Genomic DNA, 55442 nt, shown 5'->3' with positions numbered 1-55442 from the left:
CGCGACGGGGCGGGTCACCTCGATCGTGCCCGGCATCGTCTCCGCGGTGTACTCCACCATGACCACCGCGTCGGCGCCGGCCGGGATCACTCCCCCGGTCGGCATCGCGACGCACCCGCCCGGCTTGACCGCCACGGTCGGTTCGGCGCCCATCCGCACCGCGCCGAGCAGGTCGAGGTAGGAAGGAAGCCCCTCGGAGGCGCCGTAGGTGTCCATCGCCCGGACCGCGAAGCCGTCCACGGTGGAACGCGCGAAGCCGGGCAGGGCGGCAGGTGCCGTGATGTCCGCGACGGGCACCCGGTGCAGCGCCGCGGACAACGGGACGCACTCCTCGGGCGTGCGATGCGCGGGCCGGAATCCCGCCCGTACCTCGGCGAGGGTACGGGCGGTGAAGAACTCCCTGCCGCTCAACGGTCCGGCTGCTCCGTCGAGCCTTCGGGCCGGGGCTGCGGGCGAGCCGCAGCGGCTCCCTTGCTCAGCCCGAGCACGGACACCACCGGGCCCAGTGCCACCTGCCCGAGCCCGCAGATCGACGTCTTGCGCATGGTCTCCTCCAGCTGCAGAATCCGGCCCTTCTGCGCATCGTCGAGGGTGGAGGATCCCGAGTCCAGCACGCCGCGCAGGACATCGTGGGCCTTGGTGGAGCCGACCCGGCAGGGCACGCACTTGCCGCACGACTCGTTGCGGAAGAAGCGCAGCACGTTCGTCGAGGCGGCCAGCAGATCGGTGCCCTCGGCGAGCACCACCAGGGCGCCGGAGCCGAGCATCGTCCCGGCCTCGGCGAGCGTCCCGAAGTCCAGCGCCAGGTCCAGCTTGTCGGGGCCGATGAAGTTGGAGGACGCGCCGCCCGGCTGCACGGCGCCGACCTGGGCGCCACCGAGCACACCGCCGGCGAGGTCGATCAGGCTGCGCACCGTGGTGCCCATCGGCACGCAGTAGACGCCGGGGTTCTCGACGTGCCCGGACACGGCGAAGAACTTCCAGCCCACGGAGTCGCCCTCGCCCTGCTCGGCCCACCATTCGGCGCCGCGTTGCAGGATCACCGGCACGTCGGCGAAGGTCTCCACCGAGTTGATCAACGTGGGGCGGCCGTGCAGGCCGTAGTTGCCCGGGAAGGGCGGCTTGTTGCGCGGCTCGCCGCGGTGGCCCTCCATGCACTCCAGCAGCGCGGTCTCCTCGCCGAGGATGTAGCCGCCGGGCGAGACGAAGATGTCGAGCTCCAGGCGGCGGCCGCTGCCGCAGGCGTCCTCGCCGATCACGCCGGCCTCGCGCAGTGCCGCGATCTCCGCGCGCAGTACGTGCTCCTCGGGGCCGTACTCGTGCCTGATGAAGATCCAGCCCTGCTCGGCGCCGACCACGGCCATGCCGAGCAGCAGGCCCTCGATCACCAGGTGCGGCTGGTCGGTCAGAATCTGACGGTCCTTGAACGTGCCGGGCTCGGACTCGTCGGCGTTGCAGATCGCGTACTTGACGCTGCCGGGCTCGGCGGAGGCGACCAGGCCCCACTTCCTGCCCGTGGGGAAGCCGGCGCCGCCCATGCCGCGCAGCCCCGAGGCTTCCAGCGTGGCGACCACGCTCTCGGCGCTCAGCTCGCCGGTCAGCAGCGCCCGCAGGCTCGCGTACCGGGTGGAGACGTCCGATCCGGCCGGGTACGGATCGTTCGGCCAGGGCTCGGTCCGTCCCGTGACGGTGGCCTCGGCCAGCTCGTCGTCCCGCGCGGCGCTGACCAGCGCGTCGACGTCGGCGACCGGCGCCGGGTGCTCGTTGACCGCCAGCGCCGGAGCGCTGTCGCAGCGGCCCAGGCAGGACACCTCGACGAGCTCGATCTCGGCGTCGTCGCCGTAACGTTCACGCACCTCCGCGATGCGGTCGTCCGCGGAGCGCAGCCAGCACGACAGGTCGTGGCAGACGTTGATCGCGACCTTGGCGGGCGGGGTCGTGCGGAAGTGCGGGTAGAACGAGACGAGGCCCTCGATCTCGTAGAGCGGCCGCCGCATGGTGCGGGCGAGCTCCTCGAGCTCCTCTCGCGGCAACCAGCCCAGCCGCGCCTGGATGGCGTTGAGCGCCGGGATCAGCGACGGCCCGGGGAACTTGCCGGCTCGTGCCTCCACACCGGGCACCCGCGGACGTCCCACCTCGAAACTCAGAGTCATTTAGACACTTCCCATGTTGCTGAGGGGCTCCGCGTCTTCCACGCTCAACGCCTCGACCTGAATTGCGCAGAACTTGAACTCGGGGATCTTGCCGTACGGGTCGATCTCGTCGATCGTCAGCAGGTTCGCCGCCGCCTCCCGGAAGTGGAACGGGATGAAGCAGTTGCCCAGCTGCTCGCGGTGGGAGATGCGCACCTGCAGCTCGATGGAGCCGCGCCGGGACCGTACGCGGACCATCTGGCCGTGCGACAGCCCGCGGTCGGCGGCGTCCTTGGGATGCATGTACACCTCGGCGATCGGCGAGATCGTGTCCAGCGCGAACGACCGCCGCGTCATCGACCCGGTGTGCCAGTGTTCGAGCAAGCGGCCGGTGTTGAGCACCAGCGGGTACTCCCCGTCCGGCAGCTCCTTCGCCGGCAGCCATTCCGCCGGGACGAGGTGGGCGAGGCCGTCGTCGGTGTTGAACCGCTCGTCGAACAGGACCACGGTCCCGTCGGAGTGCTCGGGGTCGTCGTTGGGGTAGAGCTTGCCCGTCAGCCCCAGGTTCTCGTGACGCAGATTCGCGTACGACGGCATGAGCTCGACCATCTCGTCGAACACCTCGCTGGGCGAGGAGTACGACCAGTCGAGCCCGATCCGCCGGGCGATGTCCTGGACGATCTCCCAGTCCACCCGGGCCTGGCCGGGCGGGTCCAGCACCTTGCGGCCGAGCTGCACGCGCCGGTCGGTGTTGGTGTAGCTCCCCTCCTTCTCGAGGTACGACGACGCCGGCAGGATGACGTCGGCGAACTCCGCGGTCTCGGTCAGGAAGATGTCCTGCACCACCAGGAAGTCCAGCTGCGACAGCGCCTTGCGCACCTTGTTGATGTTGGGGTCGGACAGGAACGGGTTCTCGCCCAGCATGTACATGCCGCGCACGCCGTCGGGCTTCAGCACCGAGCCGATGATCTCGGTGACGGTGAGGCCGCGGTCGGGGTCGAGCTGCGTGCCCCAGGCCTCCTCGAACCGCCGGCGGGTGGCGTCCTGGTCGACGCCCTGGTAGTCGGGGTAGAACATCGGGATCAGCCCGGCGTCGGAGGCGCCCTGGACGTTGTTCTGCCCGCGCAGCGGGTGCAGGCCGGTGCCGGGCCGGCCCACGTTGCCGGTGATCGAGCACATCGCGATCAGGCACCGGGCGTTGTCGGTGCCGGTGGTGTGCTGGGAGATGCCCATGCCCCAGTAGATGACGCCGGCCTTGGCCTCGCCCCAGACCCGCGCGACCTGCCGGATCAGGTCCGCGTCGACGCCGGTGATCTGCGCGGCGCGCTCGGGCGGGTACTCGTTGACCGTGCGGACCAGTTCCTCGAAGCCGGAGACCCTGGCCTTGATGAACTCCATGTCGATCAGGCCGAGCCGGATCACCTCGTGCATGACCGCGTTGTAGAAAGCCACGTCGGTGCCGGGCTTGACCTGGCAGTGGTAGTCGGCGTGCTCGGAGACCGTGCTGGCCCGGGGGTCGACATAGATGATCTTCGTGCCGCGCCGCCGGGCCTGCTTGAAGAAGGAGCTGGCGACGGGGTGGTTCGCCGTCGGGTTGGACCCGGTGATGATGACGACGTCGGCGTTGGTGACGTCACCGTACGTGGTGGACACCGCGCCCGAGCCGACGCCCTCGAACAGCGCGGCCACCGACGAGGCGTGGCAGAGCCGGGTGCAGTGGTCGACGTTGTTCGTGCCGAAGCCGGCCCGGATCAGCTTCTGGAAGAGGTACGCCTCCTCGTTGGAGCACTTCGCGGAGCCGAACCCGGCGATGGCGCCCGGTCCCCCCGCCGCGTGGATCTCCTTCAGCCGCCGGGCGACGAGGTCGAGCGCCTCCTCCCAGGTGGCCTCGCGGAAGTGCGGCAGCACCTCGTCGTAGTCGACCAGGCCGCCGGGCTTGCGCCGGCCGTCCTTGCCGTTCTTGCTGAGCTTGCCGCCGGCACGCCCGCGGCCGTTGTTCGCGTCGCCGCGCACGTCCGCCGACAGCGGGCCCTTCGGATAGGACGACTCCTTGCGGATCAGCGGCACGGTCAGGCGTTGCGGCGAGGCCGCGTAGTCCCAGCCGTAGCGGCCCTTGACGCACAGCCGGCTCTGCGAGCCGGGCTGGTCGCGGCCCTCCGCGAAGGCGATCGCGCCGCGCGACCGGTCGACGTAGTAGGTGAGCGCACAACCCACGCCGCAGTACGGGCAGACGCTGTCGACCGCGTCCAGCTCCTCGCGGGGCCGGATGGGGATCTCGTTGATCGCCTTGTTGGTCAGGGCTCCGGTGGGACAGGCCTGCACGCACTCACCGCAGGTCACGCACGAGCTGGCGCCCATCGGGTCGTTGAGGTCGAAGGCGATCTTGGTCGAGTAGCCCTTGCCCGAGCGCCCGATGACGTCGTTGCCCTGGATGTCGTCGCACGCGCGGACACAGCGGTCGCACAGGATGCACGCGTCGTGGTCGACCGAGATCACCGGGTTGGAGATGTCCAGGCCCCGACCCGAGCCGCACGGCAGGTCGGTCGTCTCCTTGGCCACGTCGAACCGGTCGGCGAGGTCGAGCAGCAGGTTGTCGCCGGTGGTCGTCTCCTTCGGGTCCTCCGCGCGCGGCGGCTGGTCGGAGATCAGCAGCTCGGTCAGGGTGGCGCGGTTGCGCTCCAGCTCCGGGGTGCTGGTCTTGACCTCCATGCCGTCCTCGCAGGGGCGCACGCACGCGGCGGCGAAGGCCCGCCCGCCCGTGTCGACCACGCACATGCGGCAGACCCCGACAGGGTCATAGCGCTCGTTGTGGCACAACACCGGAATATCTACGTCTACGAGCTTCGCGGCATCGTAGATGCTGGTGCCTTCCGGCACGGTCACAGCACGGCCATCGATCTCGACAGACACCGTCCGTACGGCCGTAGCGGACTCCTCGAGCATCGTCATCTCAACCTCATCAGTCGAGCAGTGTAATGGCATACAGAATACGGCATACAATTCTCCACTGCAATTTGCCCCTCTTCGGGAAACCGGGGTCTACGCCTCGGCCCGCTCCACGACGCACGACCTGCCCGCGGCATGGTCACGTGTCGAGGAGCAGGTCCGCGAGATCAGCCGCCGCGACACGCCCCTCCTCGTCCAGGCCGCGCGCGGCGTAGTAACCGGAGATCATCGACCGCAGGCGGCCCGCGTCCAGCGCCGCGCGACGGCCGGAGCCGAGCTCCAGCGGCGTTTCCAGCATCCGGGCCGGCAGCGTGTCGTCGGCCGCGGTGGCCCCCTCGCGCAGGTTGAACGCGCGCTTGGCGCGGACGATCCGCCGGGCGGTGTCGCGCAGCTCGGCGGCGTCCATCTGCCATCCGGTGACCAGCGCGAGCAGCCTGGCCCACTCCGTGAAGGGGTCGTCGAAGACGCCGCGCAGGAACTTGCAGAGGATCATCGAGTCCATGACCGCGGCGCGGTCCTCGGTGTCGACCGCGGCGGCGACATGGGCCGCGCCACCGGCCAGCCGGTCGAGGTCACCCGACAGGTCGGCCTCGTAGGCGCCGGAGCGGTTGTGGTCGGCTCCTCTGGCGTTCACCGCGAGGCCGAGCGCCATCGCCTGCAGGCTGCGCGGCTCGTAACCGGGCAGCTCCAGCCCCTTGACCTGCGGCGCGAAGTCGATCGAGCCGTGCCCGACCACCTCGGCGGCCCGGCGTGAACCCTGCGCGAGCAGCTCCCCCAGGCCCGGCGACCGCTCCCCGATCGCGTCCAGCGCGCGCAAGAGCGCCGCGCCGTCACCGAACCGCAGCCACGGCTCGTCGAGCAGGCCGCGTTCGGCGCACTCCATGGCCCACGCGATCGTGCCGCCCGCGGAGATGGTGTCGAGGCCCAGCTCGTCACAGCGCGCGCTGGCGGCGAACACCTCGTCGGGGTCGGACACCCCGCACAGCGGGCCGAGCGCGAAGACGTTCTCGTACTCCATCCGCTGGCTGCCGCCGCCCTTGCGCGAGTAGATGTGCTCGCAACCGATGGAGCACGACGCGCAGCTGTTGCGCGCCACGCCGCGCAGCTCGTGCAGCTCCTCGGCGGCCAGGCGGGGCGCGCCTTCGAAGGTCGCCGCGGTGAAGTTGCGGGTGGGCAGGGTGCTGACGGCGTTGAAGGCCAGCAGGTTGGCCAGTGTGCCCAGCTCCCGGTACTTCGCGGTGGCCGGGCCGAAACTGCGCCGGCGCAGGTCGCGGGCGGCGGCGAGAACCCCTGCCTGGTCCGCGACCGACACCTTGGTCGCCGCTTTGACCAGCACGGCCTTGATGTTCTTCGCGCCCATCGCCGCGCCCAGGCCGCCCCGGCCGGCGTGGCGGCCGTCATGGCTGATGGTCGCGTATCTCACCTGGCGCTCGCCAGCCGGGCCGATGGCGGCGGTGCGCCAGTTGCGGCCGAACCGCTCCTTCGCCGCGGACTCCGCCTCGGCCGCGGACAGCCCGGCCAGCTCGGGAGCCGGTTCGAGCCGCACGCCGTCGCCGTCGATCAGCAGCACCGACAGCTCGTCGGCGCGACCGCGGATCACGATCGCGTCATGCCCGGTCAGCTTGCCGGCGATGGCGAACTGGCTGGACGCGAGGGCGTCGGTCAGCAGCCCGGTCAACGGCGACTTGGCCACCACCGCGAATTTCGCGCTGGTCGTCAGCGGGGTGCCGACCAGCGAGGAGAAGACGAAGGCCAGCGGCGCCTCCGGGGCCAGCGGATCGACCCCGGCGGGCGCCAGCCGGTGCATCAACCACGTGCCGAGGCCCACGCCGCCCAGATAGGACCGCAGCACCCGCTCGTCCAGCTTGTAGGGGGCGCTGCTCGCCTCGCTGCCGAGGACGTCCACGAGCAACGCTTGTCCGAAAAATCCACCTGGCGCCATGTCCTGACCCTACGACCTCAGCCGCCGGCGTCCGCGGACAGGAAGGCGACGGTGTCTCCGGCTACCAGAGGCAGCGACTCGTCCCGGGTGACCTGATCGCCGTTGAGCGCGGCCACGACGTGACGGTTCAGGGTCAGCCCGGCCTCGGCCGCCGCGGCCCCGAGCGTGGCGGCCCGGACACCGCGCGGCCGATGGCCGCCGTTCCTGGCGAGCGCGCCGAAGCACTCCACCACGACCTCCGGCGGCTGCCGGTCCCGGGCCGCCGCGTAGTCGTCCGGGGAGTTGACGTTGACCACGGACTCCAGCGTCGGGTCGTGCCGTGCGAGCTCGGCGTCGGCCAGCAGGTCCTCGTCGCTGAGCCGCGCCACCTCGCAATGCTTGAAGAGCATGCCCGGACGGAGGTCGCCCCCGGCCAGCAGGTCCTTGACCAGCCCGGCCAGGGCGGTCCGGTAGCCGGCGGCCAGCGGCTGCCGGAATCCCCGGGCCACCGGCAACGCGACGTCCGTCCCCGGCGTCAGGGCGCGCAGGACCCGGCGGACGAACGCCGGGTGGAGGAACGGCATGTCGGTCGAGCAGACGAACGCCGTCTCGGCCCGGTCGGCCACCGCCGCGAGCCCCACGGCCAGCCCCTGCATGGGGCCCAGCCCTTCCACGGGATCCTCGACGACCGAGACCCCCGAGGGCAGCGGCGGGAGCTCCTGCCCGGGCGCGGCCACCACGACGACCGGGCCGTCGACCGTCCTGGCCAGGACCGCGGTGGCCCGGTACAGCAACGTCGAGCCGTGCCATTCCAGCCAGGCCTTCGGCCGGCCCATCCGCGTGGAGCGCCCGCCGGCAAGCACAACGCCCGCAGCAGTCTGCATGTCCGCATGGTAGGCCACGACATTGATCGCGGTTACAACGGGGCAGAGTGGCTCATTTCGGTCAACGGCCGGGCGTGCCTGATCCTCACGCGGACGCTGCTGCCGATCGGGGGAAGCTCGGTGGTGAGCAGGTCGCCGGGGTGCAGGCAGGTGAGCGGGCCTGCGGAGGTGTCGACGTCGACGCGGGTGGCGATGCCGAGCGCGACGGTCCTGCGCAGCGTTCCGGTCACCTCGGCGGAGTCGTCGGACGGATGGAGCACGAGCTGAGTGTGCTCGGGCCTGGCCACGAGGGTGTGCGGCCGGCCGGTGAGAGCCGGCGGGAGGAGGTTGGTGTAACCGAGCAGCCGGGCCGTGTCGGCGTCACCGGGGTGGTCGAGCACCTCGGCGGTCGGGCCGTGCTGGCGGATCCGGCCGCCGATCAGCAGCGCGGTGTCCTCGGCCAGGGCGAGCGCCTCCTGCCGGTCGTGGGTGACCAGGATCGTGGCGGTGGGCTGCCCGGTCAGCGCGGCGCGCAGGTCGGCGAGCAGGTCGGCGCGCGTGGTGCTGTCCAGCCCGCTGAACGGCTCGTCGAGCAGCAGCACCCGAGGTCCGACCGCGAGCGCGCGGGTGATGCTGACCCGCTGGGCCTCGCCTATGGACAGACTGCGGGCGTCCCGGCCGGCGAGGGGCACGAGGCCGAGCGCCTCGATCCACGGCCAGGCGCGGGCATGGGCCTCGCGGCGGCCCACGCCGCGGAAACGCAGCCCGCTGATCACGTTGGCGGCCACCGTGCCGCGGCGCAGGATCGGCCGTTGCAACACGGCCACGAGCGCGTGGCGCATCAGTGACCGCGTCGCGGGACGGCCGTCGAGCAGGACCTGTCCGCTGACCCGATGGCTGCTGAGCAGGCCCAGCGCGCGCAGCAGGGTCGACTTGCCGGCGCCGTTGGGGCCCAGCACGGCCAGCGTGCGTCCCGACGCGACGTGCAGCTCCGGCACGCTCAGCAGCTCGCGGCCGCCGGCGTGCACGCGCAGGTCGCGGCACCCGATCCCGGCGCTCATCGCGGCACCGTCTGCCGCTGCTGGATCAGGGTCAGCGACAGGTTCACGCCGAACGCGATCAGCAGCAGGATCAGGCCGAACGCGATCGCGAGCGAGAACTGGCCCCGGCTGGTGGCCAGCACCGCGGCGGTGGTCAGCACCCGGGTCTGGCCGGCCAGGTTGCCGCCGACCATCTGCGCGGCCCCGACCTCACTCACCACCGCGCCGAACGCGGCCATCGCCCCCGCCAGCAGCGGCAGCCTGGCCTCCCCCAGCAGCGCCGCGAGCGCGCGGATCGGGGTCGCTCCGAGCGCCTGCATCTGCACCCGGAAGTCGGGGTCGGCCTGCTGCAGCGCGGCCGCGACCAGCGCGACCACGATCGGGGTGGCGATCGCGCCCTGGGCGATGACCATCGCGGTCGGGGTGTAGAGCAGGCCGAGCCCGCCCAGCGGCCCGCTGCGCCACAGCAGCACGGTGACGAACAGGCCGACCACCACCGGCGGCATGCCCATCCCCGTGTTGGCTGCCGCCAGGATGACCCGCCGGCCAGGGAACCGGGCCAGCGCCACGGCCGCGCCCAGCGGCAACCCCACGAGCAGGGCGATCGCGGTCGCGGTCAGCGAGACGCGCAAGGTCAGCGCGATGATCGACCAGCTGTCCTCGTCCCCGGACAGCAGCAGCCTGATCGCGTCCGCCAGCCCGCCGAACAGCACGTCCATCGCGTGACCTCACAGGCCCAGTTTCGCTTCGTCCTTGCCGGCGTCTGGAGTGAACAGCGGCTGGCCGTACTTCGCCCGCCCGAACTCACCGATGAGCCGCTGCGTGGACGGGGCCACGATCCAGTCGGCGAACGCCTTCGCGCCGTCGGTCCGCACCCGGTCGCCTGCCTTCTTCGTCATCTCGATGACGTGGTAGACGTTCAGCAGGCCCGGGTCGCCCTCGCTGAGCACCTCCAGGGACAGGGTGTCGCGCTGGGTGAGATAGGTGGCCCGGTCCGACAGGGTGTAGCCGGCCTTCTCACTGGCGACGCGCAGGGTCTCGCCCATGCCCTGCCCGGTGGACTGGTACCAGGATCCGCCCGGGGTCACCCCGGCCTTGGACCAGAGGTCCTTCTCCTTGGAGTGCGTACCCGACTCGTCGCCCCGGGAGACGAACACCGCCTGCTCGTCCGCGATCTTCTTCATCGCCTCCGCGCTGCTCGTGCCCCGCACCTTGGCCGGGTCCGCCTCCGGACCGAGCAGCACGAAGTCGTTGTGCATCACCAGCCGTCGCGCGCCGGCGCCGCCCTCGGCCACGAACTTCTCCTCCGCGGCGGGGGAATGCACCAGCAGCACGTCGGCCTCGCCGCGACGGCCCAGCTCGATGGCCTGACCGCTGCCGACCGCCACGGTCTTGACCTGCCAGCCGCTGTCGCGGGTGAAGACCGGCAGCAGCTCGTCGAGCAGCCCGCTGTCCTGCGTGCTGGTCGTGGTGGCCAGGATCAGCGACTTCGGCGCCGGGTCTCCTGGAGCGGCTCCGCACCCGGCCAGTAAGGCCATCGCCAGCGAGGCCAAGACAACCAAGATCCTGCTACGCATTGAGGTGACCCTATCTGTGCTACTTCAGAGGAGTGCAAGAGTAAGCTGCGCAAGTGTGACCCGATATCGGGAAATTTGCAACGATCTCGCCCAGCGGGTAGGCGCGGGGACTCTCCAGCCCGGCGACGAACTGCCGGGCGTACGCGAGCTCGCCCAGCAGTGGCAGACCACCGCCTCCACCGTCAGCCGCGCGCAACGTCAGCTGGCCGAGGCGGGAGTGCTGGAGCTGGCCGACCGCCGCCGTGCGCGCATAGCCCCCGGGGCCGTGCTCGCCGCCCGGCGGTTCCTGCACGCGGAGTCGATCTTCACCCTGGCGGGCAGCGACGACCCCGCTCTCGACCTGCTCGCCGGCGCGCTGCACGGAAAGCTGCGCATCGTCACCGGTGAGGGCAGCGTCGCCGGACTCGGCGCGGTGCGCCAGGGTCGCGCCGACGGCGCCGCCGTCCATCTGCTGCACCACACCGGCGTCTACAACGCGCCCTTCGCGCGGGGCATGCTGCGCGGCCTGGAGCCGCACCTGATCCACCTCTGGCGACGCGAGCAGGGCCTGATCGTGGCGCCGGGCAACCCCCACGGCATCACCGGCATCGCCGATCTCCCGGGGCTGCGGGTCTGCTCGCGACGCCCGGGCACCGGTACCCGGATCCTGCTCGACCGGCTGCTGCTGGCCGCCGGTCACGACCCGGACGACCTCCGTGGGCCGCAGGTCGGCACCCATCTCGAGGTCGCCCTGGCCGTCGCCACCGGCACCGTCGACGCCGGCCTCGGAGTCCGTTCGGCCGCGACCGACCTGGACCTCGACTTCATCCCCGTCACCTGGGAGGACTTCGACATCGGGCTGGACAAGCACGCCCTCGACCCGGCCGCTCATCTTGTCGACGCACTGCGCACGCCGGCCCTGCGCGACAGGATCTCCGCACTGGGCGGCTACGACACCTCCAGGTCCGGCGACGTCACGAAAGTGCCCGACCCGGCGTAGTGCGGCGATCTCGGGGTGGACGGGACGGGCACGCCCGGGACATCCTGTGGCGTGCTGTTGCGCCAGTTGGAGTATCTGGTCGCCCTGGCCAGGGAGCGCCATTTCGCCCGCGCCGCCGCGGCCTGTCACGTCTCCCAGCCGTCGTTGTCTGCGGCCATCCGCAAGCTCGAACGCGAGCTCGACGTGCCGCTGGTCCGGCGGGGACAGCGGTTCGCCGGGCTCACCCCGGAGGGCGAACGGGTGCTGCTGTGGGCGCACCGCATCCTCGCCGACGCCGACGCCCTGCGCCAGGACCTGTCGAAAATGCGCGAAGGGCTGTCCGGCACGCTGCGCTTGGGCGCGATCCCGACCGCGCTGACCGCCGCCTCGCTGCTGACCACGCCGTTCTGCGAGCGATATCCGCACGTACGGGTGCTGCTGACCTCGCTGTCGTCGCGGGAGATCGCCCGGCGGCTGGCCGAGTTCGAGATCGACATGGCGATGACGTACCTCGACGACGAGGAGGAGGACCTCGGCGAGGTGCGCGTCAGCCCGCTGTACGAGGAGCGCTACCTGCTGCTCACCCCGTCCGACGGTGAGCTGGCCGACCGGCAGGTGGCCCGCTGGGCCGAGGTGGCCGCGCTGCCGCTGTGCCTGCTGGCCCCCCAGATGCGCAACCGCCGCATCCTGGACGCCAACTTCCGGCGGTCGGGGGCGGTGGCCGTGCCGGCGATCGAGACCGACACCGTCTCGGCCCTGTTCGCGCACGTGGCGACCCAGCGCTGGTCGAGCGTCATCGCCCACGCGTGGCTGCACATGTTCGGCGTGCCCGAGGGGATGCGGGTCGTGCGGCTGGAGCGGCCCGCCCGCGAGCCGCGCGTCGGGCTCGTGCTGGCCGGCACGGGCCCGGAGTCCGTGATCGCCAGAGCCATGCTGGACATCGCCCGGGACCTCGACCTGCGTGAGGTGTTCGACCGGCTCGCCGGCCGGCACCTGGCATAGACGCCGCCTATCACCCGATAGGGACAAACGTTTTGACCTGCGGAAACTCCTCGGCGGACAGTGTGATCAACCCCCGACGACGAGGAGCAGAGACCATGGCGAAAGTGCTGTGCGTGCTGTACGACGACCCGATCGACGGACACCCGACGGCCTACGCGCGAGACGGCCTGCCCGACCTGGCCGGCTACCCGGGCGGCCAGACGCTGCCCAGCCCCAAGGGCATCGACTTCACCCCCGGGCACCTGCTCGGCAGCGTCTCCGGCGAGCTGGGGCTCCGCCGCTTCCTCGAGGAACGCGGTCACACGCTGGTGGTCACCTCCGACAAGGACGGCGACGGGTCGGTCTTCGACCGCGAGCTGCCCGACACCGACGTGGTGATCTCCCAGCCGTTCTGGCCCGCGTACCTGACCGCCGAACGCATCGCCCGCGCCCCCAAACTGAAGCTGGCCGTCACCGCCGGCATCGGCTCCGACCACGTGGACCTCGACGCGGCCATCGCCCACGGCGTCACGGTCGCCGAGGTCACGTACTGCAACAGCATCAGCGTCGCCGAGCACGCGGTGATGATGATCCTTTCCCTGGTCCGCAACTACCTGCCCGCGCACCGGACCGTGCTCGACGGCGGCTGGAACATCGCCGACTGTGTCAGCCGCTCCTACGACGTCGAGGGCATGCACATCGGCACCGTCGCCGCCGGCCGGATCGGGCTCGCCGTGCTCCGGCGGCTCAAGCCGTTCGACGTGCACCTGCACTACACCGACAGGCACCGCCTTCCGGCCGAGGTGGAGAAGGAGCTCGGGCTCACCTTCCACACCGACGCCGCCGCCATGCTGCCGCACTGCGACGTGGTGACCGTCAACGCGCCGCTGCACCCGGAGACGGAAGGGCTGTTCGACGACCGGCTCATCGCCACGATGAAGCGCGGGGCGTACCTGATCAACACTGCCCGCGCCCGGATCGCCGACCGCGACGCGATCGTGCGCGCCCTGGAGAGCGGGCAGCTCGCCGGCTATGCCGGCGACGTCTGGTACCCCCAGCCCGCCCCGGCCGACCACCCGTGGCGGACGATGCCGCACCACGGCATGACCCCGCACATCTCCGGCTCCTCCCTGTCGGCGCAGGCCCGCTACGCCGCCGGCACCCGCGAGATCCTCGAGGCGTGGCTGGACGGCACGCCGATCCGGGAGGAGTACCTGATCGTCGAGGGCGGCGCCCTGGCCGGCACCGGAGCCCACTCCTACAGCACCCGGACGCGCTAGCGGCGGCGGGCGCGGCCGCCTGTCCCCAGGAGGCCGCGCCCGTGTCAGACGCGTTGCCGGCCGAAGGTGATCACACCGCCGAGCTGGGCGCCGAGTTCGAGCTGGTCGTAGAAGATGCGGTGCGACGTGATGTAGCCGTCCGCGACCTCCGACAGGCTGCACGCGCGCACGGCGATGGGCCGCCCCGTCGGCTCCAGCACCTCACCGCCCGGGACCAGGTAGAGGCCTTTGTGGGTGCCGGTCAGGGTGTACTCCGCCACGAGGGTGTCGCCCGAGATGGTCACCGACTTGGGCGTGCACATCGAGTCGGGGAACGCCTCCATGAACTGCCCGTAGTAGGAGGCGACCTCCTCGCGGTCCTGACCGATGCCGTCGGGCGCCACCAGAACGGCGCGTGGACTGAAGCATCCGGCCAGGCCGTCGAGGTCGTGCCGGTTGAACGTCCTACGGAGCTGGACCAGCACGTCTAGAGGATCGGACATGAGAGGTTCCCTTGTCAGAACGAACAGACGTGGGCGAATTGCCCGATATGCCATGCTTCGCCACCATAGCGCGGCCAAGTTACGTCCGACCCCCGACGTGGTCGAGGTAACACGTCACCGTTCGCGCCATTCGTCAGTGATCTCGAAGCACTCGATCCCCCGACGGCCGGCTCCGGACACAACGCGGCATCGCGCGTGTCCTCGACGCCGGCGCCGCCGATACGATGCCCGATCATGCAACGTCTGAACGGGGTGCTGATCGGCGCCGTCTTCGGGATGGTCTTCGTGGCCGTCAACGCCAACGCACCGCTCCCACCCGTGGCCGGCACGATTCTCCGCGCTCTCGCGACCCTGGGCCTCGCGGCCGTGATCGTCATGTGGTTCGTCGCCATGCGCCGGACCAAGGGCGGCACGGACACCGGCGGAGACCCCCGTCCCGGGATGTTCAACCGCAAATACGTGGTGATCGTCGCCCTCGAAGCGATCGCCCTGTTCGGCGGCATCCAGGTGTTACGCCTGCTGGGATGGCCGTCGCAGGCGGGCGTCGCCTGGACGGCCCTCATCGTCGGGGTGCACTTCGTCGCGCTCTGGCCGGTCTGGCGCGCGGTCAGCATCCTGATCCCCGGGATCGGCCTGACGGTTCTGGGCCTGGCCGGGCTCGTCATGGTGTGGACGCAGGCCGTCACCTGGGTGCCGTTGGCGAGCGGCGTACTGTCAGGCCTGGTCCTCCTGGCCGGGTCACTCTTCTACGCGCGGCGACAACTCCGCGCACTGACGGCACGCTAGCCCGCACCCCTCACGTCGGGCGGGATGATCGCTCGCACGCAAGGGCCGACGACAATCCTCGGGAGTAGTCTGCTCCTGTGTGCACATACGGGATGGTCACCTACAAGGTCCACTACGTGTGCGTTCCCTGCCGGCAGAGCCACAAATTGCCCTGGGACGGCGCAGAGCACCTCTGCACGCACTGCCGCCGGCCCATGCTCTTCGCCGGCCACGACTTCGCCGCACCACGCAAGTCCAAGGACCGCGAGTGGGCAGCCGTCGCGGCCGTCCTGGGAGCGGGACTCCGCTACGAGGGATTCGAGCCGTGCGGCTGTGGCCAGGAGCCGAAATACCGTCCGCGCACAAGCGCGCAGGTACGAGCCCGGCGCAGGATCGCGGCCCGCAAGGGACTGACCGACGCCGAAGCACTGGCACTACGCGACCCCGCCGACGCCTGACGTCGAGCAACGAAGCCCTCGCCCATCGACCGCCCCCGCCCTCGCCGAACCCCAGCCGCCTAGAATCCACTCGCCCGGATGTGGCCGGAGGCATGAGTGGCTGATCTCCGATGACGGGGGGCCGGAAAGCGGACAAGGCCCTGCAGGCCTGGACCTCCTGGATGGCGACCGTCTTCGTGGCTTTGCTGGTCTCGGATCTCGTCACCGAAGGATTCACGGCGGACCATCTCATCGCCCGGCTTGTTGTGTTCGGAGTCGGCTGGTTCGCCGGGATGCTCGTCATCCGCCGGCGAGCGCGTCGGGCGACCGACGATCCGGACGGGCCGGACGACGCCGGCTCATGAGTTCGGCGGTCACCCGGCGTGACAGGGGGCCGATGAGTGGAGGCAGACGGGGAGCCGGCTCTTCGCGTCCAGGACCACCCGGGCGCCCAGCGGCTGCCCGAGCCGGACGACGTCCGCACCGGACCGGCCGACGCCCGCGCACAGGCGACTGCCGATGTGCTCCTGAACCTCGATCCCGAGGACCACGACGTCGCGCCGCTCATCGGTCCGCGGGCGGACGGCCGGCCTGTCCCGACTGCTGCAGACGCCGTATTCGTAGCTCACCCGCAGCGTGCGCTCGTCGAGCACTTCGAAACCTGTGACGTCGGCGGGCAGGTGGCGGCCGACGGCGTCCTCGACGGTGCCGGCCGTGGCCAGGTCGACCGCGATGTGGTCGACCGCGCCCGGCAGGTTCGAGAAGGACATCCGCCACGCCGGGACGGTAGCCATGCCACGCAGGGTCCGCACGCGCATGGTCGTGAAGGTGGCAGCGGTCATCTTGTACGCCCGGTCGTCCTTGACGGAGGCCTCCTCGTCGTAGGGGGACAGCGCGACCAGCGCCCGGCGCGCGCCGATCACGGGGACCCGCATGGTGGAGCCGTCGTCCCAGCGGATCCACGCCTCGTCCGGGGTCGCGGGGAGCGGGCCGGCCACGGCGAAGCCGTACTCCTCGTCACTCGAGATCTGCATCTCGACGTCCCGTGGCATCTTGCTCAGGCCCTCCACCGGCACGAACCCGTCGCGCCAGATCTCCGCCGCACCGCTGGTCCGCCAGGTCCGGACGGCACGGGCGGCGTGGTCGTCGAAGGTGAGTTGTCCGATGAGGAGGTGGCCGTCGCTGACGAGCAGCGTCACCGCCAGGAGCGTCACGAGTAAGCGCAGCATCCGGAGATTATCGAGGGTCACCGGCGACACGGGGGGGGAGAGGTACCGGCAGTGGTCGGGCGGTCCGCAGCTTTTTGTCGCCGCCGTCCTCTACGCTCCGACCCTGTTGATCAATGGGATGGCGGCAGGAGACGGGGTCCATGGCGCGGTTGTTACGCGGTTGCGATGACGAGATATGGGTGCAATTCGGACAGCTGGGGGTCTTCTTCGAACGCAACGAGGGCGATCTCGTGCTCGAAAGCCCCGACGGCGAGGATCACCCCGCAACCGTCCGGCTGGAGGCGTGGGATGCACCGCCGCCCGATCCCGGGGCTCCCTGGCGCCCGGTCGAGGACACCACCATCGAGGGCGGCACCGGGTTCGTCACCGTGGGTTCGGTGGCTGAAGAGGCGAGCCGGCGATTGATCATCGGCCCGCCCCACTTCCTGTACGGCGTCACCGCGCACGTTCAGCAGGGTGAGGAGTTGCCGGAGTTCATCTTCGAGGAAGAGTTCGAGCGGGCGTGGGAGGAGCGCGCGCCCGAGCGATGGCTGATCAGGTTCTGGCCCCTCCGGGACGTCTTCGACCCTGCCCGGCACGCGCGTCCCGACAGGGCGCACGGCCGGCGGCCGCGCGCGGTCGAAGTGCCGGTCTCCGCCGCCGAGCACTGGCCCGTGGCACGGCTCGGCCACCGGCAGGCGGCCCTGCACAAACAGCTCGCCCGCCAGGGGATGACCATGGCCGACTTCCTCACCGCCCAGGGCCTGCCGCCGGACATGCCCTTCGACCGGTGGCAGGCGGCGATGGCGGAGCGGGAGGCGCCCGCCCTCGCCGAACGCGAAGGATGGCCACACTGGCTGACCGAGCTCGTCAAGAAATACCCGCAGATCATCGGCCACTGGCATCGCCTGCCGGACACGGTCGAGCAGTGGGCCTCCGAGGGGCGCGAGGAGCGGGTCCGGGACCTTGCCGAGTCCCTGCACACCGCCGAGATCCTCAGCCCGGACGGCGGCGCCTTCACCGCCGACATCCATGCGTACGAGCCGCAGCCGGGCGGAACCTACCGAGGCTGGCGCTGGGACTACGCCAATCGGCCTGCTCATGAAACCTTCGGTGTCGACCGACGCGTCGTCTGCCACGACACCATGAGCGGAAAGGTGCTGGTCACCGGCATCGTGACGGTCCTGGGCCGCGACAGGCAGGGCGGCTATGAGGTCCGCGACGCCACACCTGCCGAAGCAGCCCGTCTCCGCTGCGCGGAAGCGGCGTGGAGCGAGCCGGACGAAATGGCCGGATGACCGCCGGCGGCAGGGAGTTCCGGCGCCACTGCGTCAGTTGGGCGCCCGCAATTGTTGACTGATCGGTTCCTTATTGCTAGGTTCTTCGCATGGGCAGGCCAAGGACGTTCGACATCGACACGGCGGTGGATCGCGCGATGGAGTTGTTCTGGCGTCAGGGGTTCGAGGCCACCTCGACGGAGGATCTCGTGGAGGGTCTCGGAATCGCCCGGGGCAGCCTGTACAAAGCGTTCGGCTCCAAGGAGCAGCTCTACGCGCTGGCGCTTCGCCGTTACTGCGAGCGCCACGCGGTGGGGCTGATCGAGATCCTGGAGCGGGCGGATCAGGTGCGTCCGGCGATCAGGGCGGTGCTCCTGGAATTAGTGGAGGCCGACCTGGCCGATCCGGAGCGGGGGTGCCTGCTGGTCAACGCGGCCACGGAGCGCTCGGCGCACCGCGACACGGTGCGGCAGGTCTCCCGCACGATGGGCCAGATCGAGGCGGCCCTGGCCGGAGCACTGGAGCGGGCCCGCGCCCGTGGGGAGATCGCAGCGGACAAGAATCCACGGGAGCTGGCCCAGTTCCTCACCACGTTCCTGCAAGGCCTGCGGGTGATGGGCAAGGCCCGCGCGGATCGCGCGTTCCTCGAAAACGCCGTCGAGGTCGCCCTGGGCGCGCTCGACTGATTTTTCGTTACCCGAATTTGGAACCAAACAGTCAACAACTTGGGAGTAGTCATGGATCTCGAACTGCAGGGCAAGGTCGCCATCGTCACCGGCGCGAGCAAAGGCATCGGTCTCGCCACCGCGGCGGCGCTGGTCGGGGAGGGCGCGCAGGTGGTGGCGAGCAGTCGTACGAGCACCCCTGAGCTCGACGCCCTGGCCGCGCGTGGCGTCACCGTGGTGCTCGCCGACATCACCGACGCGGACACCCCGCAGCGGCTCGTCGACGCCGCGCTGTCGACGCACGGGCGCCTGGACGTGCTGGTCAACAACGTCGGCATCGGCGGTGTCCGGTCAAGCTTCCTCGACATCGACGACGCCGCGTGGGCGCGGATGTTCGACGTGACCTTCTTCAGCGCCGTTCGCACCAGCAGGGCAGCTCTGCCCGCTCTGCTGGACAGCCACGGGGCGATCATCAACATCAGCAGCATCAACGCCCGGCTGCCGTTCCCGATGGTGGTCGACTACTCTGCGGCGAAGGCCGCGGTGGCCAGCCTGACCAAGGCCCTGTCGGAGGAGTTCGCACCGCGCGGCGTGCGGGTCAATGCCGTGGCGCCCGGCCCGGTGCGCACGCCGTTCTGGACCGCCCCGGGCGGCTTCGCGGACGCCGTCGCGGCCGGCGCCGGTGTCACCGCCCAGCAGGCGCTCGACGAGGTGGTGCCGCAGAGCATGGGGATCAGCACCGGCCGGATCACCGAGCCCGGCGAGGTCGCCGACCTGGTGTTGTTCCTCGCTTCCGCCCGCTCAGCCAACACCACCGGCGCGGAGTTCACCCTCGACGGCGGCCAGGTCAAGACCCTCTGACCTCTACCGAAATCCGGGGAGCGGAGACGGTATTCGGTTGATCGTACGCTTGCGGCCATGAGCGATCTTCGCACTGTGTCGTTCGATCTCGGCGTCCACTATGGACAGGCGTACCTCGTCGACGACGGCATGAGCCCGGAGGGAATACCCGCCGATCATCCTGAGCATCCAGTCGGGATCATACGGGTGGATGACGGCGGCGCCTTCCTGATCACGGGCCTGCACACCGGAGCGGTCGGTTTCTCCGTGACCGTGGCCGACCAACGACCCGGGCGCGGAGACCGACGGGGTACGAGGACATCGTGGAGATCAGCTTCAGGTCGGAGGCCGGACACCTGTCCCTGCACGAGTGGCGCGGCGGTGACGTCCACGAACTGCCCACGCTGCCCGCGGGACCAGGCTGGTTCCGGCTGCGCTACCACGCTCAGAACATGGACGAGGCCGCGGAGGTGGACACCTCGGACGAGATCATCAACCGCCACCTCCTGCAGATCTGGCCTCAGGAAGAGTCGACACCGCGCACGCTTGCCGCGCGGTGGCCGGTGCCTGGGGCGGGCCGGTCGCCGACGTCGCGTTCCTCGGCCGGAGGCGAGGCCACGCCCCGGACGCTCGCGAACAGTGCGGTCGTACAGTGAAAGAAAGCTGTCGTGACTGGTGGCTGGTGCCGACCCAGGTCATCAGCATCGAGGGCTCGCAGGTCGAGGCCCGAAAACGTAGCCGTGACAACAAGTCGCCGTCTCCTCCCGGGCGATCACATGGCAAGTCGCTCATAGGAACGGGAGACGCTGATGGCGCTCTTTGACACCGATGTGCTGATCGTCGGAGCCGGCCCCACGGGCTTGCTGCTCGCGGGTGATCTCGCCGCGAGAGGCGTCGCGTGCATGATCGTGGAGCGGGAGCCCGGAGGTTCGAAGCTCTCCCGGGCATTCGTCGTCCACGCAAGGACGCTGGAACAGCTCGACGCCCGGGGGGTGGCCGACGAACTGATCGAGACCGGCGCGATCTTCGAGACGATGCGGCTGTTCGGCAACCTGGAACTCGACATGTCCCTTCTGCGGTCGCGGTTCCCGTTCCTGCTGTGCACCCCGCAGTACAACACGGAACGCGTGCTGGAAAACCGTGCGTCCAGGCTCGGCGTGGAGGTTCTGCGGGGAATCGAGGTCGTCGGTCTCCGGCAGGACGCCGGCGGTGTGGACGTGAACATGCGCATCGCCGGCACCGTACACACCCGGCGAGCGAAATTCGCGGTGGGCGCCGACGGTGTGCGCAGCGTCGTACGAGACGCGCTCGGCGTTCCGTTCCTCGGGCGTTCCGCGGTGGATTCGGTCATGCTGGCCGACGTCCGCCTCAGCCGGCTCCCAGCCCATGAGCTGGCCCTTCTCAGTACCAGCGCGGAGGGCTTCTGCTTCATCGCCCCCTTCGGAGACGGGCGGTACCGGATCATCGCGTGGGACCGGCGACGGCCGCTTCCCAGCAGTGCACCGGTCACTCTCCAGGAAGTGAGCGATATCGCCCGCCGCGTCATGGGTAGTGACCTCGGCCTGCACGACGTGCGCTGGCTGACGCGGTTCCACAGCGACGAGCGGCAGGTTCCCGACTACCGTGTGGGCCGGGTGTTCCTGGCGGGCGATGCCGCGCACGTTCACTCTCCCCTGGGCGGGCAAGGGATGAACACCGGCCTGCAAGACGCGGCCAACCTCGGCTGGAAGCTCGCCGCGGCGGTCCAGGGCTGGGCTCCGGACGGCCTGCTCGACACCTACCACGCCGAACGGCATCCGGTCGGCAGCATGGTTCTGGCACTCAGCGGTCGCCTGCTCACGACGGCCCTGGCCCGTACCCGGCGTGCCAGGGCCATACGTGCGACGCTCCCGATCATCAACCTGCTCCCGCCGGCCGCCCAGCGGCTGCGGGAGACCATGTCGGGCCTCTCGATCTCCTACTCCGCGCCTCCGGGATCGCACCCGCTGGCCGGCCGACGAGTGCCGGACGTTCTCCTGACCGGCGAAGCGCAGCGGCTGTACGCGGCGCTGCGCGCTGGGCGCTTCGTGCTTCTGGCCCCCGCCGACGAGCCCGCCGTGATGGGAATCCCGCTGCCCGCCACAGTGATGCACGCCACGCCGATGAGCGGCCGTTTGCCGCTCATGCTCGTCCGTCCGGACGGGTACATCGCCTGGGCGAGCACCGCCGAGGATCCCGCCACCCGTCTCTCCGGCCTGCGTTCGGCCCTCACAGCATGGTGCGGCGTGCCTCCGGCGTCGTCTGATCACAACCTCGGCTCCGCGTCCTCAGGCCGGTCTGACCAGCGTGCTCGGGGGTGAGGGGAGGCCGCCGTCGAGCATGAGAGCCCCGCGGTCCGGTTCCTTCAGCCGGTCGAAGGGGTCGGCGTCCTTTGCTCGGCGCTCTCCCCCTCCGGTGCGGTGATCTTCCGGATGCCGAACAGGGACAGCAAGGTGATCAACGACAGCGCGGACACGTACAGGGCGATCGCGGTCGAGGACTGATAAGTCTCGAAGAGGGCGGTGGCCACGATGGGGGTGAGCGCACCGCCGATCATGCCGCCGAGCTGGTAGGCGATGGAGATGCCGCTGTAGCGGTAGCGCACGTCGAAGATCTCGGTGAACAGGCCGCCCTGCGCGCCGGCCATGAGGCCCTGCACGATCGCGGCCACCACGAACGCCAGCAGCGCAGCGCCCCAGTCACCCGTGTTGACCAGGGCGAACATCGGCACCGGCCAGATCACGGCGGTCACCGCGCCCAGGATGTACATCCGCTTGGAGCCGAATCGGTCCGACAGCACGGCCGACGCCATGATCGTGCCGATCCACACCACGGTGGAGGCCAGGATCAGGGTGAGCAAGGTGCTGCGCTCGAAGCCCACCACGGTCGTCCCGTACGTGAGCATGTAGACGATCACGGTGTAGCCGATCGCGGGCGCCGCGATCGAGGCCAGGCTCGCCAGCGTCAGGTTGCGCGGCTGCCGCCGGGCCAGCTCGGTGAAGGGCACCCTGCTGGTGGCGTTCCGCCGCTTGACGCGCTCGAACTCCGGCGCGTCCTGCAGCCGGGTGCGGACCACGACGCCGAGGATCACCAGCAGCACGCTGAGCAGGAACGGGATGCGCCAGCCGTACGACATGAAGGCCTCGTCGGACAGGCCGGAGACGGCGAGGAAGGCCAGATTCGAGGTGAGCACCCCGACCGGCACACCGAACTGGGCGAAGCTGCCGAAGACGGCGCGGCGACGTGGCGAGGCGTGCTCGGTGGCGATCAGGATGGCGCCGCCCCACTCTCCGCCCACGCCGAAGCCCTGCACGATGCGCAGGACGACCAGCAGCAGCGGCGCCCCGATGCCGATGGCGGCGTAGGTGGGCAGCAGGCCGATCGCGAACGTCGCCCCACCGGTCAGCATCAGGGTGAGGATCAGCATCGATTTGCGGCCGATCCGGTCACCGAAGTGGCCTATGACCGCCGCGCCGAGCGGGCGGGCGACGAATCCGACCGCGAACGTGGCGAAGGCGGCGAGCGTGCCGGCCGCGCTGGAGGCCTGCGGGAAGAAGAGACTGCCGAACGCCAGCGCCGCGGCAGTGCCGAAGATGTAGTAGTCGTACCACTCGATCGACGTGCCGACGAAGCTCGCCGCGAAGAGACTCTTGGTCGATGGTTGCCTGGTGGATGCGGGGGAAGCCACGGGGGGTGCTCCTCGAACAGGCGGAGGGGGCCCTGCGTTACGAAGATCTCGCAGGTGACCTAAATGTAAACTCGCCGCCACGGCCGTTCGTCAGTCTTCTGACGGTGGCCCGTCTACGTCATATGTCGCACCCCGCGGGAGTTCACCCGAGCGGGCGAGTCTCCGCCCTGATCGGCACCTCCAGCAGCCGCGGCCCGCGTCCCGGCCCTGCCATCGCCAGCTCGGCGGCCAGCTCGTTCCCGTCCGATACGCGTCGCGCGGGCATGCCGTAGCCCGCTGCGATGCGTGCGACGTCCAGGCCGGGCAGGTCCAGGCCGGGGGCGTCCGTCACGCCGAGCTGGGAGACGAAGCCGCGCAACGCTCCGTAGGTGCCGTTGCCCAGCACGACGAAGGTGATGGGCAGGTGCTCCTGCACCGCGGTCCACAAGCCGGCCACACCGTACTGGGCCGCGCCGTCGCCGAGCACGGCCACCACGGGCCGGCCGGGGTCGGCGAGCGCCACCCCGACCGCCGCGGGCAGCCCGAAACCGAGCCCGCCTGCGGCCGGGAAGAACATGCTGCGCGGACGGTCGAGGTCGAGCTGCTCCCAGAACTGCGAGGTGTTCGAGGTCGACTCGTTGATCAGGCGGACGTCGCGAGGCAGGGTGCGCGCCATGCGGGCGAACACCGCACCGGCGGTGAAGGGCGCCGTGTCCTCCAGCGGCGGATCGGGCCGGCCCACGGGCGCGGGCGCGGGTCGCGCGGGCGAGTCCGGGAGCGCGTCGAGCAGTTGGCCGGCCACCGCCCCGACGTCGGCGACGAGCGCGTCCCCGAACGCGCTCCTGGCCGCCGCCTCCGGGTCGAGGCTCACCGCGATCAGCTCGGCGCCCTCCGGCAGCCACGGACCCGGCCGGTAGGCGTGGTAGCGGAAGACGGGGGCACCCAGCACGAGAACCAGGTCGTGGCCGGCGAGGCGCTCGGCGACGCCGGCGATGCTCGGCGGCAGCACGCCTCGCCACAGCGGGTGCCGGGTGGGGAACGGGCAGCGCGGCGGGGTGGGCGCGGTCCACACCGGCGCCCGCAGCCGCTCGGCCAGCGCGGCCACCTGGGCGAAGGCGTTCTCCTCGTCCGCCTCGGGGCCGATCACCAGCACAGGCGCCTTCGCCTGCCGCAGGCGGTCGGCCAGCTCCGCCACCACCTCCGCGGACGCGGCACCGGCGGCACGGACGCGGCGCGAGGCCAGGTGCGCGACCTGGTCGGCGTCCGCCTCCTGTGCCCAGTCGTCCCAGGGCAGGGACACGAACACCGGACCGGCCGGGGGCAGCGTGGCCAGGTGGAAGGCCTGCGACAGGGCACGCGGTACGTCCTGCGGACTGGACGGCTCGAACGCCCACTTGACGTGCGGCTCGGGCACGCGCGTCATGGCCGGCTCACCGAGCACCGCACCCAACCCGATCATGGACCGCGCCTGCTGTCCGGCGGTGATCACCAGCGGCGTCCGGGAGGCACGGGCGTTGGCCAGATTGCCCATCGCGTTGCCCAGCCCTGCCGCGGAGTGCAGGTTCACCAGCGCCGGTCGGCCGCGGGCCTGGGCGTAGCCGTCGGCCATGGCCAGGACCGCCCCCTCGTGCAGCCCGAGCACGTAGCGGAAGTCCGGTGGGAAGCCGTCCAGGAAAGGCAGCTCGTTCGATCCGGGATTGCCGAAGACAGTCGTCAGCCCCCACGTACGCAGCAGGTGGTACGTGGTCTCGCGCACGGTCGGCATGTGGTGCACTCTCCAGATTCACCTCGAACGTGTCAATGCCCGACCGCGTGTCCAGGACCGGCCGTCATGAGCCGCACTTCCCGCTGCGGGGAAGTGTTGGCGCGGAGGAGGGCCGGGGCGATGATGTGGGTGTGCCCCAAGCCTTGGACCCGTCCGTCCGTACCGGCCACCACACGATGCAGGCGCTCGTCGAGGTGTCGGGTGACGGCCTGGCCCTGCTGGACGTGGAAGGCCGCTTCGTCATGGTCAATGAGGCGGCCACGCAGGTGCTCGGCCTGCCCGCCGCGGAACTGGTCGGGCGGACCGCTCCGTTCGTCACCACCCCGGAGCGGAACGGGCCGTCCACACGCCATACCGACGCGTGGACGGCTCCGGACGGACGCCGTTGCGACCTCGAATACCGCATCTCGCCGGTGGGCGGCGAAGGGTATGCGGTGTGGTTCAGCGACGTGACCGAAGCCCGGCGCCAGCAGCAGCGGCTGGCCGCCATCACGCGGGCGGCATCGCGGGTCGCCGGCTCCTGCTCGCTGCGCGCGACCCTTGACGCGGTGGCCCACGAGATCGTGCTCACCGCCAACATCGCGGCCGTTCAGATCCTGGCCGTGGACGATCCCGCGGACGAACTCCGGGTGCTGGGGATGGCGGGCTTCGGAGACGCCCCCGACTTCATCCAACGCCTGGGCGCCTGCCGCCGGCGAGGCGCACAGGTGCTCTTCATGGAGGCCATCAGGACCAGGAAACCGGTCGTGGTCCGGCACCGCAGGGCCGTCATCATGGCGGATCCGCGCTGGGCGCCGCTTCACGAGATCATGGATCGCCCGAACTGGGACGACTTCGTGTCGCTGCCGTTGATCGTGCGGGACCGCATCGTCGGTGTGATCAACACCTACTACGTCCCCGGCGAGGATCCCTGCTCGAATTCGCTGGCCTTCCTGGAGGCCATGGCCGATCACGCCGCGGTCGCCATCGACACCGCCTCCCTCCTCTCCCAGACCCGGTCCCAGGCACAGGAGCAGGAACGCCGTCGGCTTGCCCGCGAGCTGCACGACTCCGCGGTCCAGCAGCTGTTCTCCATGCGTATGCAGGCCAAGGCGCTTCGTGCCGAGCTCGACCGGGCCAGCGCCGGCCCCGCCACCGTCTGCAACGCCGCGGAGGAGATCGCCCAGCTCTCCGAGAGCGCGCTGGCCGATCTTCGCAGGCTCGTGTTCGAGCTGCGCCCCCTGGACCTCGGCGCGCAGTCACTGATCGACGCGGTCCGCACGCATGCGGCGAGTGTCGAGACACGCACCGGCATGGCCGTACACGTGCGGGTTTCATCCGACCTCGACCCGGACGCCGGCATCGATCTTCAGGAGGACGTCTACCGCATCGTCCAGGAAGCGCTGCACAACGTGGTGAAGCATGCCGGGGCGACCTCGGTGGACATCCGCTTCGCCAGGGCCGGTGAGGGCGGCATGGTCGTCGAGATAGCCGACGACGGATGCGGGCTCGGCCTGGCGCCCGGCCCGGCGGCGGCGACCCTGCGGAACAAACTCGGGCTCGTGTCGATGCGCGAACGTGCCGAGCGTTGGGGCGGACGGCTGGCGGCCGGTCCTCGGCAGGCCGGCGGCTGGACCGTCACGGTCACGCTACCGTCGGCGAGGTAGAACGGCGGCGGAGAAGGAATGTCGATGAGCACCTCCAGACCAGAGGTCATCCGCGTCATGGTGGTCGACGACCACGCGATCGTACGGCGCGGCCTCCTGGCCTATATGGCGACAATTCCGACATTTCACATGATCGGAGAGGCCGCCAACGGAGAGCAGGCCATCGCCCTGCTGAACGAGTGGCGCACTCTCGGTCAGCCGCTGCCCCACGTCGTGCTGATGGACTTGCAGATGCCCGGCATGGGAGGGATCGCGGCCACCGAAGTGATCACCAGAACGCATCCGGACGTCAAGGTCGTGGCGCTGACCAGCTTCGGAGAGGTCGAGAGGGTGCACAGCGCACTCGCCGCCGACGCGGCGGGCTATCTCCTCAAGGACGCCGACCCCGACGAGGTGGCCATGGCCATTCGCGCGGCGGTGACCGGAGGGATGCACCTCAATCCGACCATCGCCCGCCAGCTCACCCGGCGGATGACGGCCCCGCCTGCCGGCCTCACCTCGCTGACAGCCCGGGAGCGGGAGATTCTCATCCTGATCGCCGAAGGGAAATCCAACCGGGACATCGCAGGCCAGCTGACCATCAGCGAGCGCACGGCCCGCACCCATGTCAGCAACGTGCTCGCCAAGCTCCAGTTGTCCTCCCGGACGCAGGCCGCGCTCCTGGCCATCCGCGAAGGGCTCGTCCCACCGAGCTGACCCGCCGTACGTCATTTGTCGCAGTAGACCGTGCGGAATCGACAGGTCCAGGTCGTCATTCTCGCGAAGACGCGCTCCGTAGGGCGCTATAGCGTCCAGGCAACACGCCTAGCCGAAAGCTGGCGCGGCATCCCACAACGCGACAGAAGGGAGGGAGCGGCCTGGACCCTCTCCGAGCCGGAGATGTGGTGTCCGCGCCGCGATCTCGATGACTGCTGACCCGATGTCCGCCGGCGACCTGGTGACAGGTCTGGTCATCGACGGCGAGACCGTCACCACCGCGGAAACAATCCCGGTCCACGATCCCAGCCGTCCGGACACCGTCGTGGGCTGGGCGGCGGCGGCCACTCCCGCGGACTGCGAACGCGCCGTCGAAGCCGCTCAGCGGGCCTTCACCGGCTGGGCCGCCAGGTCCGCGGCCGAGCGAGCCGAGCTGGTGCTCGCGGCCTTCGAACCGCTCGCCGGATCGGCCGCCGCCCGAGCCGAGATCCTCACCAGGGAGAACGGCAAGTGCCTGCAGGAGTCACAGATCGACCTGGCCGTCTTCGAGGTACGCTCCCGCGTGGCCGCCACGCTGGCGGAGGGCTTCCCCCCGCTGAGCACGCTGGCGGCGCCACCCTTCGCCACTCGGATCCACCGGGTGCCGGTCGGCGTGGTCACCGTCATCGTGCCGTTCAACTGGCCGCTGGCCATCCTCGGGGCGAGCCTGCCGTACGCGCTCATCGCCGGCAACACGGTCGTGGTGAAGCCGCCGCCCACCGCGCCACTCGCGATGGTGGAGACCTTAAGAGTGATGGCGCAGGAGCTCCCGCCGGGGGTGCTGAACGTCATCACCGGCGGTAATGACGCCGTCCAGCCGCTCCTGACCGATCCTCGCGTGCAACACGTCGTGTTCACCGGCAGCACCGCCGGTGGCCGCGCCGTCATGGCGCTGGCGTCCCAGTCGCTGGCCAGGATCACGCTGGAGCTCGGCGGCAACGACCCGGCGCTCCTGCTCGACGATGTCCGGCTGGACGAGGGCATGGTCGGGGCCCTCGCCGGCGCCGCCTTCATGACGACCGGTCAGGTGTGCATGGCGGTCAAACGTGTCTACGTTCCCCGCTCGCGCTACGCGGAGCTGGTCGAGGCCATGGGCGCCGCGCTGGACGGCCACCGCGTGGGCGACGGCCTCGATTCCCGGAGCACGATGGGCCCGTTGAACACGGCACGGCAACGCGACGTCGTCCAGCAGATGCTGGAGCAGGCGCGGGCGAAGGGCGCGGAGATACGCGAGTACGGCAGCGTGGACGAGGACGCCGTCGCCGGCGGCGGCCACTTCCTCCGTCCGGCGCTGGTGCTCGATCCGGCCGAGGACCTGCGGGTCGTCACGGAGGAGCAGTTCGGCCCGGCCCTGCCGATCCTGCCCTACGACGACCTGGACGCCCTCGTGGAGCGGCTGAACTCCGAATGGTCGGGGCTGTGCTCCTCGGTCTGGTCTCCCGACGTCGACCGCGCCACGGCCGTCGCCGCGCGGTTGCGCACCGGCACGACCTGGATCAACCAGGCCAACGCGTCCGCCTGCGACGACCGGGCTCCGTTCGGCGGCTTCCGGCAGAGCGGTGTGGGCCGGGAAATGGGACCGGACGGGCTTCTGGAGTTCACCGAATCCCACGTGGTGACCGCACCGGCGTGATCACCCGGGCCCTGCCGTGCCCCTGATGAAGGCACGGCGGGGCCGGGCGAGCGCGTCAGACGGTGGCGGCAGTACGCCAGCCGGGCCGGTAGCTCTCCCGGGCCATCACCGAATACGGCGCAGGGCTCACGACGGCGCGCACGGCGAACTGCTCGTGCGGCTGCACGGTCGGCTTGCGGCTGCCGCCGTCCGGCTCACCCCAGATGACGCGGACTTCGGCGCCGAGCGGGACGTCCGGATCGACGGTGGCGAGGGACAGGGCTCTGCGCTCGTTCGCGCTGTAGCCGGTGAACATCGACAGGCCGACGAGGTTGCCGTCGGCGTCGGTCACCGAGTCGTAGTTGGACGAGCCGTAGTTGGCGTTGGGCAGGTCGAAGAACTGGTAGCCGGGGCCGTTCAGGTCGACGGGGGCGGCCAGCAGCCGGGCCACGTCCTCGGCGTGCCAGGCCAGGGTGACCTTGCGCCGCTGGGTCTCCGGGACGACGGCCGCCAGCGCGTCGCGCCCGATGAAGTCATGATCGAACTTGACGAACGGTCCGTAGCCCAGGTCCCACGGGTTGACGTAATAGTCCTCGATCTTGTCGGAGACGAAGCTGCCGGCCAGGGCGTTGGTCGCCTCGTAGCTGTCGGCGCCGAGCCATTCACGGTACGGCCGGAGCTCCTCGCTGGTGTAGACCGCGGGGAGCGGCGACGGGATCCACCCGGATTCGAGGGTGTTGCAGGAGTAGGCACGCGCTCCACAAGGTTCGAGCCCGAACTCGCGGCCCGCTTCCAGGATGGCGTCCCGCACCTTGTCATAGGTCTCGTACGGCCCCCACAACTCCAGGCCCGGCGCGCCGGCCATGCCGTGACGCAGGGTGCGTACCCGCTCGCCGGCGACGTTCATGTGCGCCATGCGGAAGAACCGCAGCTGTTCCACGGGGCCGCCGTTGACCTTCTCGATGATCTCCCACGCGCGGGGCCCCTGGATCTGGAAACGCCACAGGTCGCGGGTCACCTGCTTGCCGTAGGGCCGCGACGGTGAGCGCGGGTCCAGCCGGATCTCGACGTCGTATCCCGCGCCGGCCCGGAACGTGAGCCAGTTGGCGACCGGGGCGCGTCCGACGAAAATGAATTCCTCGGCCGCCTCCCGAAAAAGAATTCCGTCGCCGATGACGCCTCCCTCGGGGGAGACGGGGACGAACTGCTTGGCCGAGTCCACCGGGAAATTGGCGACGCTGTTGACGCCGGTGTCGGAAATGAGCCGCAGGGCGTCCGGGCCAGAGACGAACAGGTTCACCATGTGGTGCGACTGGTCGTACAGCACCGCCGTCTCGCGCCAGGCGATCACCTCCCGGCGGAAGTTGGTGAACTCGTACGGGACGACCGGATAGATGTAGGCCCCGAGCTGGGAGTTCCGCAGCAGCTCTACCGTGTTGCCGGCCTGGTCGAGGATTTCTTGGAGGTTTTTCGCGCTCATGTTCAGCCCGTTCTTGTGCGACACCGTCGACTTGCTTGTGCGAGTCGAATGGCTCATTCGAGATAGCTGGCGGCGCTCACGTATTCCACGCCGAGTTCGGCGAGCTTGGCGCGCAGGCCGTAACGGTCGAGCCCGAGCTCGCCGTTGCGGAACGCCTCTCGCGACGCCGATTCCTTGTCGACGCGGGCCTGCGCGGCCTCGAGGGCGGAGGCGACCTCCAGGCGGGGCACCACCATGACGCCGTCGTCGTCGGCCAGGATCGCGTCACCGGCCCGGATCAGTTGCCCCTCGACGACGATCGGCACGTTGACCGAGCCCGCCGTCGCCTTGACCGTGCCCTGCGCGCTGACGGCGGCCGACCACACGGGAAAGCCCATGGCCCGCAGTTCGGCGACGTCGCGTACTCCGGTCGTGGTGACCAGCCCGCGCACCCCGCGTGGCCGCAAGGCGGTGGCGAACAGCTCTCCGAACAACCCGTCGCCGCACGGGGACGTTGTGGTGACGACGAGGACGTCGCCGGGCCGGCATTGCTCGACCGCGGCGTGGATCATCAGATTGTCACCGGGCCAGCACAGGACCGTGACGGCGGTACCGCCTACGCGTGCTCCCGGATGGACGGGGCGCAGCCTCGGACCGAGGTAACCGACGCGCCCGAGGGCCTCGTGAACGGTCGCGACTCCGTAGCCGGCCAGCTTGGTGACGTGGTCGAGGTCGGCGCGCGGCGGGTCGGTGACGATGACGTTCCTCATGACAGGGTCCCCGTGACCTGCGGGTACAGACGCATGTAGGCCTCTCCCATGGTGGTGTGCGGCAGGCCGAGGTTCGGGCCGGCGTTCCGCTTGAGCTGCACGCCGCGGCGCCTGGCCAGGTCGGTGTAGTAGTCCCACATGTGCCGCTGGGCCGGCAGGCACTCCATCGCCTTGCGCTTGGTGTCGAACACGGGGGTGATGTCCAGCAGCACATCCGGCTTGAAGTCGCATTGCTCGGGCTGGTGCGGCTCGAAGAAGAACACCGGCGGCGCTCCCAGCGGCTCGCCCGGCGCGTCGTAACCGATCGCCTGGGCCAGCACCCGCGCCTGCAGCGCCATCCGGGCGGCCGCCGGATGGTCCTGGTTGTAAGGGTCCGCCGGTGGGTGAGTCAGCACCACGGAGGGGTCGACCTCGCGATAGACGCGCACGATCCGGTCCACCAGTGCCGGGCTCTCCAGCAGCGGATAGTCCCCCGCGTCGAGGAACTCGATCTCCGCTCCCAGCACGTCGGCCGCGGCGGCCGCCTCCGCGCGCCGGAGCTCCTTGATCTCCTCCAACGTCCTGCCCTCGCGCCAGGCCTTCGCCGACTCGCCCCGCTCGCCGAACGTCAGGCACAGCACCTTGGCCCGGTCGCCGTGTGAGGTCGCCAGCGCGATCGCCCCCGCTGCCCGCCACACGAAGTCCCCCGCGTGGGCACTGATCACCAGCAACGAACCCATCCGGCGTCTCCCTTGAAGTCCTCGGCTGCCCTTTAGGACGGTAGGAGCCACCGCGCCTCCAGGGGCAGGCCCTGGAGTCCGGTCCGGACTACGTCATTCGGCCTAGAGTTCTTGACCGTTCTGTCCTGACAGGAGCCATCCACATCTCCGTCATTTGTCGCATTCGGCTCTGCCTCAATGCCCGACGAAACTCTGCGGGCCCTTTGCTCTACTGATTCACTGTGAGATGCGAAAGCTCGGAGGCCACGGATCCGCCGGCTCGCCGCCCCGCCGATCTGCTGCGCCAGATCGGTTACGAGGTGGTACCGGTCAGGAACACCGAGCGCGATGTGCTGGAGAACGTGCCGACCGCCGTCCCGCTGACCGTCACGGTCACGGAGGCGAAGGGCATCGACACGACGCTGGATCTCACCGAGCGCCTGGTGCGGCAGGGCTACGCCGTCGCTCCGCACCTGCCCGCGCGCCAGTTCCTCGACAAGGTGCACGTCGCCGACGTCGTGGCGCGCCTGCGCGAGGCGCGAGTGCGGTCGGTGTTCGTGATCGGCGGTGACGCGCCGAAGCCGGCCGGAGAGTTAGAGAACGCGTACGCGCTGCTGCGAGCCATGGAAGAGGTTCACCACCCCTTCGAGGAGATCGGCATCGGCGGGTATCCCGAGGGACACTCGGCCATCTCGCAGCAGGCCCTGGATCTGTCGCTGAAGCAGAAGGCGCCGATGGCGACGCACATCATCACCCAGATCTGCTTCAACGCCGGCACGACGGCGAGCTGGGCCGCCGACCTCGCCGGAGCGGGCATCGACCTCCCGATCCACGCCGGAATACCGGGCCCGGTGAACCGGCAGAAGCTGATGCGCATCTCGGCGGGCATCGGGCTGGGCCAGTCCGCGCGGTTTCTGCGCAAGCAGCAGAGCCTGCTGTGGCGCTTCCTGCTTCCTGGAGGCTACGACCCGACGAAGCTGACCCGGCGACTGGGCGTCGCCGCGTCGAAGACCGGCGGCAACCTCCGCGGCCTGCACATCTTCACGTTCGGCGACCTGCGCGAGACCGAGCTCTGGCGGCGGCGGCTGCTCGACTCGGTAGCCGAAAAGGACGATCAGCCATGAGCGAGCAGGGATGACCATGACCAAGGCCCAGGACAACTACCTGCTCGACCTGGCGGCGAGCAGACGAGGCTACGCGATCAACCGGCTGTGCGGGTCGTTGAAGGACCCGGAGAACCGGCACCGTTTCAGCGAGGACGAGGCCGCCTACTGCGACGCCTACGGCCTTTCGCCGGAGCAGAAGCGGGCGATCCTGGAGCGCGACTGGACCGCGATGCTCGACCTGGGCGCGTCCATTTTCTACACGTTCAAGCTCGCGGTGCTGGACGGCAAGTCGATGCAGCATCTCGGCGGCGTGTTCACCGGGATGTCGGCCGAGGAGTTCACGGCGGCCATGCGCTCGGGAGGACGGAGATTTGGCTGAGATCATCTGGGGTCTGGCGACTTCGCACGTGCCGTCCATCGGCGCCGCCATGGACCACCACAAGACCACCGATCCCTACTGGAAGCCATTGTTCGACGGCTACGAGCCGGCCCGCGCCTGGATGGCCGCGCACCGGCCGGACGTGGCGGTGATCGTGTACAACGACCACGCGAACGCGGTCGACCTGGACCTCGTGCCCACGTTCGGGATCGGCGCCGCCGGGTCCTACGACGTGGCCGACGAGGGATGGGGCCCCCGACCGGTGCCGCCGGTGGTGGGAGCGCCCGAGCTGAGTGCCCACCTCGTGGGTGAGCTCGTGGACGACGGGTTCGACATCGCCACCTTCCACCGGCTCGACGTCGACCACGGCCTGACCGTGCCGCTGTCGGTGTACTGCCCGGATCCCGGTGAGGCCTGGCCGTGTGCGGTGGTGCCGGTCCTGGTCAACGTGATCCAGTACCCGCAGCCGACGGCAGCCCGCTGCCATGCGCTGGGGAAGGCGATCGGACGCGCGATCCGGTCGTTCCCGCAGGATCTCAAGGTCGCGGTCTTCGGTACGGGCGGCATGTCGCACCAGCTCGCCGGCGCGCGGGCCGGGCTCATCAACTCCGAGTTCGACCGCATGTTCCTCCAGGCGATCGAGTCCGAGCCGGAGAAACTGGCCGCGCTCACGCGTGAGGAGTACATCCGCGAGGCCGGCACCGAGGGCATAGAGCTGATCATGTGGCTCGTCATGCGCGGCGCTCTCAGCGACCGGATCACGCGCGTCCACGACACCTATCACGTGCCCGCCTCCAACACGGCCGCGGCGCTCGCACTGTTCGAAGACCTGGGAGAGGCATGAGCACGTTCATCCTGGTGCACGGCGCCTGGCATGGCGGCTGGGCATGGCGGCGGGTGATCCCGTCGCTGCTCCAAGCCGGCCACGAGGTCCACACGCCGACCCTGACCGGCGTCAGCGATCGCGCCCATCTCCTCAACCCGTCGGTCGGGCTGTCCACCCATGTCCAGGACGTGGTGGCGCTGATGGAGGCGCACGACCTCCGCGAGGTCGTGCTGGTGGGGCACAGCTACGCCGGCCAGGTGGTGACCGGCGTCGCCGATCGCGTCCCTGACCGGCTGGCCAAGCGCGTCTACCTGGACGCTTTCGTGGGCGGCGACGGGGACGCCGCGATCGACCTGCTTCCGGAGACGGTGGCCGGGCACTACCGGGAATCGGTCGCCGGCCCCGGTTTCGGCTGGCTCATCCCCGTGCGTTCGCTGACCGTGCTCGGCGTGACGGAGGAGGCGGACCTGGAGTGGCTGGGGCCGCGCCTGACCCCGCACCCGTGGCTCACGTACACCGAGCCCCTGCGGCTCGGGGGCGGCTCCGGCGAGGTGCCGGCGGCGTACGTCGAGTGCACCGACTGGATGCGGGTGTTCCAGCCCCATGCCGAGCGGGCGGCGGCACTCGGCTGGCCGGTGCACCACCTCGCCACCGGCCACGAGGCCATGGTCACCGCGCCCAAGGAACTCGCTGAGCTGCTGCTCGCCATCAACGCGTCGTGAAAGGGGAAGGCTAGTGGAGTTCCTGGTACGCACGGAGAACCTGATGCCGGTCGACACGCCGGACGACACCCGTGAGCGCCTGCGCCGAGCCGAACGTGAGCGCGCCATGCAACTGCGGGAGGCGGGCATACTCAAACGACTCTGGCGGGTCCCCGGACGCAACGCCACCATCGGCCTCTACGAGGCCGACGACGCTACCGCGCTGCACGAGGCGCTGGCCTCGCTGCCGATGTGGAAATGGATGGACGTGTCCGTCGAGCCCCTGGCCACCCACCCGCAGGAGCGGAAGTAGCACCATTCGCCCGGGAGCGGACGGGTCAGTAGCTGAACGTGGTGGCGCCGTCCCCGATCCAGCGCCACATCGGCACGGTGCCGCCGAGCGTGGCGGCCTTGATGAGCTCGGCCTCGTCGAGCCCCCTGGCGTTGAAGCAGATCGGGCACACCAGGAACGTTCCGCTCGCGTTCTGGTAGCGCTCGACCAGCTCCGGCAGCGGCGGGCAACCGGCGCACGCCACGCCGACCGCGAACCCCTCCAACGCCAGCCGGACGGCTTCCTTGGTCAGGAACATCAACGTCGGCCGGCCCTCCTCGGCCGCGCCGACCGCCACGAGGAACGCCACGGTGACCCGTTCCGTGTCCTCCAGGCCGGTGGTCAGGCTGACTACTGCTTTTCCTGGCATGTCACTCCTTCTCGGATACGTTCGCTTCCTTCCTGAGACTGCGTGACGCCCGGGCCGCGGCCTAGTACGTTTTCTGTAGCGACCTCCGGGAGCGTGGCCCATGAAGCGGTACGGTCAGCACTGCCCGGTCGCACGAGCCGCCGAGATCCTCGCGGAACGCTGGACCCTGCTGGTCATCCGGGAGCTCCTCTGGGGCGAGGACCGGTTCAACGCCATCGCCCGGGGCGTCCCGAGGATGTCCCCCTCCCTGCTGGCGACCCGGTTGCGGGAGCTGAGCCGGGCCGGTCTCGTACGACGTGACGTGGTCGACGGCGAGCCGCGCTACCTCCTCACGCCGGCCGGGCGGGAGCTGGCGCCGCTGATGGAGCAGATGGCCGCCTGGGGTGCTCGCTGGATGCAGGAGATACGCCCGGACGAGTTCGATCCCGCGCTGCTGATGCTCCAGATCCAGCGGGAGGCCGAGCCCGCCCGTATGCCCGAGCGGGCGGCCACGGTGCAGGTGCACTTCGGTGACGCGCCGAGCGGCCAGCGGCGGTGGTGGCTCGTGTTGTCCCGTTCCGGCGGCCTCGACGTGTGCGACCACGATCCCGGGTTCCCGGTCAGCGTGTGGATGGACACCGAGGTCCCGTCACTCACCCGCGTCTGGATGGGCGACGTGACCTGGTCGGCGGCGCTGCGCGACGAGACGCTCCGGCTGACCGGCGACCGCGACGCGTGCCGGGCGCTGCCCGGGTGGCTGCACGTCAGCCCGTTCGCCGCCGTCGAACGCGCGGCGTCGCCGCTTCCCCGCCACCCCTGAGAGCCGGCCCTGTGGGAGCAACCGGCAAGACCGGCGGGTATACGGTCCGTTCCCTGACCGAAGCCGGCCTTCCCGTGCGCGCACTCGTGCGCCGGCACGACGAATCACGTATCCGATCAGGCCCGGCCTCATCGAGGCGACGACGTTTTTCGCCCAGGCGGCGGCGGAGAACGAGATCGGCGCGATCGTGAACATGTCGCAGATCTCGGCCCGCCGCGCGAACCCAGTGCACGGACCGACCGAGCTCGACTATTTCGAGATCGCCGCCGCCGCCTCGCGCGGACGCACCCTCAGGCGCGGCTTCGCAGCGCGATCGGGGCTAGGCACGGCCGATTTCGCGGGCATCGCCGCTCGCCACAGGTTGCCGAGCGGTGTCGCGGGGGCGGCGCCGGAACAGCAACGGCCGGGCCAGCAGCACCACGCCCAGCACGACGAGAATGACCACGGTGACCCACTCCCTGGATCCGTGCGCGCCGTAGACGTGATCAGGCCGCCCGGTGTCGAAGGCGTACACCGTGCGCCCGGCCGTGAGCGAGTCCTGCTCGGGGTCGTAGAGGGTGAGCCCCTTGCGGAGCACCTTGCCGTCGTCGGACCGGAAGTCGCCCAGCCAGGTGCACAGTTGCTTGCCGGGATGGTGCTCGAAGCAATCCGCGCGTACGGCGGTGAACGTGCCCGGCGTGCCGTCACCGCGTGCCGCTGCCAGTGCGGGGCCCGCCTGGTGGGCACCGACCGCCAGGAGCATCAGGCCCCCGGCCATGATCACTGCGTCGAAGAGCGTTATCCGGCGCGCCAACGTTCAGCCTCCCGTCGCCGTGAGAACCCCGATGGAAAGCAGCCACCCGCTGCACCCTTGCGCACCTTTCGGTACGGATCCTCCCTATAGTCCACCGTGGAGCGTACCTCGCGCGGCATCACGAGCCCCCGGCGAGGTCCGCTCTCCCCCTGGCACCACAGGGCGCGGCCGCCTGAAGACGGCGACAACATGCCGGACGCGGGCGCCCCGCATCGGGGCGCCCGCGCCACACACCTGTCCCGCGTCAGAAGTCGTCGGCGGTGCGGATCCGGTCACGGACCCAGACGCCGGCCTCCTTGAGCCGGCCCGTCCCCGCGAACGAGCCGTTCGGGCAGGTCCCGGTGGTGAAGACGGCGCCCGTACGGAAGTCGTCGGAGAAGTTCCAGTTCACCCAGCTGATCTTCTTCTGCGCCAGCAGGTCGAGGTACTGCTGCGACCTGGCGAAGTCGTTGGCCCCGTCACCGGACGCACTCTGGGTGCCGAACTCGGTCACGAAGATCGGCAGCCGGTCCGCGGCCCGGGACAGCGTGTTCAGGTACTCGGTGCCGTGCGAGGCCGCGTAGAAGTGGAACGTGTACATGATGTTGGCCGCGTTGACCGGGTTGTTGACGATCTCGGTCTCGTTGCCGCCGCCGGAGACGCCGAGCGACGACCACGCGCGGGTGCCGACCAGGACCGGGGCGTCGGGGTCGTACTGCCGGATCACCGGGATGAGCTGGTGCGCGTAGTCGCGGATGACGGACCAGGTGACGGCGTCACCGTTCGGCTCGTTGGCGATCTCGTACAGGACGTTGTTCTTGCCGTTGTGCCGCTGGGCGATCTCGGTGAAGAACGTCCTGGCCCGGCTGAGGTTGTACATCGGGTCACCGGGGGTGAGCATGTGCCAGTCCACGATCGCGTACATCCCGCGGGCGGTGGCCATCTCGATCAGGGAGTGCACGCGGTCGGTGAACAGCCGGGGGTCGGTCTCGTAGCCGCCCTCCTGCACGTACATCGAGATGCGCAGGACGTCGGCCTTCCAGTCATTCGCCAGCGCGTCGAGCGACGCGTTGTTGAGGCACTGGTTGTACCACTGGATGCCGTGGCTGCTCATGCCGCGCAACTGGATCTGCTTGCCGTTCTCGTTGCAGAGCTTGATACCGCACACCCGTAGCTGCCCGTTGGCCTGGACCGGAGTGCCGCCGCCGCCCGCGGGAGTGCCGTAGACCTCCATCTCCCACAGGGAGTAGCCGTAGGGGGTGCCGCGCTGCGTGCCGTACACCCGCACGTACCGGCCGCTGCCGCTGACCGTGAGGTCGTCGGTCGCTCCGTCGCCGGCGGCGGTGGAGTAGACGTCGCTCCAGGTGGTCCCGTCAGGCGAGGTCTGCACCCGGTACGCCCTGGCGTAGGCGGCCTCCCAGGTCAGCCGCACCCGGGAGACGGCGTGCGTGGAGCCGAGGTCCACCCGGATCCACTGCGGGTCCACGCCCTCGGCACTGGCCCACCGCGTGGACGCGCTGCCGTCCACCGCCTTGCCCGGCTCCAGCCCGGCGGCCTCGACCGAGGAGGCCGTCACGGTCTTGCCGTGTGACACCAGCGGGTCGGCCGCCGCCGGCCGCGCTCCGGCCGCGCTCGCGCCGGACGGCACCATCAGCGGCACCACCAGCGCGGCCACGACCGCGAAGACCCTCGCACCTGCACTTCGCCTCACGAACGACTCCGATTCTTCGGGAGCTCGCGGCCGCGGGCGACCGCTCGCCCAACCACCGGGAAGGCCGCCACTGCCTGACTCCGTTAAGAAAGTTTCCTAACTTGCGGCGCAGCGTAAATTGACAGCGACCCTTACGCAAGACCCAAGTTCCAGGCAGGTCCTCTCACCGTCACGCCCGCTTGCGCGGTGTCGACCGAGGTCCGGGAGGGAGCTTTCGAGCCCGTGTGGCTAGGCTGAGCCCACGGATCCGAGGAAGTGACCGCATGACGCGTTACAGGAATGGCCGGGTCGCGGCAGTTCTCGCCGGCGTGTACGCCAGTCTGGTGGTGCTTCTTGGCGTCGTCTCGGTGGTGATCCTCCTGACCGTGCCAGACCCGATCCTGCTGTCCGGCGTCGCTCTCATGCTCCTGACGTTCCCTCTTGGGCCGCTCATCTGGTGGGGATGGGATGCGGTCCCACCTCAGATGGCGGACCCCGTACTTCTCACAGTGATCCTCACCGCCGCCGGCCTGCTGCAGTCGTATCTGATCTGGCGCATCTCACGTGGCCCTGCCATCCCCCAGGATGGGGCCGCCTGATCCTGCGGCGGCAGCGCGCCGGTATCTGCTGTTCTCCGCATGCTGGGCGAGCCCGTCGACAGTAGCCCTTGTAGTACGAACGCTCACCACGCGACCCACCCCGCCCGTAGCCCGAGTAACCGTCGAACCACTGCTTGGTGAACGACGCCCGCGAGGCCACACCCGGCTTCCAGCGCTCTAGCGAGGTGCGGCGAGGACGTCCCGGAGTACGTCCTCCAGCGTGACGCGGGCGAGCTCGCGCCTCAGGGTCTCCTCGATGCTCTCGTAGATTCCCTGCATCGCCGGCTGGATGCCGTAACCGATGACGCACTCCTGGTCCGGGGTGGCGCGGTGCATCGCGAACAGCGGGCCGGGTTCCACTGCTTCGTACACGTCGAGCAGGGTGATCGATGTGAGCTCGCGCGCCAGCGACCAACCCGCGCCCACGCCTCGCCGGGACCCCACGAGCCCCGCCCTGCGAAGTTCGCCCAGCAGCCGCCTGATCACCACGGGATTGGTGTTGGCGCTGGTCGCGATCTGCTCGGAAGTGGCGACCTCATGGCCCTGGCGCTGGTAGAGGCCGATCCAGGCCAGCGCGTGGGCGGCGATGGTCAACCTGCTGTTGGCGCTCACGAACCCTCTTCCCCTCGGCCGTAACGCTCCATGTTACGACCAGCTCAGTCGTAACAATAAAAGTTGCGATCAGATTGTCGTAACCAATAGCGTTGCGACAACACGATCAGCGAGGTGAGAACAATGAACAAGCCCCTCACGGGCAAGATTGCCCTGGTCACCGGGGGTTCCCGCGGGCTGGGAGCCGCGACCGTACGGCTGCTGGCCGAGCAGGGCGCCGACGTCGCGTTCACTTATGCCAGCTCTGAGCAGCGGGCACAGGCCGTTGTCGAGGAGGTGCGCGGCAACGGGGCGAAGGCCGTCGCCTTCAGGTCCGACCAGGCCGACACGAGCGGGGCGCCGGCGCTGATCGACGAGGTGGTCGCGCACTTCGGCGGCCTGGACATCCTCGTCAACAACGCGGCGATCTCGGTTGCCGGCCGCACGGTGGACGACCCGGACGCCGACACCGCCGCGCTGGACCGCATGCACGCCACGAACTACCTCGGCGTGATCGCGATCATCCGGGCCGCCTCCCGGGTTCTGCGCACGGACGGCCGCATCATCACGGTGAGCTCAGGGCTAGGCACCCGGGTCGGCCTCCCCGGCAATGCCGACTACTCGGCGACCAAGGCCGGGATCGAGCGATACACCATGGGCGTCGCTCGCGACCTCGGGCCCCGGGGCATCACGGCCAACGTGGTAGAAGCCGGGCTGATGGAGGGCGGGATGGAAACCAACCCCGAGACCCTCAAGGCGCTGCTCAGCACGCTGTCGCTGCAGCGCAAGGGCCATCCGCAGGAGATCGCCGCAGCGATCGCCTTCCTGGCGAGCCCCGCCGCCTCGTACGTCACGGGCGCGGTGCTGGACGCCCACGGCGGCTACAACGCCTGACCCTGGGCCCCCGCCGCATCCGAACCGAGGGCAACCAGAACCTGATCGAGGCGGCACGGCAGGGCGGTTCGCCGAAGATTCTGGCTCAGTCACAGTCGTGTCGCTCACGTTCGACCGCACGCATGCGCGTGGTCTCTTCACGTAGTTGTTGTTTCCTCATTCCGGGTTACCGGCGGTGCGCACGCGGCGCACCGCCGGCGAACCCCTCGCCGCCGCGCCGGTCAAGGGCTCCGCGGCCCGGTCACCGCGCATGTTGCTCGACGAGAGCACGCAAGGTCTGAACGCCGCCGAGATCGTCCTCGCCGCGCTCTTCTTCCTCTTCGTCGCCGACTTCCGCTGAACCCGTCGCGCTCATCGCCGCCGGTTCCGCCCTCGGCGGTCAGATTGGGGCCAGGGTGGGCCGCCGCCTGCGCCCCGGGGTGCTACGCGCGTTCATCCTGGTCGTCGGCGCCGCCGCCCTTCACCAGCTGCTGCTCCGCTGAGGCGGACCACCCCCGGCTCGAACGCCACCGCGCTGCGGCCACTCGCTACGACAAGCTCGCCGTGCGCTACGAGGCCACCAGCTTGTGGGGCTTGCGCCGCCGGTATTCAGCGTTACTATGTACTGGTAGTCAGTATCACCAAGTAGCTCAAGGAAGGGGTGTCCCATGGGCAAGCTCCTGACGGAGATGCTCAAGGGAACGCTGGAGGGCATCGTCCTCGCGATCCTGTCCGGCCGGCCCGCCTACGGCTACGAGATCACCGCGTGGCTGCGGGATCAGGGCTTCAGCGACATCGCCGAGGGCACCGTCTACGCGCTGCTCGTCAGGATCGAGCGGCGCGGTCTCGTCGACGTGGAGAAGGTCCCGTCCGAGAAGGGGCCGCCGCGCAAGGTGTATTCCCTGAACGCTCAGGGCCGGGAGTACCTCGAAGAGTTCTGGAGGACCTGGAGCTTCCTCGCAGAACGGCTCGAACAGCTCCGCGAAGAAGGTAAGTAGACATGGACACAGGGTCGAACGAGCCGAAGAGTCGCTACCTGCAGTACCTGGAGGTGGTCACCGGGCCGCTCGAGGACAAGAGGCGCTGGCGGCGGTACAAAGCGCGCACCAAACAGCTTCCCGAGAGCTATCGCACGGCGGTCGAGGCGATGGAGCGGTACCTGATGCACTTCGGGCCGGGGGACGGCGCCGACGCGGCTTCGATGTACGAGGACCTTGCCGATCTGTTCGAGCAGAGCGCGGCGGACGGAACCCCGATCCGCGAGATCTTCGGGGAGGACCCCGTGGAGTTCGTCGAGGCGTTCGCGCAGAACTACTCGGCAGGGCGGTGGATCAGCCGGGAGCGCGAACGGCTCACCAGCGCCATCGAACGCGCCGCCGGCGAAGACACCGGAGAAGAAGAGAGGACCGTCTGATGACGGCACAGCAATCCCAGGCGATCCACGTGCAGGGCCTGGAGAAGTCGTACAAGGAGCTGCGGGTGCTGCGCGGCGTGGACTTCGACGTGGCGCGGGGCAGCATCTTCGCCCTGCTCGGCTCGAACGGGGCGGGCAAGACCACGGTCGTGAAAATCCTGTCCACGCTGCTCAAGGCCGACGCGGGCACGGCCAGGGTCAACGGCTTGGACGTCGCCGCGCAACCGGCGAACGTGCGAGAGTCGATCAGCCTCACCGGACAGTTCGCCGCCGTCGACGAGATCCTCAGCGGGCGGGAGAACCTCGTGCTGGTCGCCCGATTACGGCACCTCAAGGATCCCGGCAGGATCGCCGATGACCTGCTGGAGCGTTTCTCGCTGACCGACGCGGCAGCGCGGAAGGTGTCGACGTACTCCGGTGGCATGCGCCGGCGCCTCGACATCGCGATGAGCCTCATCGGCGATCCGCCGGTCGTCTTCCTCGACGAGCCGACGACCGGGCTCGACCCCCAGGCGCGCATCGAGGTGTGGCAGGCCGTCAAGGAACTCGCCGACCAGGGCACGACGGTGCTGCTCACCACCCAGTATCTGGACGAGGCCGAACAACTCGCCGACCGGATCGCGATCCTGCACGAGGGCCGGATCATCGTGAACGGCACCCTGGCCGAGCTCAAGCAGCTGCTCCCGCCCGCCAAGGTCGAATACGTGGAAAAGCAGCCGACCCTTGAGGACGTGTTCCTCACGCTCGTCGGTGCCAACGGCAAGAACGCGACACGGATGAGCAAGGAACAACGATGACCAAGTATTTCTTCGTCGACACCGCCGCCCTGTTAGGACGATCCCTGCGCCACATCACGCGCAGCGCGGACACCATCATCACGACCACGGTCATGCCGATCGCCATGCTGCTGCTGTTCGTCTACGTGTTCGGCGGCGCGATCAACACCGGCCCGGTCTCGTATGTGAACTACCTGCTGCCCGGCATCCTGCTCATCACGATCGCCTCGGGCATCGCCTACACCGCGTTCCGGCTCTTCATGGACATGAAGAGCGGCATCTTCGAGCGCTTCCAGTCCATGCCGATCGCCCGCTCGTCCGTGCTGTGGGCGCACGTGCTGACCTCACTGGTCGCCAATCTGATCTCGCTCGTGGTCGTCGTGCTCGTCGCCCTGCTCATGGGCTTCCGCTCGGGAGCGGGCGTGCTGGCATGGCTCGCGGTCGCCGGCATGCTCATCCTGTTCACCCTGGCCTTGACGTGGATCGCCGTCATCGCCGGTCTGTCGGCGAAGTCCGTGGACGGGGCGAGCGCGTTCTCCTACCCGCTCATCTTCCTGCCGTTCCTCAGCTCGGCCTTCGTTCCCACCGACACCATGCCCGGCCCGCTGCGCGCCTTCGCCGAGCACCAGCCGGTGACCTCCATCGTCAACGCCATCCGTGACCTGTTCACCCAGCAGCCGGTCGGCACCGACATCTGGATCGCCCTGGCCTGGTGCGTCGCCATCCTCGTCGTCGCGCACCTCTTCGCCATGGCCGCTTACCGCCGCAAAATCGCCTAGGCCGTACTGATCGAGCCCGTTTTGATCAACATGGCGGACAGGCAGATCGCGGCGCGGGGGTCGCGTGCGACTTCGTCGGTGCGCATCGCGATACCGCGCCGTTGATCGAGACAGACGAATCACCGTTCAAGAGCGTCATCGCCTTCCTTGACTCTGACAGCTGCCTGAACGCACTTCCCGCGATCGGCAGGAAATCTGAACGCGACGCGACTTTACGCGAGAAGGAATGATCATGGTATACACCGTCACCACGCTGCCGACCACGCGTCAGCCCGGCTGCCCCTTCGACCCGCCCAAGGATCTCATCGAGGCCCGCGAGCACGGCCCGATCAGCCGCTTGCCCTTCGCCGACGGACACCAGGGCTGGCTGATCACCGGATACGACCTGGCCAGGTCGGTCCTGGCCGACCAACGGTTCAGCTCCCGCAGGGAACTCATGCGCCACCACCCGTCGATCGACTACGGCGAGATCGAGGTCCCGCCCGCGCCGCCCGGCGAGTTCCTCCTCATGGACGAGCCGCAGCACAGCCGATACCGCAAACCGCTGGTGGGCAAGTTCACCGTCCGGCGGATGCGACAGCTCACCGAGCGCGTCGAGCAGGTCGCCGCCGAGCACCTGGACGCCATGGAGAAGGCCGGGCCCACGGCGGACCTGGTGACCGCGTTCGCCAAGCCCATCCCCGCCGTCATCATCTGCGAGTTGCTGGGCGTGCCGTACGAGGACCGCGGCTCCTTCCAGGACGACATCGACAAGTTCCTCGGCGGGGAGGTCGGCGACGAGGAGCTGTTCGCGGCCTACACCGCGACCCAGCAGTACCTCGCCGACCTGGTGGCCGCCAAACGCGCCGACCCCACCGACGACGTGCTCAGCGACCTGACCGACAGCGACCTGACCGACGAGGAACTGCGGGGCATGGCCCTGATCCTGCTGTCGGCCGGGTTCGACACCACCGCGAACATGCTGGCGCTGGGCACCTTCGCCCTGCTGCGGAACCCGGAGCAGCTGGCCGCGCTGCGCGCCGACCCCACGCTCACCGACAACGCCGTCGAGGAGCTGCTGCGGTACCTGAGCGTCGCCAAGCAGTTCCAGCGGGTCGCGCTGGAGCACGTCGAGCTGGGCGGTCAGACCATCAAGGCCGGTACGACGGTCATCCTGTCGCTCAACACCGCCAACCGCGACCCCGAACGTTTCACCGACCCCCACGTGCTCGACCTGCGCAGGCAGGACGGCGGGCACCTGGCCTTCAGCCACGGCATCCACCAGTGCCTCGGCCAGCAGCTGGCCCGCGTCGAGCTGCGCGTCGCGCTCCCCGCGCTGATCAACCGCTTCCCCACCCTGCGCCTGGCCGTACCGGCTGAAGAGGTCGCGCTGCGCCCGGAGACCGCGGACATCTACGGGGTCAAGAGCCTCCCTGTCACCTGGGAGGTGTGACCGCGAGCCGGTGACAACAACGATGCGTCGAAACTCGGCCGTGAACAGCCGTTGATCGTCGTAGCCGGCCGGCCACGAAGCGAAGGGCCCGTCACCGCGTTTCCGCTGGTGACGTGCCTCTCCCCCGCAATCTCTGCTTCAGCCTCACGGGGGACTCCCGGGTACCGGAAAGGCATCGTCAACGGAACGGCATCGGCGGGAGGGGATGCGCCCGCCGGCTTCGACCCGGTCGCCAACCGGGACGCGTATCCGGCCCTGCCCGACGGCGAACACTCCCGAGTCGGCGACGCCGGAGCTCACGGCCACGCCCGAGGCCATGGCCATCCCCGCGACCGGCGGGATCGCCGGCCCGTTCACGGTGACCGGTGACGGTCCCCGGACGCTGCGCCTGGAGGGCGTCGAGGTCTTCACCGACCCCAACGGCGCCAACCAGTTGCAGGAGGGCGCCCAGGTGGCGCCCGGCACCAGGTTGTGGGCGAGAAGCGTCTCGGGTGAGAGTCCCCAGGGCTTCGTGATCGAACGCACGGTGACCGTGCTCGTCGGCACCGTCCTGCTCTACGACAGGAGCAACCCCAGCCTGGCGGACGCGCAGAAGCTCGTCCGTTACCGTGTGCCGATGCGCGCGAGCGCACCCGTCGGCAGCCGTCGGACGATGGTCACCGGCATTCCGGCCGGCAGCGAGTGCACGATCACCGAGCCGGTCACCGGCGACAACGATCACGTCGACCTCGTCAGCCCGCCGGTCATCTCGCCTGCGACGATCATCGTGACGGCGAACCAGACCCAGCAGGTCTCCATCACCAACACCTATCGCCCCGCCTGCGGGCCCGGGCACAAGCACCCGCACGCCTGCGGGACGACACCCGCGCGGTGACGGCGCTGGAGCCGCTGCTGCCTGCACGGCGCCGCCCAGGCCTCAGCCCCGTGACGTCGGTGGGATGTTGTGGTTGAGGTGGAAGACGTTGTCGGGGTCGTAGCGATCCTTGAGCGCCGTCAGCCGGGCGAGCTTCTCCTTGGGGTACGCGCGCCGCACGCCCGTCTCGCCCTCGTCGGCAAGGGCGTTGACGTAGGCCCCGGCGGCGAAGGGCTCCAGCGACGCCGCGTATCGGCGTGCGGCGGCTATGCGTTCCGCGTCCTCGGCGGGATCCGACCAGCGCGCCGCCGCGACGAACTCGACGAGCGTGTCGCGATGGCTGAAGGCCGTCTCGTCGTCGGCCACGTCCGCGATCGCACCGCCGTACGACTGCAGGCCGGCCGCCGGCAGACAGGACGCGTCGGCGTCGCCGACGCCGGCGCCGCGGGCCAGGAAGGCGCGGACGGCGTCGTCGGGGAACTCGCTGAAGTAGTGGCCCTTCCAATACCGGCGTTGCCTGTGGCCTTCGGCGCTGTCGTCCATCGTCTGGAGGTCGAGATAGGACAACTCCTGGACGCGTTCGGCGACCGGCGATCCCAGGTCACGCAGTGCCGGCAGCAGGCGGCGTCCCTCGTCCGGGTCGCCCACCCAGACGTACCCCACGCCGGCCAGCGGCCGGCCGTGCAGCGCGGGCGGCAGGTGCGGCCAGTCGTCCGTGGTGCCGACCCACGCGGTCAAGGTGGCGTGGCGCGGCGCGTCGCCGATCAGATCGCGCCATCCGCGCAGCACCGTGGCGGCGTCCTCAGGGAGGAAGTACAGGTCCACCAGGAGCGACCGGGTGCCGACCTGATGCAGCCGGAACTCGAACTCCGTCACCACGCCGAAGTTGCCACCACCACCGCGCAGCCCCCAGAACAGGTCGGCGTTCTCCTTCGCGTCCGCGCGCACCACGTCGCCGTCGGCGGTCACCATTTCGAAGGACGTCACGTTGTCGCACGACAGGCCGTACCCCCTGGCCAGCCAGCCCATCCCGCCGCCGAGCGTCAGCCCGCCCACGCCGGTGTGGGACACGTTCCCCGCCGTGGTGGCCAGGCCGTACGGCTGCGTCGCGCGGTCCAGGGCGCCGAGCAGCGCGCCGCCCTGGACCCACGCGCGACGGCCCTCCGGATCCACTCGTACGGCGTCCATGGGGGACAGGTCGATCAGCAGGCCGCCGTCGGTCACCGGAAGCCCCAGGATGTTGTGGCCGCCGCAGAGCACCCCGATCTCGAGGCCGTGGGCGCGCCCGAAGCGCACCGCGGTGGCGACGTCGCCGCGGTCGGTGCAGCGGGCGATGACCGCCGGGCGCCGGTCGACCATCGCGTTCCACACGCTCCTGTGCCTGTCATAGCCTTCGTCACCGGGCAGCAGTACCTGCCCCGCGAAGTCTCTTTCGAGCACCGCCACGTCCGTGCGGCTCGTACCCATATACCCTCCGGTCGTGCGTCTTGACGCGTATCGGCCGCGGCGATCGCCTGTGGCCGGGGTGCTGTGACGCTCTTCCTGAACGGTAGACGCGCGCGTGGAGGGAGCCAGTGTCGCCGCGGACACATCACCGGGGCTGAGATCCACTGACATGATCGTTCGAGAACGATCACAACGCGAGAGGCCCGGCACCGCGTTTCCGCACGACGGGTGGGGCCACACTCCGAGATCGAGGACGGCAAGGTGAACGACGTTGAATGCCCACCGCCACGGCGGCCGGGTCCGAGCGATGACGTGGATCAGGCGCTGGCCGACGTCTTGAAAGCGATCGGCACCGCCTCTCGCGCGCTCGCTGTCCAGAGCGCGGCGAGCATGGCCTGCCACGGTGACAGGCGGCGGCTCGCCGCCTGTCTGGATGCGATGACGCCTGGTCAGCTCACCGAGGTGACCGTCGCCGCGCGCTTGCTCAGCGCGGAGGCCGAGCAGGCGCTTGCCCGGAGGGAGCGGTAACGGCCGAGGGGGAAGGCTCGCGGCGCCGTGCGGCCAGGCGCGCCGGGGTCGGCCAGCGTACGTCGTGGGCCCAGCCGAGCCTTTCCATCAGCCAGATCAGCCGGGCGGAGATGTCGAGCTGGCCGCGCAGCACGCCGTGGCGGGCGCAGGTGGGATCGGCGTGGTGGCCGTTGTGCCAGCTCTCGCCGAACGACAGGATCGCCAGCGGCCAGAAGTTCGCGGCCTGGTCCCCGTTGCGGGTTTTCAGCGGCCGCTCGCCGAAGACGTGGCAGATGGAGTTGATCGACCAGGTGACGTGGTGCAGCATCGCGATCCGCACCAGCGCGCCCCAGAAGAACGCGGTCAGCGCTCCCCGCCAGGTGCCGGTGGCCAGCAGACCGACGGCGGGCGGCAGCAGCAGCGAGGCGGCGACCAGCGGCCAGAACAGCCGGTCCACCCGGCCCATGTCGGCATCGGCGAGCAGGTCCTTGGCAAAGCGCCGCCGGTTGGTGCGGTCACGCTCGAACATCCAGCCGACATGCGCGAACAACAGTCCTTTGGCCAGGCCGCGCACGCTGTGCCCGTAACGCCAGGGCGAGTGCGGGTCGCCGTCGCGGTCAGCGAAGGCGTGGTGGCGCCGGTGGTCGGCCACCCACTGGATGACCGAACCCTGCACGGCCAGCGTCCCGGCCACGGCCAGGCCGATCCGCAGCCACCGCCGGGCCTTGAACGCGCCGTGGGTGAGACACCGGTGGAAGCCCACCGTGACGCCGAGCCCGGTCAGGACGTAGGCCGTGGCGGCGATCGCCACGTCGGTCCAGCTCAGCCCCCACCCCCAGGCCACCGGGATCGCGGCGACCAGCGCCGCGAACGGCACCAGCACGAACACCCACAACGCGACTACCGCCGCTACCGGTTTACGTCCGTCGACGATCGGCACCGCGCCGTCCCGCTCCCGATCGACGCTGCCTGCACCCGTCGAAGCCATGCCGGTTCCCCCCATCACGCGTGCAGCGTCCTTTCACCTCCTTGGAGCCCTTTCACCTGCCCACGCGCACGGTGGCCACACCACCTTGGCCCGATACCGGGCTTCAGAGGAGCCGTCCGTCAATGTCGCGCTGTGAAACCGAACGGAACCGACGTGCGCTTCCATGCTGGAGCCAGAAAGATGTTGGAGAAATTTAAGTCATGGGTAGGGGCATTCCGCCCTACCAGCTTTCTCATGACGGCACGGTGAGCCATTTTCTGTGAAACGAGCGCGGCGTGCGCTCACGGTCGCATCCCGCCGACGTACCGGCCCCGGCCATGAGCGCCGCTCGGCGCTGGGCCGACCGGATGGCCACGGGCTGGAAGCGAGCGAGGAGCCGGCACGGCTGGCTGGATCACGCGGTGCGCGCCCTGATCCGCTACGACAAGGCCGACGCCGGCCGGCTGTCGGCCGCCCTCACCTACTACGCCTTCTTCGCCACCTTCGCCTTGGCCCTGTTGGGGTTCGCCATCCTCGGCCGCATTCTGGACTATCCGGAGGCGCTGGCCCAGGTGCAGCGCTACCTGAGCGACACCTTCCCCCGCCTCGACGTCCAAGCGCTTCGCACCGCCGGTGGAACGGCCGGGCTGGTGGCCTGTGTGGTGCTGCCGCTGGCGGGCCTGTTCTGGATGGACACGCTGCGCTCGGCGACCAGGGCGATCTGGCGGCTCGAGGAGTACCCGGGCAACTTCTTCCTGCGCCAGATCATCGACCTGGGCGTGGTGGCCGGGCTCGGGGTGCTGTTGTCCCTGTCGCTCACCGTCGCCTTCGCCGCCGAGCGGGTGCTGACCTGGCTTGCGGTGAACACCGTGGGCGTGGACGCCATGCCCGCTCGCGGGGTGCTGTCGGTGGCGGCGTTCGTGCTGGGAATCGGGATCAACACCTTGCTTGCCATGGCGCTGCTGACCGCGCCGCCCCGGCTGCGTTTGCCGCTGCGCCGGGTGATCGGCCCGGCGCTCGTCATCACGATCGGCCTGGAGATCCTCAAGACCCTCGGCCAAGCCCTGCTCAACCTCACCGCCGCCAACCCCGCCTACCAGGTCGTCACCGGAGCGGTGGCGATGCTGCTCTTCCTCAAGGTGCTCAACCAGCTCATCCTGTTCGCCACCGCGCTGGCGGCCACCAGCGCCACCGGCGATGTGACCGACCTGGCCACCCGGCCAGGTCGGAAGTGATCACGCTGGGTGGCTCAGCCGGACGCGGCTCGTCGGCGGGCTCGCTATCGCCGCAGATGATGGGCCTTGCTGGGATTGCGGGTTTCCGCCGGCTCGCCGATCACCGTGACTGGTAGGTGAGCGATCGGCGCAGCCACCCGGTGATCTCCGCTCTGCGCTCGGTCGACCTGGCGTTGGTGCTACGTACCGGCGAACCGTACGAACGACACGAAAGGTCCTCCATGACCATCTCCGAACAGGCGGTGGAACGCCGTCAGGACTACGACGGCTCATCGCCCTTCCCCGGGGCAGAAGAGCACGCGCCAGCCGGCTGGGCCCAGGTGGCGCTGACAGCCGCCATCGTGGTTCTGCCGTTCGTCGCCCTCGGCGTCGCGATCTTCCTGGGGTGGGGGCGGGGAGTCGCGCTCACCGACCTGCTGCTCGCCGCGGGCCTCTATGTGGTGACCGGCCTGGGAGTGACGATCGGCTTCCATCGGCTGCTCACCCACGCTTCCTTCACCGCCCGGCCATGGCTGCGCGTGACCCTGGCTGTCGCCGGGTCGATGGGCTTCCAGGGCAACGTCATCGACTGGGTGGCGGTGCATCGCCGCCACCACGCGTTCACCGACCGACCTGGTGATCCGCACTCTCCCTACCGGTACGGCACCGGTCTGCGCGGGCAGCTGCGGGGGCTTGCCCACGCCCACCTGGGGTGGCTGTTCGCCGACGATCCGACCCCGGCCGCGCGTTACGCCCCGGACCTGCTGGCCGACCCGGCCATGACGCGCGTAGCTCGCGCCTTCCCCGCGCTGTGCGCGCTGTCGCTGGCGCTGCCGTTCCTGGCCGGGTGGGCGATCACCGGCACCCTGTACGGCGGCCTGACCGCCTTCCTGTGGGCCGGGCTGATCCGCGTCGCGCTGCTGCAGCACGTCACCTGGAGCGTCAACTCCCTGTGCCACGTCATCGGCACCAGGCCCTTCAGGACCCGCCGCCACGACCGGGCGACGAACCTGTGGCCCCTGGCCCTGCTCTCCTTCGGCGAAAGCTGGCACAACGGCCACCACAGCGAGCCCAGCTGCGCCCGCCACGGCCTCGATCGTGGCCAGCTCGACCCGTCCGCCGGCCTGATCGGCCTGTTCGAACGGCTCGGCTGGGCGAGCGACGTGCACTGGCCCGACCACGAGCGCGTCCAACGCCGCCGTCACGCGGTGATGACCGTCTCGGCAACCCGACAGGCGCCCGCGTACGCCAAGAGAGCAGGCCATGAAGCGGATCCGCGACGGGCCTGACCAGCAGGACGACGCCGGTCACCCGTGGGGCCGCAGGCATCGGCAGGGCCACTTCCCTGGGGCCTGACCTCGCCGGGCGCGCCTCTCACGTCATCGCCTGGTACCGCCGCGGCGAGCGCGGTCCCGCCAGGCCGACACCGCCGGCGGTGGGCACACGGACGTGGCCGGGCCGAGTGTGCCATACCGTGTGTTCCTAGGCTGAGAATGCTTCTCCGACCTCTCGGAGGCAACAGCCACAATCAGAGAGCGAGACGCGACATGGGCAGTGCTCGCAAAACCGAAGATCACGCCACCGTTGACCCCTCCCAGCCGAACGGGGCCGACGAACGGCCCGATCACGCGGCCAATGCTCAGTGGCTCAAGGACAACCCGGACGCCATGCCGCAGGTGGGCGCCGGCCGGTGGGCCGTGTACGACCGCGCCGGCCATCTGCGCGGCCATCTCGTCGGCGACGGCCCGACCCGCGACACCCGCTTCAAGGCGGTCGGCGCGACAAACGAATGGACGCCTCCTGACCAGGCACCGGGCTACGGCATCACCCTGCACGATGCCGGGGCCTACCTCCTCGACACCAGCGTGGACGGGGGGCAGCCCGATGAGAGCGTGGGTGAATGAGCGCCGCAAGGGCAGCGAGTCCCCTGCGGTGGGTGGACGCCGCTGCGGCGTCGGTCCCGGCTGGGGCTCATGCGCTCAGGGCCGAACCGCGATGATCGAACCTCTCCTGCAGCAAGACATCGCTCCTGGTCGGACGGGGTAGGGCGTCTTGGCGCGCAAGACGGCCAGCAAAACCGACGGCTCCGGCCTGATCCTCACGAAGGCCCCGGCGGGACATCGTTCGACCCTCTCGACCACGCCCTCCCCGCCGAGCGCGCCGGATGAGCTCGCGAAGAAAGTGATCATGGGTCACGATGGCCAGTATGAGCAACGATGATGACGCGCGTGCTGAGCTGGAGGAATGGAGCGAGTTCATCGGCCGGATCCGTTACGACGGGCCACGTTCCGGTGATGCGGGCGACGAGCGGTTGGCCGATGAGGCGGTGTCCAACGAGTTCACCGGTTGGGGACGCCTCGACGGCTCTGCCGAGATGAACAACCTGATCTGTCGTGCCTTGGAGATCGGCTACCTGCGGGCCCTGCAGGACGTGCGCGAGCAACGCATCGCCGGGCTGGGGCCCACAGACTGACATCGGCACGAAAGGCGCGGCTCGCCTCCACGCATCGTTCCGCCTCTCCCCTCTCCCGGTACCAGCCGGCCCTGGTTCCGCGAACTCGTCCAGTGGGGGTGCGCGATTCGGTCGTAGGGAGGTGACCTGCCGGTTCACGGTTGGAGATCATCCGGTCTCACGCATCTGCCGGGCGCGACGCTCAGCCGCGTGATGGCCGTGAGCAGCCGTAGAACTCCCCTGATCACCACAGACAGCCAGACAAAGGCCCGCCACCGCGTTTCCGCCGGTGACGGGCCTTTTCTGCTGGCGGGTCTTACGGCTGGAGGTGTTCGATCAGGGCTTGCGGGCGACCACGCCGTATTGCGCCACCGGGTCGGGAGGGCCGAACGGCGTTTCCTCGGCCCGCCACAGCGAGCACGACGTGAGGCCGGGTTCCAGCAGCTCCAGCCCGTCGAGGAAGCCGGACAGCTCCTCCTTGCCGCGCGCCGTGATCTGTGGTGTGGCGTGCGCGTTGTAGAAGTCCAGCGCCTCGGCGTTGGACCCGCCTCCTATGTCCATCGTGGGATGGGTGAGCGCCAGGTAGCTTCCCGACGGCACCGCCTCCAGCAGACGTTTCACGATCCGCTGGGCCTCGCCGGTGTCGCTGATGAAGTTGACGACGCCCAGCAGCATGATCACCACAGGCTGGGTGAGGTCGAGCGTCCTCGCGGCTTCCCGCAGGATGGCGTCCGGGTCGCGCAGGTCGGCGTCGATGTAGTCGGTCGCGCCTTCCTCTGTGCCGGTGAGCAGGGCGCGCGCGTGCACGAGCACCAGGGGGTCGTTGTCCACGTACACGATCCGCGCCCGGGGGTTCACCCGCTGGGCGACCTCGTGGGTGTTGTTCGCGGTCGGCAGGCCCGTCCCGATGTCGAGGAACTGCCACATGCCGGCCTCGCCGACAAGATGGTGTACGGCTCGCCCGAGAAACTCCCGGTCGGCGCGGGCCACGTCGACGATGGCGGGGAACATCTCGCGGACCTGGTCGCCTACCACGCGGTCGGCCGGAAAGTTGTCCTTCCCGCCCAGCCAGTAGTTCCATACGCGCGCGTTGTGCGCGACTTCGGGGTTGAACTCCCTCGGCGATGTCTCAGCCACAACTCACCTCGTGCCAGCCGGTCTTCGTCCATCGTCTGTCCCGCCGGCCGTCATGGCGCGGCAGCCGTCGGGCGGTGTCCTCGGCGTACGGCCATGGGCTCCGGACGAGCCGGTTACCAGCGACGTGCCCTTACTGGGAGCGTAGCGACAAATGGTGATCTATGTCGATCTGTGATCCCGTACGGCCCGCCGTGGTCACGGGCACGCGCGGGCGGACGGACGCTGAGCGTCGTCCTGGCCGCAGCCGAGGTGTCATACCGGATCGGCGGCGTCCAAGGCGAGCACGGCGAACGTGGCGAGCCAATGATCGCTGACGAAGTCACCGGCGATCACCTGGGGAAGAGCGGCCTTCAGTTGCGTCTCGGCAGCGGCGGTGAGCCTTGGACTCCGCCCGTCGTCCGCCGGTAGCGCGGCGGCGATGGCCCACAGCGCCGCCGCGCGGCTGAGCGCGAGCCCGATCAGGTGCCCGATGTGCGGATCGCGGCGATCGGACACGATCGGCGGCTCCAGCAGAGCCTGCGGCTCACCGTGTGCCAGCCCCGGCAGGAACGCCGACAGCCACGCCGCGAACTCCTCCCGAGTCAGCACCCGCCGCATCAGATCCGCCTCGGCGAGTGCCGGCGACACGAAGTCCTGCCCGGACGGTTCCCAGGCCGCCGGATAGTCGCGATCGGTGCCGAACCAACGCCGGGCGGTCTCGGAGACGACACCCGCGAGTGCCGCGCACCCGGCCGGCTCGGCCGAGTCCAGGACCAGTCCCAGCGCGAACGCGCTGTTGGCATGAACGCCATGGCGGACCGGATAGGTGGCCTTGGCCAGCCACCCCTCGACGAGTTCGGCGACGGCCGTCACCGCCGGGCGCAGCGCGCCCGCCCACCGTGCACCGTCGCCACCGGCCGATTCGCATTCAGCCGCCAGCGCGAGCAGCCAGCCCCAGCCGTAGGGCCGCTCGAACGTCGGGTGGGCGCGCAGGTAGACGGCCTCGGTCGTCAGGTGCTCGGGCGTCAGGTGCCGGTCCAGCACCTCGCGAACGGCGGCCTCGTCGATCTCCGTCCGGTTCCGCCGCAGCAGCCGGACCAGCAGCCAGTGCATGTGCACCGCGGAGTGCCAGTCGTAGGAGCCGTAGAAAGCCGGATGGTGGACGCGCGGCGGCACGATGTCGCCCGGACCCGTGACGAGGTGCTGCGGAGCGTTCGGGAACTCCCGCGTCACGTTCTCCAGAGCGAGGCCGGCGAAGCGGGGGGCGAGATCGGCGACGGTCGGCAGCGGATCAGTGGAGAGCGCCACCGGTCTCCTTCAGATCCGCGGTCGTGGTGACCGCCACGGACACGATCGCCGTCAGCGCTTCGGCGATCGACTGGACGGACATCGACGGCTGGTCGCCGCCCGGGACCTGTTCGGGCAGGTAGGGCACGTGCACGAAACCGCCGCGCACCCCCGGCCGGCCGTACTCGATGAGATGCATCAGCCCGTAGAAGACGTGGTTGCAGAGGAACGTGCCCGCCGTCTGCGAGACGGATGCCGGCAGGCCGGCGTCGCGGACGGCGGCCACGCACGCCTTCACCGGGAGGGTGGAGAAGTACGCCGCCGGGCCGTCGACGACGACGGGCTCGTCGACGGGCTGGGCGCCCTTGTTGTCGGGGATGCGAGCGTCATCGAGATTGATGGCAACGCGCTCGACCGTGA

59 protein-coding genes (1 of these 59 running past the window's edge) are annotated in these 55442 nt (G+C 69.9%); 35 read left to right on the top strand and 24 right to left on the bottom strand.

Features of this window, described 5'->3' with window-relative positions; genetic code table 11:
- From E1286_RS00295 to E1286_RS00260, 8 genes are all read right to left on the bottom strand, one after another.
- Positions 1-411: the beginning of a molybdopterin molybdotransferase MoeA gene (locus E1286_RS00295; protein ID WP_132607942.1), read on the bottom strand. The gene continues 810 nt to the left of window position 1, outside the view; 411 of the gene's 1221 nt are visible here — the first part of the coding sequence; the start codon lies at positions 409-411; the stop codon falls past the left edge of the window.
- Complete coding sequence (locus E1286_RS00290; RefSeq protein WP_132607940.1) at positions 408-2153, bottom strand: NAD(P)H-dependent oxidoreductase subunit E; 1746 nt, start codon at positions 2151-2153, stop codon at positions 408-410. The genes E1286_RS00295 and E1286_RS00290 overlap by 4 nt, the downstream gene beginning before the upstream one ends.
- Entirely contained in the window at positions 2154-5081 is a 2928-nt protein-coding gene (fdhF, locus tag E1286_RS00285; RefSeq protein WP_132607938.1) for a formate dehydrogenase subunit alpha, read from the bottom strand.
- Positions 5082-5217: 136 nt separating this feature from the next.
- Positions 5218-6984, bottom strand: a complete 1767-nt coding sequence (locus E1286_RS00280) for an aldehyde ferredoxin oxidoreductase family protein (protein ID WP_246074273.1) — start codon at positions 6982-6984, stop codon at positions 5218-5220.
- Between the two features lie 53 nt (positions 6985-7037).
- Positions 7038-7883, bottom strand: coding sequence for an NTP transferase domain-containing protein (locus tag E1286_RS00275; protein ID WP_132607934.1), 846 nt, complete (start codon positions 7881-7883; stop codon positions 7038-7040).
- 32 nt (positions 7884-7915) lie between these two features.
- On the bottom strand, positions 7916-8923 hold the full coding sequence (locus E1286_RS00270) for an ABC transporter ATP-binding protein (RefSeq protein ID WP_132607932.1): 1008 nt from the start codon (positions 8921-8923) through the stop codon (positions 7916-7918).
- A complete protein-coding gene (locus tag E1286_RS00265; RefSeq protein ID WP_132607930.1) occupies positions 8920-9621 on the bottom strand; it encodes an ABC transporter permease in 702 nt (233 codons plus the stop codon). The genes E1286_RS00270 and E1286_RS00265 overlap by 4 nt, the downstream gene beginning before the upstream one ends.
- Positions 9622-9630: 9 nt before the next feature.
- A complete protein-coding gene (locus E1286_RS00260) occupies positions 9631-10479 on the bottom strand; it encodes an ABC transporter substrate-binding protein (RefSeq protein WP_132607928.1) in 849 nt (282 codons plus the stop codon).
- A 55-nt stretch (positions 10480-10534) separates the two neighbouring features.
- Here E1286_RS00260 and E1286_RS00255 point away from each other — a divergent pair, with 55 nt between their 5' ends.
- The 3 genes from E1286_RS00255 (at position 10535) to E1286_RS00245 (ending at position 13698) form a co-directional block, all read left to right on the top strand.
- A complete protein-coding gene (locus E1286_RS00255) occupies positions 10535-11458 on the top strand; it encodes a substrate-binding domain-containing protein (RefSeq protein WP_132607926.1) in 924 nt (307 codons plus the stop codon).
- Between the two features lie 51 nt (positions 11459-11509).
- Positions 11510-12439: a LysR family transcriptional regulator gene (locus E1286_RS00250; protein WP_132607924.1), complete on the top strand. Its 930-nt coding sequence runs from the start codon at positions 11510-11512 to the stop codon at positions 12437-12439.
- A gap of 95 nt (positions 12440-12534) precedes the next feature.
- On the top strand, positions 12535-13698 hold the full coding sequence (locus E1286_RS00245; protein ID WP_132607922.1) for an NAD-dependent formate dehydrogenase: 1164 nt from the start codon (positions 12535-12537) through the stop codon (positions 13696-13698).
- 44 nt (positions 13699-13742) lie between these two features.
- On the opposite strand, the gene E1286_RS00240 is transcribed toward E1286_RS00245, so the two are convergent.
- Complete coding sequence (locus E1286_RS00240) at positions 13743-14180, bottom strand: nuclear transport factor 2 family protein (RefSeq protein WP_165969496.1); 438 nt, start codon at positions 14178-14180, stop codon at positions 13743-13745.
- 234 nt (positions 14181-14414) lie between these two features.
- Between E1286_RS00240 and E1286_RS00235 the strand changes: the two genes are divergently transcribed.
- The 3 genes from E1286_RS00235 (at position 14415) to E1286_RS00225 (ending at position 15747) form a co-directional block, all read left to right on the top strand.
- Positions 14415-14966, top strand: coding sequence for a hypothetical protein (locus E1286_RS00235; protein ID WP_223189380.1), 552 nt, complete (start codon positions 14415-14417; stop codon positions 14964-14966).
- Between the two features lie 77 nt (positions 14967-15043).
- A complete protein-coding gene (locus E1286_RS00230) occupies positions 15044-15403 on the top strand; it encodes a hypothetical protein (protein ID WP_246074263.1) in 360 nt (119 codons plus the stop codon).
- A gap of 161 nt (positions 15404-15564) precedes the next feature.
- Entirely contained in the window at positions 15565-15747 is a 183-nt protein-coding gene (locus tag E1286_RS00225) for a hypothetical protein (protein ID WP_132607918.1), read from the top strand.
- A 9-nt stretch (positions 15748-15756) separates the two neighbouring features.
- Here the strand turns inward: E1286_RS00225 and E1286_RS00220 are convergent, their stop codons facing one another.
- The gene (locus tag E1286_RS00220; protein ID WP_132607916.1) at positions 15757-16611 is read right to left on the bottom strand and encodes a hypothetical protein; all 855 of its coding nucleotides are present in this window, start codon (positions 16609-16611) and stop codon (positions 15757-15759) included.
- 179 nt (positions 16612-16790) lie between these two features.
- Between E1286_RS00220 and E1286_RS00215 the strand changes: the two genes are divergently transcribed.
- The 5 genes from E1286_RS00215 to E1286_RS00195 all read left to right on the top strand — a co-directional run bounded on the left by E1286_RS00215 (position 16791) and on the right by E1286_RS00195 (position 21711).
- Entirely contained in the window at positions 16791-17888 is a 1098-nt protein-coding gene (locus E1286_RS00215; protein ID WP_132607914.1) for a hypothetical protein, read from the top strand.
- Positions 17889-17977: 89 nt separating this feature from the next.
- Entirely contained in the window at positions 17978-18553 is a 576-nt protein-coding gene (locus E1286_RS00210) for a TetR/AcrR family transcriptional regulator (protein WP_132607912.1), read from the top strand.
- A 51-nt stretch (positions 18554-18604) separates the two neighbouring features.
- A complete protein-coding gene (locus E1286_RS00205) occupies positions 18605-19393 on the top strand; it encodes an SDR family NAD(P)-dependent oxidoreductase (RefSeq protein ID WP_132607910.1) in 789 nt (262 codons plus the stop codon).
- A gap of 302 nt (positions 19394-19695) precedes the next feature.
- The gene (locus E1286_RS00200) at positions 19696-20028 is read left to right on the top strand and encodes a hypothetical protein (RefSeq protein WP_132607908.1); all 333 of its coding nucleotides are present in this window, start codon (positions 19696-19698) and stop codon (positions 20026-20028) included.
- A 153-nt stretch (positions 20029-20181) separates the two neighbouring features.
- On the top strand, positions 20182-21711 hold the full coding sequence (locus tag E1286_RS00195) for an FAD-dependent monooxygenase (protein WP_132607906.1): 1530 nt from the start codon (positions 20182-20184) through the stop codon (positions 21709-21711).
- Positions 21712-21755: 44 nt separating this feature from the next.
- On the opposite strand, the gene E1286_RS00190 is transcribed toward E1286_RS00195, so the two are convergent.
- Positions 21756-23078, bottom strand: coding sequence for an MFS transporter (locus E1286_RS00190; protein ID WP_132607904.1), 1323 nt, complete (start codon positions 23076-23078; stop codon positions 21756-21758).
- Between the two features lie 142 nt (positions 23079-23220).
- The gene (mdlC, locus tag E1286_RS00185) at positions 23221-24822 is read right to left on the bottom strand and encodes a benzoylformate decarboxylase (protein WP_132607902.1); all 1602 of its coding nucleotides are present in this window, start codon (positions 24820-24822) and stop codon (positions 23221-23223) included.
- A 131-nt stretch (positions 24823-24953) separates the two neighbouring features.
- On the opposite strand from mdlC, the gene E1286_RS00180 reads away from it, so the two are divergent.
- The 3 genes from E1286_RS00180 (at position 24954) to E1286_RS00170 (ending at position 28836) form a co-directional block, all read left to right on the top strand.
- Complete coding sequence (locus tag E1286_RS00180) at positions 24954-26468, top strand: sensor histidine kinase (protein ID WP_223189378.1); 1515 nt, start codon at positions 24954-24956, stop codon at positions 26466-26468.
- A gap of 57 nt (positions 26469-26525) precedes the next feature.
- Positions 26526-27164 (top strand): response regulator, encoded by a 639-nt coding sequence (locus E1286_RS00175; RefSeq protein ID WP_223189376.1) that lies wholly within the window; start codon positions 26526-26528, stop codon positions 27162-27164.
- Positions 27165-27372: 208 nt separating this feature from the next.
- A complete protein-coding gene (locus tag E1286_RS00170; RefSeq protein ID WP_132607898.1) occupies positions 27373-28836 on the top strand; it encodes an aldehyde dehydrogenase family protein in 1464 nt (487 codons plus the stop codon).
- A 55-nt stretch (positions 28837-28891) separates the two neighbouring features.
- On the opposite strand, the gene ligM is transcribed toward E1286_RS00170, so the two are convergent.
- The 3 genes from ligM to E1286_RS00155 are packed head-to-tail and all read right to left on the bottom strand — an operon-like array spanning position 28892 to position 31763.
- The gene (ligM, locus tag E1286_RS00165) at positions 28892-30295 is read right to left on the bottom strand and encodes a vanillate/3-O-methylgallate O-demethylase (RefSeq protein WP_132607896.1); all 1404 of its coding nucleotides are present in this window, start codon (positions 30293-30295) and stop codon (positions 28892-28894) included.
- Between the two features lie 53 nt (positions 30296-30348).
- Complete coding sequence (locus E1286_RS00160) at positions 30349-31044, bottom strand: 4-carboxy-4-hydroxy-2-oxoadipate aldolase/oxaloacetate decarboxylase (protein WP_132607894.1); 696 nt, start codon at positions 31042-31044, stop codon at positions 30349-30351.
- Positions 31041-31763 carry a PIG-L deacetylase family protein gene (locus E1286_RS00155; protein ID WP_132607892.1) on the bottom strand — a complete coding sequence of 241 codons (723 nt, stop codon included), beginning with the start codon at positions 31761-31763 and terminating at the stop codon, positions 31041-31043. The genes E1286_RS00160 and E1286_RS00155 overlap by 4 nt, the downstream gene beginning before the upstream one ends.
- Positions 31764-31984: 221 nt before the next feature.
- Between E1286_RS00155 and E1286_RS00150 the strand changes: the two genes are divergently transcribed.
- Genes E1286_RS00150 through E1286_RS00130 form a run of 5 tightly spaced genes read left to right on the top strand, consistent with a single transcriptional unit; the run spans position 31985 to position 35067 of the window.
- Positions 31985-32866, top strand: a complete 882-nt coding sequence (locus E1286_RS00150; protein ID WP_223189374.1) for a methylenetetrahydrofolate reductase — start codon at positions 31985-31987, stop codon at positions 32864-32866.
- Between the two features lie 10 nt (positions 32867-32876).
- A complete protein-coding gene (locus tag E1286_RS00145; protein ID WP_223189368.1) occupies positions 32877-33227 on the top strand; it encodes a hypothetical protein in 351 nt (116 codons plus the stop codon).
- On the top strand, positions 33220-34071 hold the full coding sequence (locus E1286_RS00140; RefSeq protein ID WP_132607890.1) for a class III extradiol dioxygenase subunit beta: 852 nt from the start codon (positions 33220-33222) through the stop codon (positions 34069-34071). Before E1286_RS00145 ends, E1286_RS00140 begins: the two co-directional genes overlap by 8 nt.
- Entirely contained in the window at positions 34068-34775 is a 708-nt protein-coding gene (locus E1286_RS00135; RefSeq protein ID WP_132607888.1) for an alpha/beta fold hydrolase, read from the top strand. The genes E1286_RS00140 and E1286_RS00135 overlap by 4 nt, the downstream gene beginning before the upstream one ends.
- A 13-nt stretch (positions 34776-34788) precedes the next feature.
- Positions 34789-35067 (top strand): muconolactone Delta-isomerase family protein, encoded by a 279-nt coding sequence (locus tag E1286_RS00130; RefSeq protein ID WP_132607886.1) that lies wholly within the window; start codon positions 34789-34791, stop codon positions 35065-35067.
- Between the two features lie 25 nt (positions 35068-35092).
- Here the strand turns inward: E1286_RS00130 and E1286_RS00125 are convergent, their stop codons facing one another.
- On the bottom strand, positions 35093-35455 hold the full coding sequence (locus E1286_RS00125; RefSeq protein WP_132607884.1) for a DsrE family protein: 363 nt from the start codon (positions 35453-35455) through the stop codon (positions 35093-35095).
- A 100-nt stretch (positions 35456-35555) separates the two neighbouring features.
- On the opposite strand from E1286_RS00125, the gene E1286_RS00120 reads away from it, so the two are divergent.
- Complete coding sequence (locus E1286_RS00120) at positions 35556-36254, top strand: winged helix-turn-helix transcriptional regulator (RefSeq protein ID WP_132607882.1); 699 nt, start codon at positions 35556-35558, stop codon at positions 36252-36254.
- A gap of 319 nt (positions 36255-36573) precedes the next feature.
- On the opposite strand, the gene E1286_RS48960 is transcribed toward E1286_RS00120, so the two are convergent.
- On the bottom strand, positions 36574-37011 hold the full coding sequence (locus E1286_RS48960; RefSeq protein ID WP_223189366.1) for a hypothetical protein: 438 nt from the start codon (positions 37009-37011) through the stop codon (positions 36574-36576).
- 280 nt (positions 37012-37291) lie between these two features.
- Complete coding sequence (locus tag E1286_RS00110; protein WP_246074261.1) at positions 37292-38737, bottom strand: cellulase family glycosylhydrolase; 1446 nt, start codon at positions 38735-38737, stop codon at positions 37292-37294.
- A gap of 263 nt (positions 38738-39000) precedes the next feature.
- On the opposite strand from E1286_RS00110, the gene E1286_RS00105 reads away from it, so the two are divergent.
- Entirely contained in the window at positions 39001-39315 is a 315-nt protein-coding gene (locus tag E1286_RS00105; protein ID WP_132607880.1) for an SCO4225 family membrane protein, read from the top strand.
- Positions 39316-39492: 177 nt separating this feature from the next.
- On the opposite strand, the gene E1286_RS00100 is transcribed toward E1286_RS00105, so the two are convergent.
- Entirely contained in the window at positions 39493-39927 is a 435-nt protein-coding gene (locus E1286_RS00100; RefSeq protein ID WP_132607878.1) for an Rrf2 family transcriptional regulator, read from the bottom strand.
- 123 nt (positions 39928-40050) lie between these two features.
- Here E1286_RS00100 and E1286_RS00095 point away from each other — a divergent pair, with 123 nt between their 5' ends.
- From E1286_RS00095 to E1286_RS00055, 8 genes are all read left to right on the top strand, one after another.
- A complete protein-coding gene (locus tag E1286_RS00095) occupies positions 40051-40800 on the top strand; it encodes an SDR family NAD(P)-dependent oxidoreductase (RefSeq protein WP_132607876.1) in 750 nt (249 codons plus the stop codon).
- Positions 40801-40975: 175 nt separating this feature from the next.
- Entirely contained in the window at positions 40976-41140 is a 165-nt protein-coding gene (locus E1286_RS48750) for a hypothetical protein (protein ID WP_187368089.1), read from the top strand.
- A 307-nt stretch (positions 41141-41447) separates the two neighbouring features.
- Entirely contained in the window at positions 41448-41777 is a 330-nt protein-coding gene (locus E1286_RS00080; RefSeq protein WP_132607872.1) for a PadR family transcriptional regulator, read from the top strand.
- 2 nt (positions 41778-41779) lie between these two features.
- Positions 41780-42193: a DUF1048 domain-containing protein gene (locus E1286_RS00075; protein WP_132607870.1), complete on the top strand. Its 414-nt coding sequence runs from the start codon at positions 41780-41782 to the stop codon at positions 42191-42193.
- A complete protein-coding gene (locus E1286_RS00070) occupies positions 42193-42990 on the top strand; it encodes an ABC transporter ATP-binding protein (RefSeq protein WP_132607868.1) in 798 nt (265 codons plus the stop codon). The genes E1286_RS00075 and E1286_RS00070 overlap by 1 nt, the downstream gene beginning before the upstream one ends.
- Positions 42987-43748 carry an ABC transporter permease gene (locus E1286_RS00065; RefSeq protein ID WP_132607866.1) on the top strand — a complete coding sequence of 254 codons (762 nt, stop codon included), beginning with the start codon at positions 42987-42989 and terminating at the stop codon, positions 43746-43748. Before E1286_RS00070 ends, E1286_RS00065 begins: the two co-directional genes overlap by 4 nt.
- 232 nt (positions 43749-43980) lie before the next feature.
- Positions 43981-45180, top strand: a complete 1200-nt coding sequence (locus E1286_RS00060) for a cytochrome P450 (protein ID WP_132607864.1) — start codon at positions 43981-43983, stop codon at positions 45178-45180.
- Between the two features lie 316 nt (positions 45181-45496).
- Positions 45497-46054 (top strand): DUF5979 domain-containing protein, encoded by a 558-nt coding sequence (locus E1286_RS00055; RefSeq protein ID WP_132607862.1) that lies wholly within the window; start codon positions 45497-45499, stop codon positions 46052-46054.
- A gap of 42 nt (positions 46055-46096) precedes the next feature.
- Here E1286_RS00055 and E1286_RS00050 read toward each other — a convergent pair whose 3' ends face one another.
- Entirely contained in the window at positions 46097-47500 is a 1404-nt protein-coding gene (locus tag E1286_RS00050; RefSeq protein ID WP_132607860.1) for an FAD-binding oxidoreductase, read from the bottom strand.
- Positions 47501-47740: 240 nt separating this feature from the next.
- Between E1286_RS00050 and E1286_RS00045 the strand changes: the two genes are divergently transcribed.
- Positions 47741-48007, top strand: a complete 267-nt coding sequence (locus E1286_RS00045; RefSeq protein ID WP_132607858.1) for a hypothetical protein — start codon at positions 47741-47743, stop codon at positions 48005-48007.
- On the opposite strand, the gene E1286_RS00040 is transcribed toward E1286_RS00045, so the two are convergent.
- On the bottom strand, positions 47964-48974 hold the full coding sequence (locus tag E1286_RS00040; protein WP_132607856.1) for an acyl-CoA desaturase: 1011 nt from the start codon (positions 48972-48974) through the stop codon (positions 47964-47966). The two genes, E1286_RS00045 and E1286_RS00040, sit on opposite strands and share 44 nt — an antisense overlap.
- 275 nt (positions 48975-49249) lie before the next feature.
- On the opposite strand from E1286_RS00040, the gene E1286_RS00035 reads away from it, so the two are divergent.
- From E1286_RS00035 to E1286_RS00020, 5 genes are all read left to right on the top strand, one after another.
- Positions 49250-50188, top strand: coding sequence for a YihY/virulence factor BrkB family protein (locus E1286_RS00035; RefSeq protein WP_246074259.1), 939 nt, complete (start codon positions 49250-49252; stop codon positions 50186-50188).
- A gap of 221 nt (positions 50189-50409) precedes the next feature.
- Complete coding sequence (locus tag E1286_RS00030; protein ID WP_132607854.1) at positions 50410-51456, top strand: acyl-CoA desaturase; 1047 nt, start codon at positions 50410-50412, stop codon at positions 51454-51456.
- Between the two features lie 258 nt (positions 51457-51714).
- The gene (locus tag E1286_RS00025; protein ID WP_132607852.1) at positions 51715-52071 is read left to right on the top strand and encodes a hypothetical protein; all 357 of its coding nucleotides are present in this window, start codon (positions 51715-51717) and stop codon (positions 52069-52071) included.
- Positions 52072-52219: 148 nt separating this feature from the next.
- Positions 52220-52387, top strand: coding sequence for a hypothetical protein (locus E1286_RS47425; protein ID WP_165969495.1), 168 nt, complete (start codon positions 52220-52222; stop codon positions 52385-52387).
- On the top strand, positions 52374-52640 hold the full coding sequence (locus E1286_RS00020; protein ID WP_165969494.1) for a hypothetical protein: 267 nt from the start codon (positions 52374-52376) through the stop codon (positions 52638-52640). The genes E1286_RS47425 and E1286_RS00020 overlap by 14 nt, the downstream gene beginning before the upstream one ends.
- A 315-nt stretch (positions 52641-52955) precedes the next feature.
- Here the strand turns inward: E1286_RS00020 and E1286_RS00015 are convergent, their stop codons facing one another.
- The 3 genes from E1286_RS00015 to E1286_RS00005 all read right to left on the bottom strand — a co-directional run.
- On the bottom strand, positions 52956-53756 hold the full coding sequence (locus tag E1286_RS00015) for an SAM-dependent methyltransferase (RefSeq protein WP_132607848.1): 801 nt from the start codon (positions 53754-53756) through the stop codon (positions 52956-52958).
- Positions 53757-54008: 252 nt separating this feature from the next.
- A complete protein-coding gene (locus E1286_RS00010; RefSeq protein ID WP_223189364.1) occupies positions 54009-55043 on the bottom strand; it encodes a DUF2891 domain-containing protein in 1035 nt (344 codons plus the stop codon).
- A partial coding sequence (locus E1286_RS00005) for a C15 family peptidase (protein WP_484213902.1) occupies positions 55027-55442 on the bottom strand: 416 nt, incomplete at its 5' end. The genes E1286_RS00005 and E1286_RS00010, both read right to left, overlap by 17 nt.

The sequence above is a fragment of the Nonomuraea terrae genome (assembly GCF_004348995.1).
GTDB lineage: Bacteria > Actinomycetota > Actinomycetes > Streptosporangiales > Streptosporangiaceae > Nonomuraea > Nonomuraea terrae.
Note: the sequence above shows the minus strand (reverse complement) of the source record. Positions and strands in the feature narration are given on the sequence as shown.

Excerpts from the sequence above, each read along its gene's own strand:
- E1286_RS00260 (WP_132607928.1), bottom strand. The coding sequence starts at position 10,479 with ATGCGTAGCAGGATCTTGGTTGTCTTGGCCTCGCTGGCGATGGCCTTA.
- E1286_RS00065 (WP_132607866.1), top strand. The coding sequence starts at position 42,987 with ATGACCAAGTATTTCTTCGTCGACACCGCCGCCCTGTTAGGACGATCC.
- E1286_RS00220 (WP_132607916.1), bottom strand. The coding sequence starts at position 16,611 with ATGCTGCGCTTACTCGTGACGCTCCTGGCGGTGACGCTGCTCGTCAGC.
- E1286_RS00125 (WP_132607884.1), bottom strand. The coding sequence starts at position 35,455 with ATGCCAGGAAAAGCAGTAGTCAGCCTGACCACCGGCCTGGAGGACACG.
- E1286_RS00020 (WP_165969494.1), top strand. The coding sequence starts at position 52,374 with ATGAGCAACGATGATGACGCGCGTGCTGAGCTGGAGGAATGGAGCGAG.
- E1286_RS00055 (WP_132607862.1), top strand. The coding sequence starts at position 45,497 with ATGGCCATCCCCGCGACCGGCGGGATCGCCGGCCCGTTCACGGTGACC.
- fdhF (WP_132607938.1), bottom strand. The coding sequence starts at position 5,081 with ATGACGATGCTCGAGGAGTCCGCTACGGCCGTACGGACGGTGTCTGTC.
- E1286_RS00155 (WP_132607892.1), bottom strand. The coding sequence starts at position 31,763 with ATGGGTTCGTTGCTGGTGATCAGTGCCCACGCGGGGGACTTCGTGTGG.
- E1286_RS00265 (WP_132607930.1), bottom strand. The coding sequence starts at position 9,621 with ATGGACGTGCTGTTCGGCGGGCTGGCGGACGCGATCAGGCTGCTGCTG.
- E1286_RS00060 (WP_132607864.1), top strand. The coding sequence starts at position 43,981 with ATGGTATACACCGTCACCACGCTGCCGACCACGCGTCAGCCCGGCTGC.
- E1286_RS00270 (WP_132607932.1), bottom strand. The coding sequence starts at position 8,923 with ATGAGCGCCGGGATCGGGTGCCGCGACCTGCGCGTGCACGCCGGCGGC.
- E1286_RS00225 (WP_132607918.1), top strand. The coding sequence starts at position 15,565 with ATGGCGACCGTCTTCGTGGCTTTGCTGGTCTCGGATCTCGTCACCGAA.
- E1286_RS00120 (WP_132607882.1), top strand. The coding sequence starts at position 35,556 with ATGAAGCGGTACGGTCAGCACTGCCCGGTCGCACGAGCCGCCGAGATC.
- E1286_RS00025 (WP_132607852.1), top strand. The coding sequence starts at position 51,715 with ATGGGCAGTGCTCGCAAAACCGAAGATCACGCCACCGTTGACCCCTCC.
- E1286_RS00105 (WP_132607880.1), top strand. The coding sequence starts at position 39,001 with ATGACGCGTTACAGGAATGGCCGGGTCGCGGCAGTTCTCGCCGGCGTG.
- E1286_RS48960 (WP_223189366.1), bottom strand. The coding sequence starts at position 37,011 with ATGGCCGGGGGCCTGATGCTCCTGGCGGTCGGTGCCCACCAGGCGGGC.
- E1286_RS00205 (WP_132607910.1), top strand. The coding sequence starts at position 18,605 with ATGGATCTCGAACTGCAGGGCAAGGTCGCCATCGTCACCGGCGCGAGC.
- mdlC (WP_132607902.1), bottom strand. The coding sequence starts at position 24,822 with ATGCCGACCGTGCGCGAGACCACGTACCACCTGCTGCGTACGTGGGGG.
- E1286_RS00145 (WP_223189368.1), top strand. The coding sequence starts at position 32,877 with ATGACCATGACCAAGGCCCAGGACAACTACCTGCTCGACCTGGCGGCG.
- E1286_RS00195 (WP_132607906.1), top strand. The coding sequence starts at position 20,182 with ATGGCGCTCTTTGACACCGATGTGCTGATCGTCGGAGCCGGCCCCACG.
- E1286_RS00290 (WP_132607940.1), bottom strand. The coding sequence starts at position 2,153 with ATGACTCTGAGTTTCGAGGTGGGACGTCCGCGGGTGCCCGGTGTGGAG.
- E1286_RS00040 (WP_132607856.1), bottom strand. The coding sequence starts at position 48,974 with ATGGCTTCGACGGGTGCAGGCAGCGTCGATCGGGAGCGGGACGGCGCG.
- E1286_RS00050 (WP_132607860.1), bottom strand. The coding sequence starts at position 47,500 with ATGGGTACGAGCCGCACGGACGTGGCGGTGCTCGAAAGAGACTTCGCG.
- E1286_RS00240 (WP_165969496.1), bottom strand. The coding sequence starts at position 14,180 with ATGTCCGATCCTCTAGACGTGCTGGTCCAGCTCCGTAGGACGTTCAAC.
- E1286_RS00135 (WP_132607888.1), top strand. The coding sequence starts at position 34,068 with ATGAGCACGTTCATCCTGGTGCACGGCGCCTGGCATGGCGGCTGGGCA.
- E1286_RS00210 (WP_132607912.1), top strand. The coding sequence starts at position 17,978 with ATGGGCAGGCCAAGGACGTTCGACATCGACACGGCGGTGGATCGCGCG.
- E1286_RS00160 (WP_132607894.1), bottom strand. The coding sequence starts at position 31,044 with ATGAGGAACGTCATCGTCACCGACCCGCCGCGCGCCGACCTCGACCAC.
- E1286_RS00070 (WP_132607868.1), top strand. The coding sequence starts at position 42,193 with ATGACGGCACAGCAATCCCAGGCGATCCACGTGCAGGGCCTGGAGAAG.
- E1286_RS00075 (WP_132607870.1), top strand. The coding sequence starts at position 41,780 with ATGGACACAGGGTCGAACGAGCCGAAGAGTCGCTACCTGCAGTACCTG.
- E1286_RS00175 (WP_223189376.1), top strand. The coding sequence starts at position 26,526 with ATGGTGGTCGACGACCACGCGATCGTACGGCGCGGCCTCCTGGCCTAT.
- E1286_RS00030 (WP_132607854.1), top strand. The coding sequence starts at position 50,410 with ATGACCATCTCCGAACAGGCGGTGGAACGCCGTCAGGACTACGACGGC.
- E1286_RS00170 (WP_132607898.1), top strand. The coding sequence starts at position 27,373 with ATGACTGCTGACCCGATGTCCGCCGGCGACCTGGTGACAGGTCTGGTC.
- ligM (WP_132607896.1), bottom strand. The coding sequence starts at position 30,295 with ATGAGCGCGAAAAACCTCCAAGAAATCCTCGACCAGGCCGGCAACACG.
- E1286_RS00235 (WP_223189380.1), top strand. The coding sequence starts at position 14,415 with ATGCAACGTCTGAACGGGGTGCTGATCGGCGCCGTCTTCGGGATGGTC.
- E1286_RS00095 (WP_132607876.1), top strand. The coding sequence starts at position 40,051 with ATGAACAAGCCCCTCACGGGCAAGATTGCCCTGGTCACCGGGGGTTCC.
- E1286_RS00275 (WP_132607934.1), bottom strand. The coding sequence starts at position 7,883 with ATGCAGACTGCTGCGGGCGTTGTGCTTGCCGGCGGGCGCTCCACGCGG.
- E1286_RS00245 (WP_132607922.1), top strand. The coding sequence starts at position 12,535 with ATGGCGAAAGTGCTGTGCGTGCTGTACGACGACCCGATCGACGGACAC.
- E1286_RS00080 (WP_132607872.1), top strand. The coding sequence starts at position 41,448 with ATGGGCAAGCTCCTGACGGAGATGCTCAAGGGAACGCTGGAGGGCATC.